Here is a 57,671-nt window from a genome sequence, read left to right on the forward strand (position 1 = left end):
CAAGTATTCCGACAGCAGCCGGGAAATACAGCAACAATTGCACCTGTTCCTCACCACGCCTGATTTCCGTCACCTGGAAGATGCCGTTACCCGTAAATTCGGACACCTCGAATCGCTGAAACAGGAGCTGGCACAGAGTTTCCGCTATACAAAATATTATATCCCCTCTTTCAAACCACCAAAGGTGATCACCTTCATTTCCGGGGTGGCCAACTACGGCGCCGTTACCCTCGATACCATCCTGGGCATCGGCCTGGATATGTACATGGGCGCGGATTTCCCGCCATACGCCCTGATCCCCGATTACCCGGCTTATATGATCCGTCGCTTTTCGCCTGAATATATCACCACCAATTGTATGCAGGTGATCCAGCAGCAGCTGTACCCGGCTTCCCGAGAGGGCGGCAATCTGCTCTCACAAATGGTGGAAGCAGGCAAGCAGCAATACTTCCTTGACAAGGTATTGCCTGAAACACCGGATACTATCAAGCTTGGCTATACGAAAGAACAACTCAAGTGGTGTTATGATAATGAGCAGATGATCTGGCAATTCTTCATTCAAAATAATCTCCTCTATAACTCCGACTGGCAGGAGCTTTCCCACTTTATGGGCGATGGCCCCGCCACACAAGGCATGCCGGAAGGCTCACCCGGTAAGATCGGCAATTTCGTAGGCTGGCAGATCGTGAAAAAGTATATGGAGCTGCATCCCGCTACCAGCGTACAACAGCTAATGGAAACGAAAGATGTAATGGCCATTTTCAATGGCGCGAAATACCGACCCAAATGATGGGAGAATTTTTTGATTTATGGATTTACGGATTTCTTGATTTAAATCCGAAAATCCGAAAATCAAAAAATCCCTAAATATTTAATTGAGTTTGAAGGGTACTACCATTTGAAATTCCGGAATTTTCACTTCGAGCAGTTTTTTGTCGAGCTGATTTTCCATTTGGTAGGTGCCGTACATCTTGCCGATCTCGGTGCGGAGGTTGGATCCCGAGACATACTGATAGGTTTCGCCAGGCGCCAGCAGCGGCTGTACGCCCACTACGCCTTCGCCTTCTACTTCACGGTGAGTACCGTTGGAGTCGATGATGTACCAGTGGCGGCGCAATAATTTGATGGGGAAAGTGTTGTTGTTTTCAATGGTAATACGGTAGGCAAACATGAATTCGCTCCCGATAGGATTAGAATAATCCGGTTGGTAGAATGTTTCCACGCTGATGGTGATGCCCTCTGTTACCTTCTTTACCATAAAATCAACCTTTAACGTAAAAATAAGGAAAATAACGCCAGTGGGCTCAAAAAATATGAGCCATTCATCACTTTAACGATTTTTTTAGACAATTTCCACGTTTTCCATAATAGCGGGGTCTTCAGAAGCCGCTCTGGCAGCCACTTCCAGGTGATTGTGATAGTAGCCTTGCCGGGCCGTGGCCAGCAGGTAGCGCCAGAGGAAGCCTCCATAGCCATACTGGCGGTATTGCTTCACATGACACACCTCATGTCGCACCCAATGCTCATCTGCAAGGAACTCCTCCCGGGATGCGCCGTACAGATGGATGGTACGCCCCAATACCATTGCCACCGCCGGCACACCCAGTTTCCAGGCGGCCAGGCGGGCAATGAAAGAATTTTCGTGTATGCGACAGGTTATTGTTTCCAAGTTTTCTTATGGCCCAGCGTAAATCTACGCGAAATATTGAAACCCCAGCGGTACTGCCCCTGCAGCCAGGATGACACCGTTCCCGGTATGAACTGGTTTTCCAGCACGGCCGTGGAGTTGGTGAAATTAAGATGGAACACATGGCCTCCCGTTTCAATTTCTATACCAACACCCAGGGGATTGTAAAAAGTGATGCCCTGCGTTTTGAAATAATCTTTACTCTCCTGCGAGCGGAAAGGCAGGTAATACTCCGCGATGAAACCCACGCGCCGCGATACTTTCAGCCTGCCGGCCACCCCCAGCGCAAATAAATTGTTCATATCCATGTAGGCTACCCTGTTGCGGTGTACGTAAGTAGGCGACAGTGTCAGCGATACCATCTCCCCGAACTTCCTTGATACAATGGCCTGCGCTACATAACTCATACGGTCGGCCACATCTCCAAAATATGCAGGATCGGTTTTGCTGTCGGAAGAGGTCATGGTGGAGATCACCGCATTGCCGAAAAGCGCCACTGATACAGGTATGAAGTTGTCGGTAGTTTGCGACAGCAATTTATATTTCACCAGTCCATCGATCAGCTGGTGCAGGTCGCCGGCGCCTTTGGAGCGGCCGATGCCCACCATCAGTTTGTCGGTGACGCCGTATTCAAACGCGATACGGATGTCCGTAGAGTTATCAGTACCGAAGAATGTTTTTACGCCGCCGGCGCTGCCGGCCGCATCGCCGAAACGGTGATCCACGCGGAAGTCCAGCTCATGTTTGCGGAGCGTTTCGGTAGATTGCCCCTGGATAATACGGGTACCTTTGTACGTATACAACACGGGATTGTGCGTAGTGCCGGTAGAATCAAACAATTTGCCCAGGTCGTTCTGCGCCTGGCAATAGGAATGAAGGCCGCATAGGAGCAGCGTTACATGAATCAGCTTCATGATGAAAAAAATGAATGTTGATAATATATTTTATCTGGATGCTGTATAGGCTCCCTTTATTGTTACCGCTACTACTTCCGCGATATTCTTTACAACAATAGTGGGAATCTTGATTTTATGATCTGCGATGCGCACGTTGAACTTCGCATCTACGTTGATAGCGCCGTTCTTTACGGTGATGGTACCCTTTTCCCGGTAGCTCTTATCTACGCCGTGTAAACTCAGTATACCCTCTACCGTTACATTGTAGGTCCCCTCTTTCGAAAGGTCTACATCGTCGGTGATCTTCCCTTTGAATTCGGAAAACGGGTATTTATCGCTTTCAAGGTACGTGGAGTTAAAGTGGTCCTGCATCAGCCTTTCCTCGAACTGGAAGGAGTTGACAGGCACTTTAAAATAGACAGCCCTGGTTTTGATATTGATGGCAGATACAGCTTTATCGGTTTTGGCTTCTATATCTTCCAGCGGAGCGGAAGAGAAGAAGGAGATATTCGTGTTCCGGGAAGAAAAGATATCCTGCGTATAGCCGTGCAGGTGAGTCATCAGTCCGGTGAGTATCAGGAGTAAATACTTCATGATAAATATCTTTTAATGTTATTGATCCGGCATGCCGTGGCCGATCCAGCAGGCGAGTGAGTCCTTCATGCCCTGGCTGAGCGCCGGAAAGCCTTGTGATTGCGGCATATCCGCCTGCGGGCCTGTCACCATCGATTCAAAGATAGCGCGTTTGCCATTGATGTAGGCCTTCAGTTTGTCTGACGTAGAGAAATCGGCCACGGATGGCGAATTGCCGCCGGGATGGCAACCTCTGTTGGTGCAGTTGGCCTGTACAACGGCATAGGCATAAGCGGTGGTGATCTTTGCCGTGCTGCAATCTACCGCGCCGGATGAAGGTTTCGGCGCTTCCTCATTCTTACAGGCGACCAATAAACATCCTAAAAATAAAAAAAGGTTTTTCTTCATAAACTAAAAAATATTCTCTTCGCTTATACGGGTATAGGTCAGAAATGGTTGCCTGCCGATGAAGATAATATAACTATCGAAAATGTTGATATATTACATAGAGAAGCGCTTATTTTTGCATCAAACTATATCCAGCGTGAATATCGAACAACTATATACTATCTACTGCCAGCACCCTGCCGTGCAAACGGATACCCGCAAACTGAAGGCCGGCGATATTTTCTTTGCGCTCAAAGGCGCCAATTTCAACGGGAATGAATTTGCGGCAAAAGCCCTGGAGCAGGGCGCCGCCTTTGCCGTGGTAGATGAGGCCGCGTATTTCACGGTACCCGAAAAAATGATGCTGGTGGACGATGCCCTCGAAGCTCTGCAACAGCTGGCTTTGCGCCACCGCAAGGAGTTGGGCATTCCCTTTATCGCCATCACGGGCACTAACGGTAAAACCACTACGAAAGAACTGGTGAACGCCGCATTGTCTTCCAATTATAAAACCTACGCTACGGTGGGCAATCTCAATAACCATATCGGCGTGCCGCTCACCATCCTCAGCATCCAGCCGGATGTGGAGATCGCCGTTATCGAGATGGGAGCCAACCACCAGCGTGAAATTGAAGCCTATTGCAAGATCGCGCTGCCTACGCACGGTATCATTACCAATATCGGAAAGGCGCACCTGGAAGGCTTTGGCGGAGAAGAAGGCGTGAAGAAAGCCAAAGGCGAACTGTATGATTTCCTGCGCTCGCATAACGGCACCGTATTCGTGTGCAACGATTATGGATATTTAGTGGAGATGAGTAAAGGCATACCACATATTGTTACTTATGGAGAGAAAGAAGCAGACTACATTGGCAAACCCGTGGCAGATACGGCTTTCCTTGGGGTGCAGGTTGGCGGCAACAGCCAGGTAGGCTTCATACAAACGCAGCTGGTGGGCGCTTACAATTTCCCGAATGTGATGGCAGCAGTAACAGTAGCCAGTTATTTTAAAGTGCCGCAAAGCAAGATCGGGCCGGCTATTGCCGCCTATGTGCCGTCCAACAACCGTTCACAGGTGATCAAACAAGGCAGCAATACCATCATCATGGACGCTTATAATGCCAACCCTTCCAGCATGCGGGCGGCGATTGATAACTTTGCAGGTTTGCAGGCAACCAGAAAAGTATTGCTGCTGGGCGCCATGATGGAACTGGGCGACGATAGCATCAAGGAACATCAGGCTTTGGTAGACCTCCTGCAACGCCATCATTGGGACGCGGTAGTGCTGGTAGGCGGCGATTTTAAAAAAGTACAGCATCCTTATATCTTCCTCGAAGATGCCCTGGAGGCGGGCAAATGGCTGCAACAGCAGCAACTAACGGATACGCATATACTGGTAAAGGGCTCCCGTAGTACCGGCATGGAACGCGTGCTGGCATAACATATCAGAGAAAAAAATATCATTACGGAAATGTTAACTATTTCATAATTGTACTATTTTTAATACTTCATTTTCCCAATCGATATTTACCAAAATCTAATTTTTGCACATGAGTCCCAAATTTACCCGATTGTTATGGGGAGCGTTATTTTTTTTGCTCCTCATTCCCTCTTTTTTAATGGCCCAGGAAACCACCGCTGATATTGCCGGTATCGTTGGCAGTAAGGATGGTCCTGTTCCCGGTGCGAGCATTATTGCTGTGCACATCCCTACAGGCACGCGTTATGCTACCGTTTCCCGTAAAGACGGCCGTTACAATCTCCCTAACCTCCGTGTAGGCGGCCCTTACACGCTCACGATTTCTTTTATTGGTTACAAAGATGAGAAGAGAGAGAACATTTCCCTGTCGCTGGGACAGGAGTACAAGGCTGACGTAAACCTCGTACAAAGCACCAGCAGCCTGAATGAGGTAGTGGTGAAATCCGCTGCGCAGAACAAAGTGATCAACAAGGGCCGCACCGGCAGCCAGGAAGTGATCACCCGTTCACAGTTGGACCGCCTGCCCACCGTAAGCCGCTCTATGGCGGACTTTACCAAGCTCGCACCTTCTGCCAACGGTCTTTCTTTCGGTGGCCGCAGCAACCAGTACAACAACATTACTGTTGATGGCGCCAACTTCAACAACTCTTTTGGTTTGCAGCCTACACTCGGCTCCCAGACCGGCTCCCAGCCTATCAGCCTGGAAGCGTTGGAACAGATACAGGTGAACGTATCACCGTACGACGTACGCCAGGGCGGCTTCTCCGGCGCCGGTATCAACAGCGTTACCAAAAGCGGTACCAACGAATTTAAAGGATCGGTATACACCTACGTCCAAACGCCGGGCTTGCAGGGCCGTAATGTAAACAACGTTACCGTTCCGCGTCCGGACTTTAACTACAACCTCCGCGGATTCTCTGCCGGCGGCGCTTTTGTGAAAAACAAATTGTTCTTCTTTATAAGCGCTGAACAGGAAAGGATCAAAGCACCTGCTACCAGCCTTGTGGCCAACAAGCCAGGCGGCGTAGCCGGCGGCAACGTATCCAGGGCAGTAGCCGATACCCTAGATGCCCTGAAACAGTTCCTGATGAGCACTTATAAGTATGATCCAGGATCCTACCAGGATTATTCTTACCGCACACAGAGTGATAAAATCACCGTGAAGATCGACTGGAACGTAAACGATAACAACACTTTTACGTTTAAATACAACTACCTGAAATCATTCAAAGACATCCCTGCCAGCAATAGCGGCGCGCCCGGAACCGGCCGCCAGCCCAGCAGCACAGGCCTGCCTTTCAGCGGTAGCGGTTATACCATCAATAACAACTTCAACATCTTCATCGCCGAACTCAATACCCGCATCGGTAACAAAGCCTCCAATAAATTCCAGGTAGGCTTCTCTGCCATGCGCGATTTCAGGTCCTCCCTCTCCGGCGGCAATTTCCCGCTGGTGGATATCCTCGACGGACAAGGCAGCAGCTACACAGCCTTTGGTTATGAGCCTTTCACTTATAACAATAAGCTCAACAGCAACATCTATCAGCTGTCTGATATCTTCACGCTGTATAAAGGCAAACACGAGATTACTTTCGGAACACAGAACTATTATAAAACATTCCTGAACGGTTTCGCGCCTAACTACGAGGGTAACTACCGCTTCAACTCCATGACCGATTTCTACGCCAGCGCGAAGAACGGTTCCCTCACAGCGGCCCGCTATGCGCTGTCTTACGCCAGCACACCGGATGGCTCTTTCCCTTATGCAAAGATCCATTCCCTGGAACTGGGCTTTTTCGCACAGGATAAATGGAGCATTACGCCCAGCTTCACCCTGACTTACGGTTTACGTATAGACGTACCCGTTATCGGTAACACTTTCACCCGCAACGATTCCCTCACCGCCCTCACTTTCAGGGATGGCGTGAAACTGGATGTAGGCCAGGCGCCTAAAACTTCCGTGTTGGTTTCTCCCCGCGTTGGTTTCAACTGGGACGTAACACATGACGGTAAAACCCAGATACGTGGCGGCGCCGGACTGTTTGCCGGTCCTCCGCCGGCAGTATGGCTGAGCAACCAGGCAGGTAACAACGGCGTACAGTTTGGTTCTTTCGTAGCGCAAACCAGCGCCAGTTCCCCTACCATTCCGTATGCATTCAATCCTGATCCGAATGCTTACCGTCCGGGCCCGGGCAAGCTGTCTACCGCTTATAACATTGCGGCCATCGATCGTAACTTCAAATATCCGCAGGTGCTGAAAGCTACGCTGGCGATCGACCGTCAGCTGCCAGGCGGCATCATCGGTACATTGGAGGCCAACTACGCCAAAGATATCAATGCAGTATATTTCCAGAACGTGAACCTGCCTAATACCGGCTTCCAGCTGGATAGCACGCCGGATCACCGTTTCCGTTATACCTCTGCACAGATCTACGGACCGATCCCCGGCGGCAAGAACACGCTGAGCAATCCTAATATCAGCGATGCGATCCTGATGAAAAATTCCAACAAAGGCTATTCTTACTTCTTCACTTTGCAATTGCAGAAGTCTACGCCCAAGCTCTACCTGAGCGCGGCCTATACTTACAGCAAGGCACGTTCTATCAACGATGGCGGTACCATTGCACAGAGCAACTGGCGCGACCGTCCGGTGAGCGGCGATCCTAATGCAGATGTGCTGGGTTACTCCAACTACTATATGCCTCACCGTATTGTGGCTGCCGCTACCTACCGTTTCACCTGGGCGAAGAACTTCGCTACTTCGGTGGGTATGGTATTCGAAGCAGCGCCTGCCGCCGCTTCTGCGTATAGCTCTGTGGCTTCTTACACTTACAGCGGTGACCTCAATGGCGATGCTTCCAATGGTAACAACGACCTGATCTACATTCCTAACAATGCCAATGAGATCAAGCTGGTGCCCGTAGGTTACGGCGATAAGGGTTACAATCCTTCGACCAACCCGGATCAGCGTTCTGCTAGCGTGATCTGGAATCAGCTGGATAACTACATCAAACAGGATGATTACCTGAGCCATCACAGAGGCCAGTACGCAGAGCGTAATGCCCTGGTGCTGCCGTTTTACAAACGTATGGACCTGAACATCACACAGGACGTTTTCGTATATGCCGGCAAGAACAAGACGAAACACACGCTGCGTATCACTTTTGATATTATCAACTTTGGTAATTTCCTGAACAGAAGATGGGGTGTGTCCAAGATGCCGAACAATACTTCTTTCCTGAAGTATGAAGGCCAGTTAAGAGATGCGAATGGTGTAGCTACAGCGGCGCCGGCGTTCTCTTTCCCTTATCTGGACCCGAAAAACCAGATTCCGCTTACCAATACCTGGAAAGACAATACCAGCACCACTTCCCGCTGGCAGGGGCAGATTGGTATCCGTTATATGTTTAACTAGTTAGTACCAACGATAGTAATGAAAAAGGGAGACGCTTATAGCGTCTCCCTTTTTAGTTTAAGACAAAAAAAAGACCTGCAAGCTAAAAAACCCGCAGGTGTTCATAACCTATGCCAACTTTAGAGTAATCGTAAAAACTTAGAAATTATACCGGGATAAGATTTAAGTTTTGTAATTATTTTGAGTTAATATCTTTTTTCAGTTTTTGGTATTTTATAGAGATAACATGCAAGGAAACAAATTGTTCAAAAAATCTAAAAATTTAATTTGATACTTGAATTGCTCCCTTTCTTTGGGTGTTACAATATTACTTACGAAGGCTATAATGTTTTGGATTGCTAAAATGGAAAAAAAATAGAAAAAATTATAATTATTTAATTTTCAAATATTTAATCAAAAGTAAATAGGTCACATCAGCGTATTTCCTGGCAGATCTCTATTAATACGCCATTGGTGTTTTTGGGATGAAGGAAGCAGATCAGTTTATTATCGGCTCCTTTTTTCGGCGTTTCCTGCAATAGCACAAAGCCTTCGGCCTGCAGGCGTTTCATTTCTGCATGGATATCTTCCACTTCAAAAGCAATATGATGCATGCCTTCGCCTTTTTTGTCGATGAATTTGGCAATGGCGCTTTCCGCGCTGGTGGCTTCCAGCAGCTCTATTTTGGTATCGCCCTGTAAGAAGAAGGCTGTTTCAACGTGTTCACTGGCTACGGCTTCGGTTTTGTAGCAGGGCGTGTTCAGCAGTTTCTCAAACAACGGGATGGAGGTGTCCAGCGATTTTACGGCGATACCGATATGTTCTACTTTGAGCATGTGCGATTATTTTAGTAAGATGACCAGCGCGAATGTCGTAATTTTGTAGCTTATGTTGAAACGCCCTGTTTACCTCGATTACAACGCTACCACGCCCTGCGATCCGCGGGTGGTGGAGGCGATGTTGCCTTTTTTCACGGAAGCTTTTGGTAATGCGGCCAGCCGCCATCATCCTTACGGGTGGGCCGCTGAAGAAGCGGTGGATCAGGCCCGGGAGCAGGTGGCGCAACTCATCGGTGCAGAACCGGGAGAGATCATCTTCACATCCGGCGCTACCGAAGCCGTGAACCTCGCGCTGAAAGGCGTTTTCGAGCTGTATGCCTCCAAAGGTAATCATATCATCACCTCCATACTGGAACACAAAGCGGTGCTCGACACCTGTAAACACCTGGAAAAACTGGGCGCCCGCATCACGTATCTGCCGGTAGACCACGAGGGGCATATTTCGCTGGAAGCGCTGGAAGCCGCCATCACGCCGCAAACCATACTGGTGGCCATCATGTATGCCAACAACGAAACCGGCATCATCAACCCCATTCAAGAGATCAGCGCTATCGCGCATCGCCACCAGCTCATCATGATGAGCGATGCCACCCAGGCAGTGGGGAAAATTCCGGTGCAGGTTAATCACGATGGTATCGACCTGCTGGCGCTGAGCGCCCATAAGCTCTACGGACCGAAAGGCACAGGCGCCCTGTACGTGCGCCGGAAAGGGCCAAGGGTAAGGCTGACAGCCCAGATGGACGGCGGCGGCCATGAGAAAGGTTTCCGCTCCGGCACCCTCAATGTGCCTGGTATTGTAGGTCTTGGCAAAGCGGCAGCACTTTGCGCCGGGGAAATGACCGCCGACGCAAACCGCCTCTCTGCTCTGAGAAACCAGCTGGAAGCCGCTTTGCTGCAAATAGAAGCTACCAACGTAAACGGCTCAACGAAACAGCGTCTGCCACATGTAACCAATATCTCCTTCGACTATACCGAAAGCCAGACCCTGCTCATGAGCATCAACAAAGATATTGCCGTGTCTTCCGGGTCGGCCTGTACATCGGCCTCAATGGAGCCCAGTTACGTGCTCAAAGCCATGGGCTTGCCGGACCATCTGGCCCATGCCGCGCTGCGCTTCAGTTTGGGCCGCTTCACAACCAGCGAAGAGATCCGCTTTGTCATAGATCATATCACCAGCGCCGTTGCCGCCCTCCGGGCGGTAAGTCCGCTCTGGCAGCTGCATAAAGACGCTACCACGGAATAGTTGTTGGTAAACCGATATCCTCTTATATATTTGCATTCTTACTAATTACTATTCATGCTAGCCATCTTTAAGAAAGAGATAAACCAATTCTTCAGCAGTGTAACGGGCTATGTGGCCATTATCCTGTTTTTGCTGGCAAACGGACTATTCCTGTTCGTATTCCCTGATACCAGTTTGCTGGATACCGGCTATGCTAACCTGGACCCGCTCTTCGACCTGGCGCCACTCATCTACCTGCTGCTCATCCCGGCCATCACCATGCGCAGCTTCGCCGATGAATTTAAAACCGGCACCATGGAACTGCTCAGCACCAAGCCGCTCAGCGGATGGCAGATTGTAACGGGCAAGTTCTTCGGCAGCTTGTTGATCGTAGTTATCTCTCTCTTGCCTACCGTTATCTATTATATCGCTATCAGGCAGCTGAGCATAAACCCGCAGCAGCTGGACAATGGCGGCATCCTGGGCTCGTATACCGGCCTTTTCCTGCTGGGAGCGGCCTTTACGGCCACGGGCATCTGGTCCTCGTCGCTCACCTCCAATGCCATGGTAGCCTTCCTCATCGCGGTATTCACCTGTTTTATTTTTTACAACGGCTTTGATGCCCTGAGCAAAATACCTGCCTTCACCGGCGGCGCCGATTACTACCTGCAAATGGCAGGTATCAAATTTCACTATCAGTCCATCAGCCGCGGAGTGATCGACAGCCGCGACGTGGTGTACTTTGTGAGCCTCACCGGCCTGATGCTCTATCTCACCAAATTATCGCTACAAAGAAAACTCTGGCAAAACGGATAAGCGGAATATCTAATGGGAACGACTATACGAAAAAAATATATTCAACGTGCGCTGGCAGTGGTACTGTTGCTCACCGCCATCAACATAGGAGCGGCCTACTTTCATGGCCGTTGGGACCTCACCGCCGAAAAGAGATACACCCTCACCGCCAATACCCGGCAGATGCTGCGCCAGCTGGACAGTCCCGTGGAAATAGAAGTGTTCCTGAAAGGCGACTACCCCGCTACCTTCCGGCAGCTGGCCCAGGCCACACAAGAGCTGCTGGACGAATTCCGGGAGTATGGCAAACAGCACATCCGCTATACCTTCGTGAATCCCGGCCTGGGCCTCTCTGATTCTGCCCGCATGAAATTCCTCGGTGAGCTCACCGCACAAGGTATCATGCCCTTCAACATGAAAGTCCAGCAAGACGCCAATGACAGCTACTCCGAGAAGTTGATCTTCCCCGGCGCCCTCGTACATTATAAAGGCAAAACCATTGGAGTGAACCTCCTGAAGAACCAGGGCGGGCAAGACCCGATGCAGACCATGAGCAATTCCGAAGCCCTGCTCGAATACCAGTTTGCCAATGCTATCAGCAAGTTGAGGGAAGATAAAAAGCCGCTCGTAGGCTATATGTTGGGCAATGGTGAATCGCTGGGCATTGAAGTATATGACGCCCTCAACACCCTGCAAAGCAATTACGGCCTCGATACCGTTACCCTGCAAAGCGCCCGCTACATCCCGCAGGATTTCAGCGTGCTGCTCTTCGCCAAGCCCTCTGCGGCTTTCAGCGATGAGGACAAGCTCAAGATAGATCAGTACATCATGAATGGCGGCAAGGTGCTGTGGTTCATCGATGAAACCAGCGCCTCTATGGACAGTTTGCAAAAACATAATGAGTTCCTGGCTTTCGACCGGGGGCTGAACCTGGAGGACCTGCTGTTCCGTTATGGCGTGCGCATCAACCAGGACCTGATACAGGACCTGCAATGCGATATGGTGCCGCTGATCGTAGGAAGCGCCGGCAACCGCCCGCAGATGCAGGCCGTGCCTTTCCCTTATTTCCCGCTGCTGACGCCTACTGGCGCGCACCCTATTGTAAAAAATATGGATATGGTGCTGAGCCATTTTGTGAGCTCTATTGATACCATCAAGAATGATGCGGTGAAGAAGACGATCCTGCTCACCTCTTCCGCGCATAGCCGTACCGTGCGGATACCGGCGCAGATCAGCTGGGAGAGCGTAAAAGTGCAGCCCAATCCGCGTGAATACCGCCAACATTCGCTGCCAGCTGCGGTTTTGCTCGAAGGTAATTTTACCTCCCTCTTCCGGAACCGCCTCGATGCCAATACCATTAATGCGCTGCAACAGGCCACAGGCAAGCCTTTCAAAGCCAATACTGATCACGCTACCAAAATGATCGTAGTGAGCGATGGCGACCTGATCGCCAATGCGGTATCCCGCAAGGAGGGGCCGCTGCAAATGGGCATCAATGAATTTAATACCGGCCTTTCCTTTGCCAACAAGGAATTCATGCTCAACTGCCTCGAATACCTCACAGGCAAAAATGGCATTATGGAAAGCCGTAATAAAGAGCTCACCCTCCGCCTGCTCGATGGAGAAAAAGTAAAACAGGAAAAAACAAAATGGCAGGTGATCTGTTTCCTGGCGCCCGTAGGGATGATCCTGCTCTTTGCGATGATATTTCTTTTTGTAAGGCAACGCAAATATGCGGAGTAGCCCGCGAAGCGGGTCCCCGCGTACTTTGCGGGAAACCCGTTATCTTTGCCATTCACTAAAAAAGAAGCCATCTACATGACACCCACTCAGTGGACCTATCTCATCTTTGGAATTGTGATAGTTCTTGCGCTGATCTTCGACCTTGGACTACTCAGCAAAAAGAACCAGCAGGTAACCATCCAAAAGGCATTGATCCAAACTTCTTTCTGGGTGGGGCTTTCCTTGCTTTTCTTCGGATTTATCTGGTTTGAAGATGGCGCAAATACGGCGGTGAGTTATCTGAGCGCCTATCTCATGGAATGGTCCTTGTCTATCGATAATATATTTGTATTTATTCTGATCTTCGGTTTCTTTAAAGTTAAAGAGGCGAATTATGCCCGTGTGCTGCTCATCGGGATACTTATGGCGATTATTTTCCGCGCCATATTTATCAGCGTTGGCGTAGTTTTGATCCACCGTTTTGAATGGATTTTATATATCTTCGGTGTGTTCCTGGTATATACCGGTATCAAAATGTTCACTGCCAAAGAGGAAGATGAGTTCAAACCTGAAGAAAATGTGGCGTACCGGTTCATGAACAAGTATCTTCGTATTACCATGGAAGAGCCGAAAGGGCGCTTCACCATCAAAAAACATAAGAAGGTTTATTTCACCTCGCTCGCAATAGTGGTGGTGATGTTGGCCGTAACAGATATTATATTTGCCCTGGATTCCATACCCGCCGTTTTCGCCATATCTCAACAACCACTGGTGGTGTATACATCCAATATTTTTGCCGTATTGGGGCTGAGATCATTGTTCTTCCTGCTGAGAGGGGCGGTCGACAAATTTGATTATCTCCCCCAGGGAATAGCCATCGTGCTTGTTTTCATAGGACTTAAAATGCTGGCAGAGTATTTCATTCATATTCCCGTGTACGTATCGCTGATCGTGATCGTGCTATGCCTCGGAGGTTCCATTCTTTATTCACTCTATCATCAGAAGAAAGAATTGCCGGAAGAACAAGTGAAGTAAAATAACAGTTGCACGAAAAACGTTTTGTGGCTGTTAAGTGAATTATTCAAACTGATAAAACGTGTATAACGCAGCAAGTATCAACAAGATCCTGAAGGGAGAATTGTTGCAGGAGACCGGATTTTCTGACATTGAGCACCTCTTATTGGATAGCCGGAAACTCATCTTTCCGGAAACCTCATTGTTCATCGCTTTAGTGAGTTCGCGACGGAATGCCCACCAGTACATCGAAGAGCTGTACCGCAAAGGTGTCAGCAACTTTGTAGTGAGTGAACAGGTGCCGCTGGAAAAATATCCCAAAGCCAATTTCATTTTCGTAAAGGATACCATGCATGCGCTGCATGCGCTGGTAGCCTCGCACCGTCAGCAGTTCCAGATACCGGTGGTAGGTATCACCGGCAGCAATGGAAAAACCATCGTGAAAGAATGGTTGTACCAGTTGCTGGAGAAGGATTACAACATTGTTCGCAGTCCTAAGAGTTATAACTCGCAGATCGGTGTGCCGCTGTCTGTATGGCAGATGCAGCCCGAACACAACCTTGCCATCTTTGAAGCGGGTATCTCGCAACCTGGCGAAATGCTGAACCTGGAAAAGATCATCCGTCCCACCATCGGCATCTTCACCAATATCGGCGAAGCGCACAGCGAAGGCTTTCTCAACATCCGGCAGAAGATCAACGAAAAGCTCGTGCTCTTCACCAAAAGCGATATCCTTATTTACAGCAAGGATTATCTCGCGTTGAATGAATGCGTATTGTCTTTTCACAATCAGCTTGGAGAAGAAGGGCCGGAATTGTTTGCCTGGTCGAGGAAAACAGATGCCGACCTGCGTATCATCAGTGTAGACAAGAACGATAACCATACCCGTATCGATGCGCTCTATAAACAAGAGCCGCTGCATATCCGTATTCCCTTTACAGACGAGGGTTCTATCGAGAATGCGATCCACTGCTGGGCCCTGATGTTATACCTCGGCAAAGAACAGGAAGTGATACAACAGCGCATGGACCTGCTCAGCAATATCGCGATGCGGCTGGAGCTGAAGCAGGGCATCAACAACAGCTCGGTGATCAACGACAGTTACAACCTCGATCTTGGCTCGCTCACCATCGCACTGGATTTCCTGCAACAACAGCAGCAGCACCAGGTGCGCACCGTGATACTCAGCGATATCCTGCAAAGCGGCAAGAGCGATGCCACCCTGTATGAAGAAGTAGCCGACCTGCTGCAAAAGAAAAATATCAATAAGCTGATTGCTATCGGCAAGAATATCAGCAGGGAGAAGAAAAGTTTTCAACAGGTAGAAGGATTGAAATCGCAGTTCTTCAACACCACGGATGAATACATCCAACAGTTCAATGCAGATGATTTCCATTACGAGACGATACTCGTGAAAGGCGCGCGTGTATTTGAGTTTGAGCGGATCGGCAAATTGCTGGAACAGAAAGCGCATCAGACCATACTGGAAATAAATCTCACGGCCATTTCGCAAAATGTGAAATTGTATCAGTCCATGCTCAAGCCCAACACCAAGCTGATGGCGATGGTGAAGGCATTTTCATATGGCAGCGGCAGTTTTGAAATTGCCAACCTGCTGCAATTTCACGGGGTGGACTATCTCGCCGTGGCCTATGCGGATGAAGGCGTGGAGTTGAGACGGGCCGGCATTACCATGCCCATCATGGTGATGAATCCCGAGCCTGCCAGCTTCGACGCTATTCTGCACTGGCACCTGGAGCCTGAGATCTATTCGATGGGCGTGCTGATGCAGTTCCTCGAAGAGGTGGTAGCGGCGGGCAAAACGGAGTTTCCCATTCACATCAAGCTGGATACCGGTATGCATCGCCTGGGCTTCGTGAAGAAAGACCTGCCGGAACTGGCGCAGGTGCTCACTTCCGGGGCATCGCTGAAAGTGCAGTCTATTTTTAGTCACCTTGCTGCGAGTGAAGATCCTGCCAAAGATGCGCTTACACAGCAGCAGGGACGCTTATTTTACGATATGAGCCACGAGTTGCAAAAGGCGCTGGGCTATGCAGTGATCCGTCATATCGATAACAGCGCCGGTATTACCCGCCATCCCGATCTGCAACTGGATATGGTGCGGCTGGGCATCGGGATGTATGGCATTGATAGCAGCAAGGATATGCAATCGCAGCTGAAGAATGTGAGCACTTTGAAAACGACCATTGCGCAGCTGAAGCAGCTGGAACCCGGTGATACCGTGGGTTATGGCGCTACCTGGGCCGCCACTGTACCCTCTGTGACCGCCACTGTGCGCATCGGCTATGCCGATGGCTACCCGCGGCGCCTCAGTAATGGCAAGGGCAAAATGCTGATACGTGGCAAACTGGCGCCGGTAGTAGGCGTGGTAGCCATGGATATGCTCATGCTCGACGTTACCCATATTCCTGATGTAGCCGAAGGCGATGAAGTGATCGTATTCGGCGCCGACCTGCCCGTAGAGCAGCTCGCAGCCTGGGCGGAGACCATCCCATATGAAATATTAACAGGAATTTCACAGCGGGTGAAAAGGGTATATTATCAGGAATAATGATATTGCAGGTTTCAGTCTTTGAAATAATCTATTATTTTTGACAAAATTCTAATATCAGTTGAAATATCGTCACGTCGTTTTTATCGTTATCCTTATCCTGGCTATTGACCAGGCGCTGAAGTTCTGGATCAAGACTCACATGTTCATGCAGCAGGAATACGTCATTTTCCCTAACTGGTTCCGCATACATTTCATTGAAAACGAAGGAATGGCCTATGGCCTGAAATTCGGAGGCGACTTCGGAAAGATCTTCCTGACGCTCTTCCGGCTGGCAGCCGTGGTAGCAGGTTTCTTTTATATGAAGAAGCTGGTACGTGAAAAGTATAGCACCGGCCTGCTGGTATGTGGTTCGCTGATACTGGCCGGCGCCGCGGGAAACCTGATCGACAGTATGTTCTATGGCCTGATCTTCAACGACAGTATCGGATACGAAGTAGCGCAGTTCCTGCCCGCAGGCGGCGGCTACGGCAGCTTCCTGCATGGCCGCGTGGTGGATATGCTTTATTTCCCTATCTACGAGGGCTACCTGCCTAAATGGGTGCCATTCAAAGGCGGCGATTATTTCGTGTTCTTCCGCCCCGTATTCAACGTGGCTGATGCAGCTATTTCAACTGGCGTAATCGCGATTTTACTTTTCCAGAAACGTTTCTTCGGCAAACATATGCATCCCGCTACAGAAGCCATAGCAAAGGATCACGTAGCGTAATGATATCTTCTTATAAAAAAGGCGGCCACAATTATTGTGGCCGCCTTTTTTATGCCTGTTGATCAGTTTTTTAAATAAAAAAGCCCAAAACCTTTGAAAAACTAAATACCCGTTTTATATTTGTCTACTAATTCTATAGACTATTATGACTATTATCAACACAACCAATTATCATATATGCCGATGTTGAGGCCCGGCATGGCTTTCCGTTCCCCTTTGACAATCATTTACTAACAAGCACACACACTATGCAAAAGTTTTTACCTATACTGGTCAGGTACCTGGTACTATCGCTGGTACTCGTTCCAACCATTGTACAGGCGCAACTCAATGGTTCGTATATCATTGAAGGAAAAATCACGGATGATCGCGGTGCAGGCCTCCCGGGCGCCACCGTTCAGATAAAGAATACTTCATTTGGCACGCAAACCGAGCCTGATGGCCGTTTTCAGCTTACTACCAATGTCAAGTTCCCTTTCCGGCTCGTGATACGCCTGCTGGGCTACCAACCACAGGAGTTTGAAGTGAAGAACAGCAACAGCAAACTGGCAATACAGTTATACACCCAATCGCTGCTCGTGAATGAAGTGGTCGTTTCCGCCTCCCGCCAGCAGGAGCGCCTGTTGCGGTCGCCGGTCACCATCGAAAAGCTTGATATCCGGGCCTTGAAAGAAACGCCCTCTTCTACCTTCTACGATGCACTCGGTAACCTGAAAGGCGTACAAATGACGACCGCTGGTCTTACCTTCAAAGTATTCAATACCCGCGGTTTCAACGTACCCAACAATTTCCGTTTTATGCAATTGGTAGATGGCGTGGATAACCAGGCTGCTACCCTGGGCGTGCCGCTGGGCAATGCGATCGGCCCTACCGAACTGGATATCTCCAGCGTAGAAGTGACGCCCGGCGCGTCTTCCGCCCTCTATGGCATGAACGCGATCAATGGCATGTCTAACCTCACTACTAAAAATCCGTTTGAATACCAGGGCGTGAGCGTGTACCAGAAACTCGCCTTCAACCATTTCGATGGAAAAGGCAGCAGCCCCAAACCTATCACGGAAACGGCTATACGTTATGCGCAGGCCTATTCAAAATGGTTTGCCTGGAAGATCAACTTTTCCTATATGGAAGGTACCGACTGGTATGCCGACAGTCATAACGACTTTAACCCGCAAAGCAAGGCCAATCCTGACTTTCCACAACTCAGCGGCGCCGACAATATCGCCAACGATGCCTGGAACAAATATGCGGACCAGGGGAATTTACAGATCATCGATAAAGATGGACGCGCCTACAACGTGCATCGCACGGGCTATTGGGAGAAAGACCTGGTTGGCGACTACAAAGTACGCAATACCAAAGTAGACGGATCGCTCAATTTCCGCCTGCCGCATAAAATGGAATTGTCCTACTCCTACCGCTATGGCCTGATGGATGGCTTCTTTCAGCGCGGTAACCGTATCGGGCTGAAAAATGTATCGGTGCAAAATCACAAGATCGAATTGATACATCCCGACTTTACCCTCCGATCTTATGTATCCATTGAAAATACCGGCGATTCCTATAACATGAATCCGCTGGCGGATAATCTCGAAAAATCATTCAAATCAGACAAGAACTGGCAGAAAGATTATACCACTGCCCTCAATAACGCGCTCACCAACGGCGCCGACCTGGTAGCTGCACACCGCGCTGCGCGCGCCTTTGCAGATGCAGGACGATTTACGCCCGGAACCGCCGCCTTCGACGCACAGGTGGCGAAGATCAAAAGTGTGAACGACTGGGACATCTATCCCACATCAAAAAATCCGAATAACACCACCGGCGGCGCCGCATTATTGCAGATGAGCCGTTTCTATCACACCGAAGGCACCTGGAACCTGCGCAAATACATCCACTTCGCGGATGTGCTGGTAGGTGCAGACTACCGCACTTATGAGATCATTCCGGATGGTAATAACTTCGTAGACTTCTCCCTGCCGGCCGATAAACGCAATCAACCCGGCGGAAAGCACATCTGGTACGGCAAAGCAGGCGGATTTGTGCAGGTAGGCAAAACATTTTTCCATGATGCGCTCAAGCTCACCGGCTCTTTGCGCTATGATAAAAATGAACAGTTCGACGGAAAGATCAACCCGCGCATCGCGGCAGTGTATACTGTTAATGATAAACATAATTTCCGTTTGTCGTGGCAGAACGGTTTCCGCTTCCCCTCCTTGTTCGAGGCTTATTCCTTTGTTAACAATGGCCAGGTGCGGCGTGTAGGCGGGCTTGCCTTTATCGAACAGGGACTGGGTTATTTCAAAAACTCTTTTCTTACCAGCAGTGTAGATGCTTTCGGTGTGGCGGTCAACAAAACCATCAACGCGGAACATATCAGTAAAGACGCCGCTGCCGCGAAAAATGCCGGCGTGCTCAAAGTCGCCAATCTCGACCCGATCGTACCGGAAGAGATACATTCCTTTGAAGGCGGCTACAAGGCTGCTTTGCTCAGCAACCGTTTGTTCATAGATGTAGATGGATATTACAGCGCTTATAAACATTTTATCGGGCAGATAGAAGCCGTGGTGCCACAAAGCGGCAATGTGAACAACCCTGATCAATCGGTGCTGAACCAGATGCTCGACAAGAGCCTGCAAAACCGCTACCGTGTATGGACTAACAGTAAATCCACGGTAAACAACTATGGCTTTGCAGTAGCCGTTACTTACGATATCTATAAAACATTCACCGTAAGCGGTAACGCTAACTATAATAAACTGGTGCAGGATAAGACAAAAGACGATGCATTGATCCCTGGTTTCAATACGCCGGAATGGTTTACCAACCTGAGTTTCGGCAACCGCGCCGTCTTGCCTAACCTGGGCTTTAATGTGGTATGGCACTGGCAACAAAAATTCTACTGGCAAAACCTCTTCGGTAATGGCGATGTACCTGCATATAACACCGTTGATGCACAGATCACCTACCGGGTGCCGAAGATTAAAACGGCTTTCAAGATTGGCGCTTCCAACCTGTTCAATACGGAATACTTCCAGTATGTGGGCGGCCCTACCATTCGCGGGCTATATTATTTCACCATCACGTATGATAACGTATTCAAGAAAAAATATTAGAGTGCGTTTACCAGCGGCTCGCCTTTTTCAAAGCTGCTGATGTTCTGTAAGGTGGTGTTAGCAATTTGCGTCAGGGCTTCTTTGGTAAAGAAGCCCTGATGTGCTGTTACGAGCACATTAGGGAAAGTGGTGAGGCGCGACAGCACATCATCCTGGATGATGGTGCCGGAGAAATTCTGGAAGAAGAGCTGTTCTTCCTGTTCATATACATCGATACCCAATGCGCCGATATGGCCGTTTTTAAGCGCTTCCACAACGGCTTTGGTATCTATCAATCCACCGCGGCTGGTGTTGATGAGCATTACGCCGGGTTTCATTTGTGCAATGGAATGCCCGTTGATCAGGTGTCGCGTGTCTTCATTGAGCGGGCAATGCAGGGAGATAATATCGGAAGAAGACAAGATCGTTTCCCGGGAAACGTAAGTCGCGCCTGCTTTTACAAGGCCCTCATGAGGATAGAGGTCATGTGCGAGTACCTGGCAGCCGAATCCCAGCATGATGCGGCAGAATACCGCCCCGATATTGCCCGTACCGATCACGCCTACGGTTTTGCCATACAGGTCAAAGCCTTCCAGACCGCTGAGCGTGAAATTATTATCACGTACACGGTTATACGATTTATAGATTTTCCTGTTGAGGGCAAGTATTAAAGTGATGGCATGTTCTGCTACGGCATGCGGTGAATAGGCGGGTACGCGCACTACTTTGATACCCAGGCTGGCGGCGGCTTTGAGGTCAACGTTGTTAAAGCCGGCGCAACGCAATGCAAGTAAGGAAATACCTTTCTCTTTCAACAGGCCAAGTACATGTGCATCAGCTTTATCATTTACAAACACACATACTGCCTGCTCCTGTTTGATGAGTGCCGTATTATCTTCATTCAGCGGGTACTCCAGGAAGCGCAGGCGGTGATGGAAACTTTCATTGGCAGCGGTAAAATATGCTTTGTCGTAAGGCTGTGTGCTGAAGAAAAGTATATCCATATCCGTTATATATACATTCATTGACGGGCGCGTAGCCCGTCAATGAATGATAAAGGTTTATTTAATGTCGCCCACCATGTGTGCCGGAACCACCCATTCATCAAATTCAGCAGGGGTTACATAACCCAGTTTCACTGCCATTTCTTTGAGGGTAGTACCTTCTTTGTGCGCTTTCTGCGCGATCTCTGCTGCTTTGTAGTAGCCGATCTTGGTGTTAAGCGCGGTAACGAGCATGAGAGAGTTGTCTACATGTTTTTTGATATTGGCTTCGATTGGTTCGATGCCTTCAGCGCATTTATCGTTGAAGCTTACGCAGCCATCGCCGATAAGGCGTGCGGAGTGCAGGAAGTTGTAGATCATTACGGGTTTGAACACGTTGAGTTCAAAGTGGCCGGTAGCGCCGCCGATATTGATGGCTACGTCGTTGCCGAGTACCTGTGCGGCGATCATGGTGAGGGCTTCGCACTGGGTCGGGTTCACTTTACCTGGCATGATGGAGGAGCCGGGCTCGTTATCCGGGATGTGGATTTCGCCGATGCCGGCGCGTGGGCCGGAGCTGAGCATACGGATATCGTTAGCGATCTTCATCAGGCTTACGGCTACTGTTTTGAGTGCGCCGTGTGCTTCTACGATGGCGTCGTGGGCTGCCAGCGCTTCAAATTTGTTTTCCGCAGTGATGAAGGGCAGGCTGGTCAGCTGGGCAATATTTTTAGCTACATTTTCAGCGTAGCCTTTTGGCGTGTTGATACCGGTACCTACCGCAGTGCCGCCGAGGGCCAGTTCTGAGAGATGTGGCAGGGTGTTGTTAATGGCTCTGAGACCATGATCCAGCTGGGATACATAGCCGCTGATCTCCTGGCCCAGTGTGAGCGGCGTGGCATCCATGAAGTGGGTGCGGCCGATCTTTACGATATTTTTGAAGGCTTCCGCTTTTTTCGCCAGTGTATCGCGCAGTTTTTTGATACCGGGGATAGTGGTTTCCACAAGTATTTTGTATGCCGCGATATGCATGGCGGTGGGGAAAGTATCGTTGGAAGACTGTGATTTGTTCACGTCATCGTTGGGATGCAGTATCTTGTCTTTGTCGGTCAGCTGGCCGCCGTGGAGCACATGTGCGCGGTAGGCGATCACTTCATTCACGTTCATGTTAGACTGGGTACCGGAACCGGTTTGCCATACTACCAGTGGAAATTCGTTGTCCAGCTTGCCTTCCAGGATCTCGTCGCATACGCGGCCAATGAGGTCGCTTTTTTCCTGTGGCAGCACGCCGGCCTGCAGGTTGGTTAAAGCTGCGGCCTTTTTCAGGTAAGCAAAAGCCTTGATGATCTCTTTAGGCATTTTGTTAATATCCTGGGCAATTTTGAAATTTTCAATGGAGCGCTGTGTTTGAGCGCCATAGTAGGCATTTACAGGCACTTTCACCTCGCCCATCGTGTCTTTCTCTATTCTGAATTCCATAGCTTATGACTTTTTATGAGGCTACAAAAATAGGTAATTCCGCGAAGGTTGTCTTTGCTCAGGATTATTTTGATTGAAAGGATTACCAGGATTTTTTTACAGGATTTTTAAAGATTAAAAAAGATTTTCGAGTTGATCTTCATGAATCCTTTTTTAATCTTTAAAAATCTTGTAAAAAAATCCTGGTAATCCTTTCAATCAAAATAATCCTGAGCAAAGACAACCTTCGCATTATTCTCCTTTGAAATTTGCCTGTCGCTTTTCAACAAATGCTTTGGCGCCTTCCTGTAGGTCTTTGGTGGCGAAGCAGGCGGCAAATTCTTTTATTTCGGTATCGTAGCCGTCGATGTCCTTATCGAGGGCGGCGTGGGCGCATTTGATTACGCGGCTGATGGCCAGGGGGGCTTTGGCGTGTATCTTTTGCAGGAGACTTTTAGCTTTCGGGAGCAGTTCGGCGAGCGGCACTACATGGTTAACGAGGCCCCAGGAGAGCGCTTCGGAGGCATTGAGCATATCGCCGGTCATCATCAGTTCGAGGGCTTTGCCTTTGCCTATCAGCTGTGTGAGGCGCTGGGTGCCGCCATAGCCGGGGATCAGGCCCAGGTTTACTTCTGGCTGTCCGAATTTCGCGTTTTCACTCGCCAGCCTGAAATGACAGGCCATGGCCAGTTCGCAGCCACCGCCCAACGCAAAGCCGTTGATAGCGGCGATGATGGGCTTGGGGCAGTTCTCGATACGCTGAAAGATCACGTGGCCTTTCTTGGCCAGCTCCTCGCCCTGCTTGGGCGTCAGCGTCAGGAACTCTGAAATATCGGCGCCCGCTACGAATGCTTTTTCGCCAGCTCCCGTAATGATAGCGCTTTTGATGTCGTGGTTGCCATACACTTCGTCTACTGCCAGCGCCAGTTCCGCCATCACCAGTTGATTGAGGGCGTTCATCTTGTCCGGTCTGTTGATCGTGATCACCAGGATATTATTCTCGAGTTGAGTGCTTAATGTCTGATACATGAGCCACAGGTTTTAGTTTTCAATATTAAGCAATAGCTGATAATAAAAAATCCCGGAACAAAATATTTGCTCCGGGATCTGCTGGATAACGTTTCTGATACCTCAATAGTTCACCTCTATCTCTGCTTTACCGCTCTTCATGCGCATGTAATGGCGTTTCTTGCGCACTTTGAAGTATTCGATGCCGTTGAAATTGTAACTAAGGGTAACAAACACGAGGTTGGCTTCCATATTTTTATAGGGATAAACGGTGTTTCCCTTGTCGGTAGTTTTAAAATCTTTGTTGAAGAAGTTCTGCGGGTAGTACTGTACTTTCAGTCCAAACCCTGGATGCACGCGGGCGCCGGCGAAGAAGGAAGGCATCAGCAGCGGGGTACGGTCGCTGAACCATTCATTGAATTTGTGCACTTTCTTGCCATCTACAAACTGTTTTTCTTTGTAGTTGAACGCCAGGTCGCATTCGGCGCCGGCGAAGAAGAAGATGCTGCCGCCGCTCAGGTCACCGATCTTGAAGCCCAGTGGTATACCGAGGGTGTATACACGCTGTTTCAGTTTTAGGGAGTCGGTCGGCTTGGAGATCAGCCCTATATTCTTGATGTTCAGGCCGGTGAAGATGCCGAAATTCTTCGAGAAATCTTTGTTGAAATTGGTGCCGATGTTGAAGAAAAGGCTGAAGCGCGGGATGTTGCGTACATGCTCGTCGTTGTTTTTCATGGAGGCGAACGACAGCAGGGCGCCTTCGCCGCCATGCGTTACGTATATGCGTTCCCGGTGTTTGGGATACCTGCCAAAGATGATACTGAACTTGGCATCACGTTTATCCGTTTCCGTGGAGTCTTTTTTCTCCTGGCTAAAAGCTACCGTGCTGGCTGTCAGCAGCAACAGGAGTACAGGGTATAACTTGCATTTCATACACAGGTAATTGAGTTTTTTAGGTTTGGCGGATTGCTATTTCTAACTCAAGACGACCCAAAAAATGAAATGTTACGGAGAAACGGAAAATTTTCTAAAAATTTCTGTGACTGGCCACCCAGGTGGTGATGTACTCGGAAATATCTTTGGTATGGGTGCCGGGAGGGAACAGTTTACCCACTCCCATTTCCTGTAGTTCCTGCATATCGGCATCGGGGATGATACCGCCGCCGGTGAGCAGTACGTCGTTCATGCCTTTTTCTTTCATCAATGCAATGATACGGGGGAATACGGTCATATGCGCCCCGGAGAGGATACTCACGCCGATGGCGTCCACATCTTCCTGTAAGGCAGCATTGACCACCATTTCAGGGGTTTGCCGCAAGCCTGTATAGATCACTTCCATGCCGGCATCGCGCAGGGCGGCGGCGATCACTTTAGCACCTCTGTCATGGCCATCCAGGCCCACTTTAGCCACCAACACACGAACAGGACGATTTAACATACCACTATCAATTAGGGCAATAAAGATAAGGATTTGCGGGAGAAGATCGGCGCACGCCCATCTTCTCCCGCAAATCCTTACATTTGCAGACACATAAAAATATTATGAGCGAAGAAAGATCCCTCAACTTTATAGAACAGATCATAGAAGAAGACCTGGCGAATGGCGTTAACAACGGCCGTGTGCTTACCCGCTTCCCGCCAGAACCTAATGGCTACCTGCATATCGGCCATGCAAAGTCTATTTGTCTCAACTTCGGCCTGGCACAGAAATACAATGGTAAAACCAATCTCCGTTTCGATGATACCAATCCTGTAACGGAAGATACTGAATATGTAGAGTCCATCAAGGCCGATATCCGCTGGCTCGGCTTTGAATGGGAGAAAGAACTGTACGCCTCCGATTATTTCGAACAACTGTACCAGTTCGCTGTACAACTTATCCAGCAAGGACTCGCCTATGTGGAAGATGCTTCCGCAGAGGAGATCGCCGCCATGAAAGGCACGCCCACCACTCCCGGCACCAACAGCCCCTGCAGAAGCCGTTCGGTGGAAGAGAACCTCGACCTCTTCGAACGCATGCGCAAAGGAGAATTCAAAGATGGCGAGAAAACGCTGAGAGCCAAGATAGATATGGCTGCGCCCAATATGCACATGCGCGATCCGCTCATGTACCGCATCAAACATGCGCATCATCACCGTACCGGCGATAAATGGTGCATCTACCCGATGTACGACTTCGCCCACGGACAAAGCGACAGCATCGAAAATATCACCCACTCCATCTGTACGCTGGAGTTCATCCCGCATCGCCCGCTGTACGACTGGTTCATCAAGGAACTGAATATCTTCCCCAGCCATCAGTACGAGTTTGCGCGCCTCAACCTCAACTATACGGTGATGAGTAAACGAAAACTCAAACAACTCGTAGGGGAAGGCCATGTACGCGGATGGGATGATCCCCGTATGCCCACGATCAGTGGTCTGCGCCGCCGCGGCTACACCGCCGCCAGCATCCGCAACCTCTGCGACCGTGTAGGCGTACAGAAACGCGACAACATGATCGAATACAGCCTGCTCGAATTCTGCATCCGCGAAGAGCTGAATAAAACCGCTAACCGCGTGATGGCCGTACTCGACCCGGTGAAACTCGTGCTCACCAACTATCCGGAAGGACAAGTAGAACAGCTCACCGCCGAAAATAACCCGGAAGACCCGGCATCCGGTACACGCACGCTGCCTTTCAGCCGCACGCTGTACATCGAAAGGGAAGACTTTATGGAGAACCCTCCCAAAAAGTTCTTCCGCCTCGGGCCCGGACTGGTAGTGCGTTTGAAGAATGCTTATATCATCAAAGGAGAAAGTGTAGAGAAGGATGCAGCTGGTAATATCACTACCATCTATGCGAGCTATTTGCCGGAAAGCAAAAGTGGCGGCGATACCAGTGGCCTCAATGTGAAAGGCACCATCCACTGGGTAAGCGCTGAACATGCTGCCACAGCGGAAGTGCGGGTATACGACCGTCTTTTCAACGTAGAGAATCCGAATGCGGAAGATGCCGACTTCAAAACCTTCATCAATCCCGACTCCTTACAGGTCATCGAAAAAGCCTATGTAGAACCAGGACTGCTGAACGCCCAACCCGGCGACCGTTTCCAGTTCCTGCGTAAAGGCTACTTCGTAGTAGACCAGGACTCCACCCCAGGCAAGATCGTCTTCAACCGCACAGTAACCCTGAAAGACGCCTGGGCAAAAGAGATAAAGAAATAAATAATTACGGATTACGAATTAAGAATTACGGATTTGTGGGGAAGATATTCGCGAAGAAGCCCTTGGAGCACTTTGAGAGCTTCTTCGCGAATATCTTCCCCACAAATCCGTAATTCTTAATTCGTAATCCGTAATTATTTAAATGCTTCTAATCCATTTGTAATGCGCTGACGGGTTTCTTCCATTCCCAGCGTAGCGGCGATATCAAATACCGGGGGGCCGAATTTGCCACCGGTGAGCATGATGCGGAACGGTAGTTGCAATTCACCCATCTTGATATTTTTTTCAGCAGCCAGTGCTTTGAAAGCGGCTTCCAGTGCGGCTGCAGAGGTGTCGCTGGTGGTAGCCAGCTGGGCAGACCATGCTTCAAAGAAAGCAGCTTTGTCTGCATTCCATTTAGGTTTCACGGCAGCTTCGTCGTAGCTCGCAGGGCGCTGGAAGAAGAAGAAACCATGTTCCCATACATCATTGACAAAGTAGCAGCGTTCTTTTACGAGGCTGGCCACGGTGGCTACATAGGCTGGATCGGCCTGCAGGCCTTTCTCTGTCAGTACAGGCTGGAAAAGGGCCGCCAGTGTTTGATCGTCTTTATGCAGCAGGTATTGGTGGTTGAACCATTTTGCTTTTTCGTAATCGAACTTGGCGCCGGCTTTATGAACGCGGTCCATGGAGAACTTTTGTATCAGTTCATCCAGTGAGAATATTTCCTGTGCGGTGCCGTCGTTCCAGCCGAGCATCGCCAGCATGTTGATGAAGGCTTCCGGCAGGAATCCGAGTTCACGGAAACCTTTGGTGAATTCGTTGGTGCGTGGGTCGGTCCAGTTCATGGCATACACGGGGAAGCCGAGGCGGTCGCCATCGCGCTTGCTCAGTTTGCCGTGGCCGTCGGGTTTGAGGATCAGCGGCAGGTGCGCCCACTGCGGCATGTGCGCTTCCCAGCCCAGGTATTTCCAGAGCATGATATGCACGGGCGCTGAAGGGAGCCACTCTTCGCCACGGAAGGCGTGCGTGATCTTCATCAGGTAATCATCTACCACTACGGCAAGATGATAAGTGGGCATACCATCTGCTTTCAGCAGTACTTTATCATCAGACTGTGAAGTGTTGAAAGTAACTTCACCGCGAACCATATCTGTAAAGGTGAGCGTTTCATCTGCGGGCATGTTGATACGGATCACATGCGCTGTATTCTTTGCCAGCAGCTCCTGTACTTCCGCATCGCTCATGGTGAGGGAGTTGCGCATTTGTTTGCGCACGATGTGGTTGTATTGCGGAGATGGATTTTCCGGTGTTTTCAGACGTTCGCGCATGCTTTCCAGCTCTTCAGGCGTATCGAAAGCGTAGTAGGCATATCCTTTTTTTACCAGCTCTTCTGCATATTGGCGATAGAGCGGCTTGCGTTCGCTCTGGCGGTAAGGCGCGTAGGGGCCGCCCAGTTCGGGGCTTTCATCAGGCGTGAGGCCGCACCAGCGAAGGCATTCATTGATGTATTCCTCTGCGCCAGGTACATAGCGGGTCTGGTCTGTATCTTCTATACGCAGCACAAATTCACCACCGTGCTGCTTTGCAAATAAGTAGTTGAACAATACCGTGCGTACGCCGCCGAGGTGCAGGCCACCAGTAGGACTTGGCGCAAAACGCACTCTTACTTTCCTGTTATCCATAGGCAGCAAAGTTAAGGGTTTAGCGCTTAGCTTTCCCGCATGGCTGTGAAGCGCATTAAAATTTTTTAATACCGCGGAGAGACGGGCTACATTGAGTATCTTGCACTGATAGCGAACAGCAAAAAGCTCCTTGTGTACCATGTTCTATCTTACCAAAACACCTGGCATCCTGAAAATGCTTTACAGCAGCTGCATCTGGAGCCTTTCCTCCTCCAATGCAGTATATCTTACTTTCGATGATGGCCCGCATCCGGAAGCTACTCCGTTTGTGCTGGCACAACTCAAAAAGTACGATGCTAAAGCTACTTTCTTTTGTATCGGGAAAAATGTGGTGGAACATCCTGAGATCTATCAACAGATATTGGAAGAAGGACATGCGGTGGGGAATCATACACATAATCATCTCAATGGCTGGAAAACCCCTACAGACAAGTACCTGGAGAATGTGCAACAAGCGGCTGCCTATATTGATTCCAGGTTATTCAGACCGCCCTATGGCAGGATAAATCCTTTCCAGATCAGGATGATCAAGAAGACGATACCGGGTGCGAAGATCATTATGTGGGATGTGCTGAGTGCGGATTTTGATCCGGATATCAATGGAGAAGCCTGTGTGCAGAATGTCGTGTTCAAGATGAAACCCGGCTCCATTATTGTGTTTCACGACAGTACCAAGGCCTGGGAGCGGCTGTCGTACGCGTTGCCGCGGGTATTGGAATATTGCCGCAAGCAGCAGCTGGAAATGAAAGCAATTACTTTTTGATAATGAGAAGAGCGGCTGGAGGCCGCTCTTCTCATTATGATCTATCTTATTACAATATCTTTCTGTTTATCTCCGATCTTGATCGTTGCGATAGAATCGCAGGTGCCATTACCATAGTCGATGGTAGCAATCACTTTATTGTATTCTATTTTCAGCACGCCTTTGCTGATCCATTTGCAGCTGAACGCTTTTTCCAGTGGCGTTGGCGTAGAGATGTTGGCTACGCTGCTGTCTTTGTAAGTGATGGTGGCAGTGCCGTCTACGCTGAAAACATCGTCAGAAGGGTTCAGCGGTGTGGCGCCGCCGGCGATCTGTTTCACGTTTTTGATGCTGGTATAGGCAACGGTGGTGGAGTCGTTGAGCTTTACCAGGCCGCCATTTACGGCTGTCGTATATTGGATACCGTTAGGGCTTTTGTAGCTCACGTTGCTGAATGTTACGGTGCCTTCCACGGGGATGCCGTTCACTTTATAGTTGTTGAGCACTACTTTCACGGAGCTGTTAGGCGCAAACAGCGGTGCGCTGAAAGTGGCTACCAGCTTGCCGCTGCGGATGGTGCCCATATTGTCGCTGCAGGAAGTGCCGAAGTCGATCGTTACGGTTTTAGGCCAGGTGAGCGGTGAGGTGATATCCAGCAGGGTGCTGGGGCAGGATACCAGCGCCATGGAATTGTCGGCCTTACGTGCGTGTGCGCTATCCAGTCCTTCGTTGGTGCTGACCATAGAAACAGAGGAGTAGATGTCGCCATAGATGCCATTCACCTGTGTTTCGTGCGTGGCTACCACGGCGGTGCGGTTATCGTTCTGATCAGAACCTGCTGCATCAGAATTGTTTTCTTTCTTGCAGGCAAAGAAAAGTGCTGTCAGGGCCACACAACTGATAGTGTATGCCAGCACACGATTGGTACTGAAATAGCTTTTCATAGATGTATAGTTTTTTTATTAGGTTTTTCAGGATGTACCTTTGTGAGCCATAAAGATAATATTAAAATATAATAAAAAAAATTATTATGCTTTGGATAGATACCCACGCACATCTGTATTCTGAAGAATTTCAATCTGACAGAACAGAGATGGTGGCAAGGGCATTTGCGGCGGGGGTAGAAAAGATATTCCTGCCGAATATAGACGAGGACTCGATTGCGGGCATGCTGGCGCTGGAAGCGGCTTATCCGGATAAGTTATATGCGATGATGGGCATCCATCCCTGCTATGTGAAGGAGGATGTGGAGCCGCAGCTGGAGCTGGTGAAAGCCTGGCTGCAACAGCGTCCGTTCAAAGCGATCGGCGAAATAGGGCTGGACTTTTACTGGGACAAATCCCTGCTGAGCCAGCAGTACCGCGCCTTTCAGGAGCAGCTGATGCTGGCGAGGGAATATCAGTTGCCTGTAGCCATCCACAGCCGGGAGTCCACACGGGAATGCATAAACGAAGTAAAGGCATTGCAGAACGGACAGCTCAGTGGCGTTTTCCATTGCTTCTCCGGCACATTGGAGGAAGCGAAAGAGATCATCGATCTTGGCTTCTACCTGGGCATTGGCGGCGTGGTCACTTTCAAGAAATCGGGGCTTGATCAGATCGTGTCCGCTATTGACCTGCAACATATCGTACTGGAGACCGATGCGCCTTACCTGGCGCCGGTGCCTTATCGCGGTAAAAGGAACGAAAGCGCCTACCTGCCGCTGGCAGGCGAAAAGGTGGCAGATATAAAAAATCTAAAAATAGAAGAGGTAGCCGCCATAACAAGCAGCAATGCGCTCAAATTATTCAAAACGCTCTAACCTTTTAGTGGATACCTTTGCTGGCAATTGGCAGTACTAGCAACAATGAGTAAAATTCTGATTATTTACACGGGCGGAACAGTAGGCATGATCTATGACGACAAGACCAAAGCCCTTCGCCCGATTGGGTTTAACGAGATAAGGAACAATTTGCCGGAGCTTTACCGGATGGGCATCGACTTCTACGTATATGCGTTCAACCCGCCTATTGACTCATCAGATATGCAGCCGGAGATCTGGGTGGAACTGGCCAGTATCATTGAAGACCGCTACGATCGTTACGATGGTTTCGTGATATTGCATGGTTCCGATACGATGGCCTTCACGGCATCTGCCCTCAGCTTCATGCTGGAAAATCTCTCCAAACCCGTGATCCTGACCGGCTCCCAGCTGCCCATCGGCAAAATCAGGACCGACGCTAAAGAGAATATCATCACCGCCATGGAGATCGCCTGCAGCAAACACAATGGCAGCGATACGGCCCTGGTGCCGGAAGTATGTATCTACTTCGACTTCTCCCTCTTCCGCGGCAACCGCGCCAAAAAATATAATGCGGAAAAGTTCGAGGCGTTCTATACCATGAACTATCCGCAGCTGGCCGAAGCGGGCATCGATATCAAATACAAAACACAGTTCATACTGCCGCCTCCCACGCAAGCTTTGAAGGTGCATAAAGAACTGGAAACAAATATCACCGTGCTCAAATTATTCCCCGGCATCACCAGAAGGGCCGTGGAAGCCACTTTGAGCATACCCGGCCTGAAAGGTGTGATACTGGAAACTTTCGGCTCGGGCAACACCAATACCCAGCCCTGGTTTATTGAAAGCATCCGGAAAGTGGTGGATGCCGGCGCCATTGTAGTAGATATCACGCAATGTGATGGTGGCTCCGTGGAGCTGGGAAAATATGAAACCAGCCAGCACCTCATCGATATGGGAGTAGTCAGCGGCCACGACATGACCTTTGAGGCCGCCGTCACCAAACTGATGTTCGTACTGGGCCAGGGGCTCAGCTTTGAAGATAGCAAACGCCTTATAGAAACGCCGCTCCGAGGCGAATTGACCCCAATAGAGACCTACTAAGAATTTGGGAATTTACGGATTTACGGATGTGAGAATTTATGGATTTATGGATGTGAGAATTTGTCAATAATAAATTCTCACATCCATAAATCCATAAATCCATAAATCCGTAAATCCGTAAATCCATAAATCCATAAATCCATAAATTCTTAAATCCGTAAATTCTTAAATTTTGCGTTATATTTATGTAGATGTATAAACTGTTACCCCTCATACCTGAAAGAGCTAAATCCATTCACCACAAAAAACGATTACTATGACTAATTCGTTATCTCAAAAGTGCATTGCAGAATTTTTCGGAACACTGGTTTTGGTTTTGATGGGCTGCGGAAGTGCAGTATTGGCGGGCGGCCATGTGGGCTTCCTGGGTATTGCCTTTGCGTTTGGTTTATCAGTACTGGCTATGGTGTATGCAGTCGGACATATTTCCGGTTGTCATATCAACCCGGCTATTACCATCTCCATGCTGGCTCATGGCAAGATCTCCGGTAAGGATGCCGGCGCGTACATTGTATCGCAGATCGCCGGCGCTATCGTGGGAGCAGCTATCCTGTTCTTTATTGCACAGGGCAAGGGTGACTATAGTATTGCAGCGAATGGCCTTGGCGCCAACGGTGTGGCTGATGGTTCCCCTGATCACTATTCATTGGTGAGCGGCCTCGTGGCGGAAATCGTATTCACGGCTATCTTCCTGGTAGTGGTACATGGCGCTACCAGCAAAAACAATGGCAACGGCGGTTTCGCCGGGGTAGCAATTGGTCTGGCGCTTACGCTGATCCACATTGTAGGTATTCCGGTTACTGGCGTATCTGTGAACCCTGCACGCAGTATCGGTCCGGCCTTGTTTGTAGGCGGCGCTGCATTGGCCAACCTCTGGGTGTTCATCGTAGGACCCATTATCGGCGGGCTTATTGGCGGCTTCATCTGGAAGCTCTATGACAAAAACTAAAAAAGTCTTGGAAATATTAGACAAAAGGTTATCTTTGCAACCCTGAAACAGAAAATCAACCTCTCTGTTTCTTTGTAAAGATAATCACGGAGAAGTGCAGGAGTGGTTGAACTGGCACGCCTGGAAAGTGTGTAAACTCGAAAGGGTTTCAAGGGTTCGAATCCCTTCTTCTCCGCAAGCTTTAAACGAATGTCCTGCCGCAAGGCGGGGCATTTTGTTTTTAAGGCGTGATGGAGCTTGCTCCCGGCAACAGCGCATCTCTCCCCATATTCCCCGGATAATTACTAATTTGCATTTATGATCCTGAACACGCTGCCTGATAGCGCAAAATATAGCAATGGCCACACGAAACTTGCTAAAAATGCAGTCATCATTGCAGATACACTGGATGGCTATTTTTATCCGGAACATCCAACGCCGTATTTGTTCGTCACTAATTTTCGAAACAAAGGCAGATATGTGGTTAATCAACGGTCTGTTGAAGTATCAGACCGGCATTTCTATTTTCTGAATGCGAATGATCAGCTCGAAATTAATTTCCCCAAAGCTACTGCACTGAAGACTATTCTTATTCTTTTTGAAACACAGTTCATCCGTGATAGTTTCCATTATCTGCAAAATAGTGAGGAGAATTTGCTGGCGACGCCCGAAGCCGCGATGGATAAGGAAATCATCTTCCCTGACGTGCCATTTGATTTAAACGATACCATTTATAAAATCCTTCTTGGTTTAGCGGATCAACAAGAAGATGCGCTTTTTGATTTGATCGCTGCTGTGAAGTTGCAACGTGATCAGACACAAAAATGTATCAGGGCACTGAAGGCGGTAAAACGTTCTACTAGAGAAGAATTATATCGCCGCCTGATATTGGCTAGAGATTTTATGAACGACAATGTAATGGAAAATATAAGCATAGCGGAGATCGCACAACAGGCATGTCTTAATAAATTCCATTTTCTGTCTAACTTCCGCGATGTTTTTGACATCACTCCGCATCAGTATTTTACGGAGTTGAAATTGCAAAAAGCCCTTGCGTTGCTGAAAGATAAATCTGTTTCGGAAACATGCTTCCAGCTTGGCTTTGAGAGCCCTGCTTCTTTCAGTCTACTGTTCAGGAAAAGATTTGGGTTCCCACCCTCTCAGGCATAATTCCCAATTTTCGATAAGTGCGACTATCCCATTAATATTTTCTTTATAAAAAATTTATATGAAAATATTAATCACCATTTTGCTGTGCGGGCTCGCAGCCCAGGGACAGAAGATCAGTCGTACCGCTTCCATTATGTTGAACGGAAATGTCAAAACTGTTTTCCCATTATTCGGCGCATACGAAGAGAAGAAATGGGCGGCAGGCTGGAAGCCGCAACCAGTTTACCCTTCCACTGAAACGATCGAAGAGGAAGCCACATTTACCACGCCCGGTCATTTTGAAGGTGAAAAAGACTATGTATGGCGGGTGTCGAAATATGATCCCGGGAAATTCCTGATTCAATATATGGTTTATGGAGAGAACCGTTGCTGGACCATTACCATCCAATGCGAGCCGAAAAGCGATACTACCACCGCCGCCCGCATTACTTACAGCTTCATTGGGCTCAATGCGCAGGGAAACCAGAGCAGTCAGGAGTTTATTGATCGTATATACCAGCACGATCTCAAAGACTGGGAGCAGGAAATAAACAATTTCCTTGCCCTGTAAACCGGATGCGGAGAGCATGGACAAAAATGGCTATTGCATGGATAAATACACTTAACTTTGCCAGCCATAAAATATTGTCCATGAGGATAGCGATTAATGGATTTGGGCGCATCGGCAGAATATGTTTGCGCATGTTGCTGCAAAAAACAGGAATTGAAGTAGTAGCCATAAATGACCTGGCAGATACGCCAACACTAGCCCATCTTTACACATATGATTCTGTACATGGCCCTTACGAAGGCGAAGTAAGTGCCACCGCTGATACCTTGATCGTCGATGGCCGGTCTATCCGTGTTTTAGCGGAGCGCGACCCGCTGCAACTACCCTGGGCTGATCTGGGTATCGACCTGGTCATTGAGGCTACGGGCAAGTTTACCAGCAAACCCGCCGCAGAACAGCATCTGCGGGCAGGAGCGCAACAGGTGATCGTGTCGGCGCCATCACCGGATAAAGATATTCCTACGGTAGTACTAGGCGTGAACGATCACCTGATAGACCTGACATCGCCGGTACTGTCCAATGCATCCTGCACTACTAACAACGTAGCGCCGATGGTGAAAGTGCTCGATGATCACTGGGGTATTGTAGATGGTTACATTACCACCGTGCATTCCATGACCGGAGATCAAAACCTGCATGACGCCCCCCACCGCGATCTGCGCAGGGCGCGCGCAGCATCGGCCTCCATCATACCTACTTCCACCGGCGCTGCAAAGGCGATCACCACTATATTTCCGCACCTGGAAGGCAAGATGGGCGGCGCAGGCATCCGTGTGCCCGTGTTGAACGGATCGCTGACCGACTTTACCTGCATCCTGAAAAAGCAGCCGGCAAGCGTGAACGAGATCAATGCAAGATTTAAAGAAGCCGCCGCAACATCCATGAAAGGCGTACTGAAATATACCGAGGCGCCCATCGTCTCTGTAGATATCATTGATAACCCCTACTCCTGCACCTTCGATGCTTTATTAACCTCCATCGTAGGCGACCTCGTAAAAGTAGTGGGCTGGTACGATAATGAATTTGGATACTCCAACCGCCTGGCAGACCTGGTGGTGCGTATTGCCGAACTTAAACAAAAGAAGCAATAAATAAAGTTTGTTACTTTTCCTGTGCTATACCCTGAAATCACCTGTACCTAAAACATTTTTAATGAAACGTGTTTACCTGACCCTGTACCTGGCCATCCTTGGCATGGCCGCCCTCGCCCAATCTATAAAATGGGGAGATGAATTTAAACTCCGCAAAGGCAGTACCGACCTGAGAGTAATAACTGCTGACAACACCGGCGCCTATCTGGAAGAAAGTCATTCGGTGATGAGTGGCTATTTTGTAATCGCCACCGCTTACAGAGAATCGGCTTCCCTCGTAAAGGTGGACAAAAATTTAAATGAGGTTTATCGCAACGACTTTAACAGGGAATTGCGAGGTAAAACATTTGAACAATTTTTTGCCTGCCAGGACAAGCTGTTCTTGTTTTCGACCGATTATAGCCGGCGGGATAGAACCCTTGCCCTTTACGCCTCTGCAGTGAATAAAAACACCGGCGAACTAACCGGTGAATGGAGAGAAGTAGCGGTTTTCCAACTAAATGAAAAAAGCGATGATGTTGATTTCAAGATCGACTATAATGCAGACAGCACAAAGATGGTGATCGTCAGCAGCATAAAAGGAACAGAGAAAAACGAATACAAGATACAGGAGTTGGATAAGAATCTCAAAGCATCCAAGCCGCTTATCATCAGGAATGAATTTGAATCTAAAAAATATCAACTGGAAGACGTGTTGTACACCACCGATCGCAAAGTGGTGCTGGTAGGGCGTATGTACGAATATGAAGAAGGAAAAAAGAAGAAAGAAAAGTTCCTGGACTTTACCAATTACAATATCCGTATCTACAATGAGAAGGGAAAGCAACAGGCAGAGATCAATACCGGCATCAACGGGAAACGGCTTACCAATACAAAAATAGTACAGGAAAGGAACAAAGACCTGGTGCTGGCGGGATTCTACAGCAACCAGAAAAGAGGCGGCGCCATTGACGGATTGCTGGTGCAGCGGATCAATTTGAATGATGGAAAAGTGATTTCTACGAGCGATAAGCCGATCAATTATTCTCTCCTGTCAACAGAGCAGGATAAGGCGGATAGTGAGGATGGGGAAGATAAAGAAGAAAGCAAGGAAGATCGGAAGGTGAGAGAAGATCTGAATAGAAAGAAAGAAGATGAAGAAGGTTTTTCCAGGATCATGCAATTCCGTAAGATATTTTATACAGCCGATAACGGGCTCGTTATTCTTGCAGAAACATACGCGCATTTTGAATATACTTCTCAAACTTCTCCTACTGTTATGAACGGAATCGTGGGTCAAACTCAGACGACCTCCCATTCAGTTTATTCATCCGGCGACTTGTTGATGTGTAAGATAGATGCTGCCGGCAACATCGGATGGTTGCAGATACTTCCCAAGCGGCAGTGGGAAAGCATACGCGGGGCTACTACCACATCGTATGGTTATGGTATTCAAGCAGACATCAGTTATTTTATGGATGGAAACAGGCCTTTTTATTCAGGCTTCGGCGCTTTCCAGACAAGTGGAAATATTCAGCTGTTGTATAACGACAATCCCAAAAATATTGCTGTTACCCAGGCTGGTCAAAAAGCAAGATCAGCATATCGTTTCGGCAAATCCGATTGTTTCCTTGTAAACATTGATGAGGTTTCCGGTAAAGTTAGCAGGAAAGTATTTTTCTCCAATACTGATGTGCCTACCGCCATGCCCCGTTTGGGAGCCATTATCGGCAATGATATGTACATGGTTGGAAAGTCGGACAGGATGATTGGGAAGTCAAAGATCGCTGTAGCGAGGATTACTATTAAGTAAAATAAATAAATGAGGGATCTGTTTTACAGATCCCTCATTCAAATCTTTGTATCAACAACAGGCTCAAAGCCGCCGCACATAATACACACATCGCCCAGGGAGTGTTGTGCACTCCATATTGCGCAATCACCCAGCCACCGGCTAGCGTGCCCGCCGATATGCCCAGGTTGCCAAAGGAAATAGAAAGACTGTTCGCAAATTCAGGTGCTTCCGACGCATAAGATATCATATATGCCTGGCCGGTAAGAAAACAGGGCGTATGTAGAAATCCCCATACCGCAACTAGCAAAACACTCACGAAGGACATGGTACTGAAGTAATAGATGCCAGTTGCCGTCAGCATCAACCCAATCAGGAAAAAAGCAGTTGTGCCGGCAAGACTTTTCCCCAGCGCTTTACCTGCAACAAAATTCCCCGCAACACCCGCCGCACCAAATAACAACAGCATACTGCTGATTGTTCCCTGATCCATTTCATTTACTTTCTTCAGGTAATCTGCGAAATAGGAATAAGTAGTGAACATAGCCGCATTCATCAGGAATACGATCACCGTGCTGATAATGAATCCCGGCTTTTGCAAAATTTTCAACTGACTGCCAAGCTGCTTTTTTTCTGCAACCAGCATCGTTGGCAATGCTAACAATATGCTGATCAATGCGATCAGGCTAACCAGGCATTGTACAACAAATGAGGCCTGCCAGCGTTGAAATACACCGGCCATGTAAGTGGCCAGGGGGATCGTTGTTATGGTAGACAGGCCAATGCCTCCCAGTACGATAGCCATCATCGTATGTGTAGCTTTCTTGTCGGCTCCACTGGTCGCAGCAGCGATAGCTGTAGAGATATAGACTGGCTGCAGGAAGGCAGGCAACATGCGGGCTATCAGCAATAACCAGAACGGCGGAGAAAATAAAGCTACCATTCCTGAAATCAGAAACAGGAAAATGCTGAATGCCATGAGGTACTTTCTGTTCAAGCCCGACAGCAGCAGCGTCATGAAAGGCCCGGCCAGCGCGATCACCAGGGCAAAGGCGCTCAGTAGCCATCCTGCTTTATCAACGCTGATCCTGTAGTATTCCGCCACCTGCGGCAATACGCCGATGATGCCAAACTCGGTGGTGATAACGCCGATCATGCCCAGGCATCCTATGTAAGCAATTTTTTTCATAGCAGAGGGTATTAAAAATGAGCCTTCAAAAAAGCGGCAACGGCTTGTATCGCGTGCCTGCCATCGCTTATAATACCTCCCATCTGAAAGAAGCCGTGAATCATGCCGGCGTATGCAGACAACTGCACATCTGTACCAGCGGCTTGTAATTTTTCTGCATAGTGAATGGCTTCATCCCGTAGCGGATCGTATTCTGCTGTGATGATCAAGGTAGGTGGTAAGCCGGTGAGATCATCTGCATAAAGTGGGGACGCATCGGGATGGCGCCTGGCATTAGGATCAGGTATATACATATTCCAGGCATCTTTGGCGCCTGCGAGCGTGAGGTTGGGGCCATCAGCAAACGTTTGCCAGGAGCTGCTGCTCAGGGAAGCGTCAGTAACCGGGTAGATCAATACCTGGCAGGCCAGGGATAGGTGCAACGCTTTCACGGCCCGCAGGGTCACTGTTGCCGCCAGCGCCCCACCGGCGCTATCTCCGGCTAAAGCAATGCGGTTGATATCTACATCAAGCAGGGCTGCATTATCCATCACCCATTGCAATACATAACAGCAATCGTGCAAGCCGGCAGGGAAGGGATGTTCCGGCGCCAGCCGGTAGTCGATGGAGATCACTACGGCCCCGGATAAATTGGCAACAGCACGTAGCGGCCGGTCGTGCGTATCAAGGCTGCCTGCATTAAACCAACCGCCATGCATGTATAACACTATCGGTAATGAAGGCTGCGCGGAAGGCCGGTAAATGCGAAGGGCTATATCTGCCTGCGGCGAATGAATCGTATGCGTTTGTATAAAATTTACTTCCTCCGGTTCACCAGCCATGGGAATGAAACGCTCGTAAAATTCACGTCCCATGTGTACGGCATTTTCCGCAACGGGAACTTCTATGGATTGAATGAATGCCAATGCAGCCGTAACTTCCGGAGATAATATCAAAGTGTTGCTCATGTTCTTTTTTGAGCAAAATTGCAGGTATCATCCCCATAAAATAAAATAGCATGATTTATAGAACCAATAAAAAAATTTATACCTTTCCGGTATGGTAAATCTTGAATGGTACAGGACATTTAAAGCTATCTATCAAACGGGGTCGCTTACAGCTGCCGCCAGGATATTGTTTATCTCGCAGCCTAATGTAAGTCAGCACCTGTCGGCATTGGAAGCGCATATCGGACAGCAGCTGTTCGAACGGAAGCCAAGACTGGTGCCCACAGCAGACGGTCAACTGTTTTATACACAGGTAGTAGCGCCTCTGGAACAGCTCGAAAATATTGAAACCACTTTCAGGGCGATGCGCAGTGGCCGCCAACTGCCGCTGATCCGTCTGGGCGCCGTTAAAGAAGTGTTTCATACAGTATCATTGAAACACCTTTCCAAATTACAGGCGGATATTGTGGTATCGTTCGGGTTAACAAAAGACTTGCTCGCCAAACTCGCCGATGGCGAACTTGATTTCGTAGTGGCCACACAACGGACAGACAGAAAAGATATTTTCTTTGAGCCTGTTTTAACAGAATCATTTATCGTAGCCGGCAGCCCGTCTATCGATACCACCGCGTTTCACAAGATGGTGAAAAAGAAAGCATGGGAACAGGTAGAAGAATGGCTGCTACAGCAAACATGGTTTGCATACAGCACAGACCTCGCTATCATACGCCGGTTCTGGCTGGTGAATTTCAAGAAAAGACCTCCTATAAAACCGCGCTTCACCATCCCGGATATGAATACTATTTTAGACGCCATCAGCAAAGGTGAAGGCGTGACAGTAGCCGCTGATTATCTCATCAAAGATGGAAAGAAGAAAGGCTTGATCGCTGAAATATGGCAAGGGATCACGCCTACCACCAATACCATTTATCTTGCGTATGACAAGGCCAGAACTACTGCCAGGGCGCTGGAGCTGGTGAAGGCATTGTTGAAGTGAGATCAAAAATATTTCCTGTAATACCCCTAGCTTTGCATCTCGCAAAACCCCTTTTATCTCATGGAAAAACTGTTAAAAGAAGTACGAATACTCAAAATCTATTCTCTTGTACTCACCTTTATTTTCGGTCTGTTTGTTTTTATGTCTTTCAGATCAGATAACCACAAACAACGTTTCGAAGAAATTGATGTAGAACGTATCAATGTCATTGAAAAAGATGGTGCGGTGAAACTGGTGATCTCCAACAAAGCGCGGCAACATCCCGGCAAGGCGGATGGAAAAGATTTACCTGCCCGCGCCCGCGAAGCCGGTATGATCTTCTTCGATGGTCGCGGCAATGAATGCGGAGGACTTGTTTACGATGCAGATAAAAAAGACGCTGGCCTGGTATTTTCTGTTGATCAGTTCCGTAATGACCAGATCATGCAGCTACAATATTTCCAGGAACTGCAAGGCGCCGGAGCCCGCGCCTATGGCCTCGAATTATGGGATCGCAGCGATGAATACCCGGTATCACGCGTATTAAAAGTAGTGGATTCAATCAATGCTTTCAAGAATGAAGCAAAAGAAAAGAATGCATTTGATTCCCTGGCCGCCAATGGCGCATTCGGTACAGAACGCCTCTTTGTGGGCAAGACAATGAAAAATGAAGTAGGTCTCTTTATCCGTGATGATAAAGGCACGCCGAGGATCAAGATCTATGTGGACAAAAATAACAAAACTGTTTTTGAAACATTTGATGAGAACGGTAAACCACTGAAATAATAGATCAGTGAAATGTTGACGATAAGAAAGCAAATTATCATGAAGGGGGATCGGCTGTAAGCCTTCCCCCTTCAGTATTTCATGAGAATGTCTGCCAATCAATACGTTGTGTTTTTTTACTGTTTTTATGTTGCAGAATTAAAAAATTACATTAAATTAGTTTCATAATGTAAGGCTATGATGTCCCTAACCCAACCAAAAGAAATGAGCATATTGGTAGTTGTGACATTGCCCCTCTGTACTTGTTTAACCCTCAGTGCAGCGGCAAGAGAGCAAAACTGTGTTTTACCCATGTATACCCGCACTACTATGGATACTACCCTTTCATATCGTTATCTTATCTGTATACCAGAAAATGGATACAAAGTATATGGAGATGTTGCCAGCGGACCCTTGGCGCCGAACATTGTGAATGTTGACCATCTGCAGCCTTCCTGGAAAGGAAAGGTGATTGTTCAATATCCTGACGGTAAAGTGAGCGTATTCAATAATGAGCAAGAGCTGCCTGTAGCAGACAAGGAGTGGCTAGCCCGGTCAAGACAGTCGGAAGAAATATTACTGAAAGATGCTGCAAAATTGAACGCTACTCCCGGTCATGTGAACCCTGGCCGGCGGCCCATGTCGGCACTGGAAGCTGAATCGCAGCAGGTAAGAGCATTATTCAGCAAATTGGAAGCTGAGCATCTGATTGGTAATGGCCCGGCACGTGTGCGTATTCAGGATGAAATACTCTATGTAAATGATGTGAAACAACCCGAGACGATTCAATCCGCTTACCATTCAATGGTGCGTCAGCTGAAAGGTAAACGCATGGAGAGAGATGAGAAAAATAATATCAACATTTATTAGTACGCGGATAAGCGCTTCTTTTTCTGTAATTCCATAATACCCAAGCAAGCACCCTTATGTTGCTGTCACTGATTGCTGTTTGCACAATTCCTGTTGTACAAGGTACTGCCTTGGCACGGCCCGACTCACTCCCACTTGTTTCCATTTATGGAGAAGTGAGAGATAGCCGCCAGCAGCCAGTGGTCGCCGCAGCAATACAGCTATTTCGTGTGCAGGACTCCACCATCGTAGATGGAGTCTTTACAGATGACAAAGGACATTTCCGGCTGAAAGCTATGCCGGCAAACCAATACCGTATATCCGTCGCTTATCTTGGCTATATAAAATATCAAGGCAGGGACATTACAGTTGGTAATACCGACGTGCATCTTCCCACCATTATTTTACAACAGGACTCACACCTGCTCCAGGAGGTAACCGTGAATAGCAAGAAACCACTGGTGTCTTTTACAGGTGATAACGTGACCTTAAATGTGGAAAACCGCACCAATCTTATCGGTAGCACTGTTTTTGAAATTCTTGGTAGAGCTCCCGGGTTGATGACTATTCGTGATAATATTGTGCTCAACGGCAAAACCGATATCACGGTGTTGATAGATGGCCGCCGTATGTTTATGGATATACATCAGGCAACAGCTTACATTAAACAATTGCCGGCTGCGCAGATTAAGTCGATAGAGATCATTAACAGTCCGTCGGCGAAATATGATGCTGCTGGTAGCGGAGGTGTGATCAATATCGTCATGAAACGCCCTGTCAATGAAGGTTTTAACGGAGCTGTCAACGGCGCCTGGAACCAAGGTTGGTATCCGCGTGCCAGCGCAGGCATCAATACCAATTACCGCCGAAAGAAATGGAACCTGTACGGCGCCTATACCTTCACATCCAGTAATGTGTATTCGGAGAATAGTAGTAATCAGGTGATCCAAAATGGAAACAGCGACAGCTATATCGATATGACATCGGTATCGCATAAACGTTATCTTAATAACATGGCTCGTGCAGGCGTCGACTTCCAGTTGAATGCCAGGCAAACCATCGGTGTTGTTGCCAATTTCAGTGGCAGCAACCTCACGTTGAGACCCGCCGAAAACGACGCCTGGAGTAGCGCAGCCGATGCGTTGAAACGGAATATTTTCTACCAGCAAACTACGGCTAACAATTATATCAGTAACACCTTTGTGAATGTGAACTACAATGGAAAATTTGATTCCTCCCGCAAGGAATTGAATATAGATGTCAATGGAGGCCGTAATCACAACCTGCCGGGATATACTTATGCACAACAGCAATGGAATGACCAACACGAGCCGGTGTCGGACTGGCTATTGCTGCAAAGCCGGCAAACTTCCACTACAGACGTTGCCAGTTTCCGGCTTGATTATATACAGCGTATGGCGCACAAAATAAAACTTGATGCTGGCGTTAAGTCTTCCTACGCGCGCGCCGATAATCTTGTTTTGTTCGATACATTACAAGGTGGCAGTATCATCAGAGATACTGCGCGCTCAACAGATGCCAGCTACAAAGAATATATTAATGCCGCTTATGTTACCTTCAGTAAATCCTGGACCAGGTGGGATGTGCAGGGAGGGCTCCGGCTGGAACAGACCAACGCTACTGTCAGGTTCCGGGATACACACAGTCAGCTGGATATTAACCTCACCGGGCTTTTCCCCAGCCTCAGTGTGGTATACAGGAAAGATCCGCGCAACCAGTTTTCCTTGTCGTTCCGCAAAGGAACGTTCCGCCCGTCTTACTTTGTGATGAACCCGGTGATACAGTATTATGATCGCTATACTTACTATCAAGGAAATCCGGAACTGAGGCCCAGCATCTCCTATAGCAGCTATTTTTCGTATCTGTTTAAGCAACAATTCAACTTTACGATCGGGTTCTCTAAAACACTGCATGGTATTACGCAATTGTTCGAACAGCAAGGCAATATCTCCAAGATGACCTACGATAACCTGAATGAAAGCAATATATATAGCGCTACAGTTTACCTTCCTTTTAATATTACAAAATGGTGGGAGATGACTAACAATATACAAGGATTCTACCTGCAATATGTAAAGTATGATCATACACAATTTCCTGATATCAGCAAAGGTAATCTGACCGTGAGGATATCAACATCCAATACCTTCACCTTGCCCCGGGGCATTACCCTGGATGCAGGACTCTACTGGTTTTCACCTACACGCTACAATCAGTTGTACATCAATGGTAATCTGGCTACGGAATTGACTATACGAAAAGCATTTATCGAAAAAAAACTGAACACATTTATTACTTATGAAGATATCCCGATAGGATTTACACGCAAAGGAGATGCGACCTATAACAGTATTGTCAGTCATACACAAGACACAGATGATGCCCGTAGAATAAAGGCAGGATTTATTTATTCATTTGGTAACCTGAAAGTAAAGAACAATCGCCAACGAAAAACAGGAATTGAAGATGAGCAGAACCGAATAAAATCGGAACAGGACAGAACTATCAGATAGCAATAAAGCACCATTTTTTCTGAAACTGATTTACCCAGCGTAAATGCGCCCGCATTTTACGCCTGTCACCTTTTTGGCGCAGTCTGGAGGCCTACGGACTGCTCCCGGGTCTACTATGCCGACCTCTTAACTGCATAGACATCAATTGCAACACCTGTAGTAAACAGGCTTTTTATTAATCACAAAATCTATTAAAATGAAAAAGAACAAATTCTCCCTGGAAAGCTTTAGCGATGTAAAAGCATTTTCTGCTGAAGAACTGAAACTGATCAATGGCGGTACTGCCTCTATTGATGAAATGTGTTCAGACTCCAATGATTCTGATAGCGGCCGCAACTGCTCAGTAACCAGTGATACTGACACTGCCGATGCAGCTACTTCCACATTGGCTGCTTAATACTTCCAGAGCCCCATACCCGCATGGTACGGGGCTCATCTTCTCCCTAAAAAAAAATCGATATGATCCTGATCATCACCAATCAATATGAGCCTACAACCGATTATGTGATCGACTGGCTGATAGAAAAGAAAGCAGACTTCTACCGTATCAACAGTGAAGACATGACCCAGCAGACGGCCATTAACGACTTCAGTTTGAGTGATGATAATACGATAGAACTGGCTGGGAAAAAATTGTACCTGCCCGATATCCACGTGGTATGGTATAGAAGATGGTATGACTACCGCAATACGATCACCCGCGCTGTTGACAAATATCATCGCCAGGCTATTATAGAATCACGTGAAGAAGCCACACAGGTAAGCTATTATCTATTCAAGTTATTGCGACATAAAAAATGGCTTTCCGATCCTTTCCAGAACCAGTCACATAATAAATTACATACGCTTAAACTGGCAAAACAAGTGGGCCTTACTGTGCCCGATACGCTCGTTACCAACAGCAAGGCTAGGTTGCGTGCATTCTACGAAAAACACCAGGGTGGCATCATTACGAAACCTGTATCGGACCCCTATGTATTTATCAGTGATAATGGCGATAACTATAAAAGTTTTACGGAGAAGATCACCAGCGGATTCATTGATGCATTGGAAGATCAATTCTTCCTGTCGCAATTTCAGTCGTACGTGAAAGGTAAATATGAACTACGCATCTTTTATCTCGACGGACAATTCTATCCCACCGCTATTATTCACTCCGGCACTACTGATATCAAGTTGAGCGTAAGCTACCAGGTGAGCCGCATCAACATGATCGCTTATTGCTTGCCGGAAGATATTATCGCTAAACTGCAACGCCTCATGAATGTGTTGGGCCTTAATACCGCTTCCATTGATATGCTGGAAACAGAAGACGGGCATATCACTTTCCTGGAAGTGAATCCTGTTGGGCAGTTTATGGGATATGCCACACATAATAATTATCAGATCGATGAAAAGATAGCCGAATGGCTTGTTAAAAATGATCGTCCTCATGAAAAAGAAAAAAAAGAAGATCAGTTTCGATAATAGCATCCTGCCAAAGAAGCATATGCATTCGTTCCCATTGTATTACCGATTTTTGCGCAGGCTTCCAAATGATGCAGACACAGGTATCGAAAACCTGAACAAGATATCCTTCAGTCAACGTCATCGTAGCCTGGGATATCACCTGGAAGCCTGTTACAAGCCTGTATCAAAATTTATTCAGTCTAATTTCTTTTGATATGCAACCCGAATATTTTTCTTTATACAGTTATTGTATTCCGGTAATGGGGAAACATGCTGCCATTATCTGCGATTTGCAGAATCGGGGATATATAGAAATACCGCAATTTCTCTGCGAAGCTTTGACGGAATTCAAACATTCCAGTATTGCTGAATTGGAAACTATCTATGGTGATACAAAAAATAATATACGCAGGTTCCTGCAAGCCCTTGAAGAAAAGAAGGCAGGTACATTCACCAGGCATCCCGAACGTTATGGTGTACTGGATCTTCATTGGCGCCGGGCAGAAAAAATATTGACCGCTGTAATCGAGATCAGCGATCCTGCCCGCCTGGATTACGCTGATGTCCTGCAACAGCTGGATGAGCTACGCTGCAAACATATAGAGCTACGTTGTTTTACCGCGCTGCCACTGCAGTGGTTACAGCACTTGATGGAAACGGTTGTTGGTACGCAGTTTCGCACAATCGACCTGCTGATCCCATACGGTAGTGGCTATGGTACCGTAACAGCATTGAAGCAGTTTTCCCGGCAGTTTAAAAAGATCAACCACATCGTATTATATGGTACGCCACGGAAAATAAAACATATTCAGAACTGCATCTTCTCTACGCCGCAGCTGCTCAATAACAGCAAGGCCTTTCAGCATATCGGCCGCGATGAATATGTGATGAGCGTACAGTTCTTCTGTGAAGCGCAGCAGTTCAATCCATATTATAACAGAAAGGTTTGTATAGATGATAGAGGAGAGATAAAGAACTGTACCAGCCATACAAGAAGCTTTGGAAATGCCGCTGAGCGAAGGATCGCAGAAGTGGCTGATGACCCTGCATTTCAGGAGTTATGGCATGCTAATAATGACCGCATACTGGAAGTAATGGATTCGCCATTCCGCTACATCTGGATGAATACTCATGAGCTGGAGAAAATTGATGATCACTATTACAGTATCAAACATGCGTAAATTATTTAAACCATTTCCATTCTTCCGGCAGATGGATGCGATGGATTGCGGTCCCGCATGTCTGCGCATGATAGCGCAGCACTATGGCAGGCGTGTGAGCCTGCAAACGTTGCGGCAATATAGTCACTTCAGCAAGGAAGGTGTTAACTTGCTTGGCCTGACAAATGCCGCCGGGAAGATGGGGTTCCAGACACTAGGTGCGCCATTGTCTTTCGACCGGTTACAGGAAGCGCCACTGCCCTGCGTTGTGCATTGGAATCAAAATCATTTTGTAGTGCTCTATCGCATCACCTCGAAATATGTATACATCGCTGATCCTGGCAGAGGGCGTGCACGTTATACCCACGCTAACTTTATCAAACATTGGGTGAGTATCGGAAACAACGGTAGCAGCGCCGGCATCGCACTGCTGCTGCAACCCACCAGCGATTTTTTTGATCGCCCCGATGAAATCGCTAGTGGCATTGGTTTACGACGGATCATCGCTTACCTGCGTCCTTACCGTCGACTGATCATCCAGCTGTTTCTCGGTCTCATCGTGGGCACACTCATCCAACTGATATTTCCTCTTCTCACGCAAAGCATCGTGGATATAGGTATCCGACAAGAGAACCTGCACTTCATTACCCTCATACTCATCGGGCAACTGGTACTACTGGCCGGGAAAACCAGCGTGGAATTTGTACGTAGCTGGATACTGCTGCATATCAGTGCCAGGATCAATGTGAGCATTCTGAGCGATTTCCTCGTGAAGATGATGAAGCTGCCACTGCTATACTTTGATACTAAAATGACAGGCGATATTATGCAGCGGATGAACGATCATAACCGGATCGAGAACTTCCTGACTTCTTCTTCATTGAGCATTCTTTTCTCTGTACTGAACCTCGTTGTATTTAGTATACTGCTGGCGGTTTACAACCTGAAAATATTTTTTATTTTCCTCATCGGTAGTACCCTTTATCTCTTATGGGTCAAACTTTTCCTGAATCGTCGTCGCGTCATTGACTATGAGAAATTTGGTATTGCCGCGCAGAACCAGAGTAAGATTATACAGCTGGTATATGGCATGCACGAAATAAAACTGAACGATTGTGAAAAACAGAAACGATGGGAATGGGAACACTTGCAGGCCAATTTATTCAACATTAATATCAAAAGCCTTGCTTTGGGTCAGTACCAGCATGTGGGTGCCTTCTTTATCAATGAAGGAAAAAATATCCTCATCACCTTTGTTGCAGCTGCCAGTGTAATCAATGGCCATATGACACTGGGGGTGATGCTGGCTATTCAGTATATTATCGGACAATTGAATGGTCCTATTGATCAGCTGGTGCAATTTATACAGTTTTCGCAAGATGCCCGTATCAGCATGGAACGGCTGAACGAAGTGCACCTGATCAAAGATGAGGAACCACAGGAAGCGAATCTGCTGCAGGAGTTGCCACCACAACCAGCTATCAGACTGGAGCAGGTGTCTTTCCGGTATCCGGGCGCCGGCAACCCGCTGGTATTGCAGGAGGTACAGTTGGACATACCTTTCGGGAAGGTGACCGCCATCGTAGGTATGAGTGGCAGCGGCAAAACAACGCTGCTCAAATTATTGTTGAAATTTTACGACCTGGAGAATGGAGATATCAGGCTCGGTGATGAAAGCCTCTCGGGAATCAGCCACAAAGTTTGGAGGCGGCAATGTGGAGTGGTGATGCAGGATGGTTTTATCTTTTCCGATACCATCAGCAGGAACATCGCAGTGGGCGATGATGAACCGGACCTCGCCAAATTGCAACACGCACTGGCAATGGCTAACCTGGAAGAGTTTGTAAACACACTGCCGTTAGGTCTTAATACCGTAATTGGCAGCGAAGGGCACGGCATTAGCCAGGGCCAGAAACAACGCATCCTCATCGCGCGCGCTATCTACAAAAATCCCGCCTTTATCCTGTTTGATGAAGCCACCAATGCACTCGATGCTAATAACGAAAGAGTGATCATGCATCACCTGAACGATTTTTTCAAAGGCAGAACCGTAATTATCGTAGCGCATCGCCTCAGTACCGTGAAAGATGCAGATAATATCGTAGTGCTCGATAAAGGCCGGATCATAGAACAAGGTACTCATTTATCTCTCACACAAAAAAAAGCCGCCTACTATACGCTGGTGAAAAACCAACTGGAACTTGGCGCCTGATCAAATATGAGCCACGACATAAATAGCCAAGAAGTAACACAGATACTAGCCAGCACACCACGCTGGTTGCCGCGTACCAATACCTTGCTTTTCTTTGTACTGTTGCTTGTACTGTATATACTGCTGCGCACCATACCCTATCCGCAAGCCGTCAAAACCGCGCTAACAGTACACAATACCAACGATAGTACCGTTGTACAGATGTATTTGCCTGCGATACAGGCGCGGCAACTATATACAGGTCAGCTAATGACTGTCACACTGAATACGACGGATGTGCCATTGAAAGCCAATATTTTCTATGCAGATACCACTGCAGAAATGAATGGCAGGGTACTTGTGAAAGCCTTGCTGACAGGACATGTCAGCACATTAAATGACGGTGTCGGCGGAACCGGTCTCATCTCTGTCGGTGGAAAAAAGTTGTGGCATAAATTGTTGGAGTTTTGAACATGGTAAATATATTTTTTGTATCTTCAGATCACTCTTTTTATTAATAACCCGAACTACTTGCCAATAGTGCATTCCAACGATCTGCTTATTTATCGCTAAACATAGGGGCCGCCGAAAACCTGTAGAAAAGAGTAGGCAATCATGCTTCTTTAGTAAAACCCGTTTTATGAAAAAGAAAATCGCAAAAAAACTCGACGTTCGTAAAATGAAAATCGCCAGACTTACTGAATCCGGACAGAAAAAAGCAGAGAAAGCCACTATTCCACCCCGCACTTTCTGGTGCTCTGTGCTGACTGATTGCTAACAGCGCTAACGTACTACGACAAAGGGACGCCAACGGCGTCCCTTTTGTGTAATATCTTATTGGCTTACCTGTGTTACCACCGCCCTGAAAGCGCCGTCTGTTACGGCTCTCGGCCCACCCGCACCGCTCTTGTCGTACAAAGTGCCGGAGAAATTTCCCTCCACCGTCATATTATTCACATCGGTAAGATTGATACCGAAACCGCCGGATGCAGGATCACTGCCCAGCTGTTGCGGAAACGAACCATTGAGCAACACGCTCATGCTATTGCCCTTCTGCGTAACAGGATAGGCGCCTGGTTTGAAAGGCATCGCATCTGTGGCTAGTGTAAAAGTGATCACATCTCCCGTATAACTCTGCCCCGTGATCTCCATTCTAGGATAATCATTGGTAGGGTCATTGTCTGTAAGATTGGGCAGATAGATCACCGCTTTTGGATTCTCTGAAAGATAAATGCGATTATCGAGCTTGAAAGAGATGAATCTTCTGCTGCGACTATCGTTGTTGTCATTATCCTTTCCGCAGGATATGCCCATCAGCATGGTGGCTCCGAGTAAGGCGGTTGCAAGTATGCGCATAGGTATTATTGATATATCCGATAAAAATAAGACTAATATTTTTTGATGTAAGAATTTTTTGATGTAAGAATTTATGGATTTACGGATTTATGAATTTATGGCGAACCTGAAAACCGCCACAAATCCGTAAATCCGTAAATCAAAAAATCCGTAAATCAAAAAATTCTCACATTATTTCCTTGCGGTTCGGTAGAGACACCAGCCCATGAATGCAAAGAAAAGTACGCCTAAAGAGAAGTAGCCGCCCGTACCCAATGCATGGGTAAGCGCACTTTCACTATTCACTTTAGAGAGTATAGCGGCCGACCAGTCGAAGCCTGCGAGTATAGCGATGATCACACCAGCCACTGCGCCGCCGGCAACCAGTCCGGTAGCAAATAAATTACCTTTACCCAGTTCCTCTTCTTCTGGCCTGAGCTCCACTTTATTTTTCTTGTGCTGACGATCTACTACTCCGCGGATCGCGCCACCAATAAAGATCGGTAGTGTGGTTGATAAAGGCAGGTATGCGCCCACGGCAAACGACAGGGAGTTTACACCGCACAGCTCCATCGTAATGGCCAGGAAAACGCCCACCAGCACAAATTGCCAGTCGAGGTTGAACGACAAAATACCTTTGGCCAGTGTAGCCATGAGCGTACCCTGTGGCGCAGGATAATAAGCCGTGCCAATAGCATGGTCTTTCACGCCATGAGCAATCATATCGGCCGTAGGCTTGTCGAGGAATTTCACCGTAAGACCGATCACAACAGAAGAAACGATCGCGCCGATGAACAAGGCCAGCTGCTGGTACATCGGCGTAGCGCCTACGATGTAGCCCGATTTCAGATCCTGCGAAGTGCCGCCGGCATTGGCCGCCGCGATACAGATCATACCGCCCACTACCAACGCCATCGGCTCATATACTTTGCCGGTCCATCCAACCGCGATGAACACCAGGCAGGTGCCCATCAGCGTGGCGATGGTCATACCGGAGATCGGGTTGTTGGAAGAACCGATCAGCCCTACAATACGGCTGGACACTGTTACGAAGAAGGCGCCAAAAACCACCACCAGCAAGCCTACCAGCAGTTTCTTGCCGATAGAGTCGCCGGGCAGTTGTGGCAGAAAAGCCATCAGCAATACCAGTGCGATACTGCCGAACAATACTATTTTCAGATTGAGGTCGCGTTCTGTACGGGGCGTTTGTTCGCCGGAAGCGGCGTCACTACTGCCTTTCACAGCACTGATGCTGCCTTTGAAAGAAGCGATGATAGTAGGAATGGTTTTCAGCAGCGTGATGAAACCGCCTGCGGCTACGGCGCCTGCGCCGATCTGACGCACATAGGCGTAATATACTGCTGAAGCATAATCCTGGAAGGTATGGGTTACCGGGTCCCAACCGCCTTGTCCACCGGGCGTTTGCAGGTTGGCGAGATAGCCGATCTTCACCAGCTGTGTGGCGATCACATCGCCGGGCAGCAAGGATGCCAGCAGCGGGATGAGCGCCAGCCAGGAGATCACGCCGCCGGCCACCAGCACACCCGCAATACGCGGACCGATGATATAACCCACACCCATGTACTCCGGTGTGATATCGGCGCTGATCTTTGCAGATGGAAAGAAGCGGTTGGCTTGTTGAGTCATATAGCCGGGCGTTTCGGCGATCACATGCAACACTTTTTGCAGGATGGCATATACGAAAGCGAAGCCCAGTCCATAGAAAGCGGTCTTGGCGAAGTCGCCGCCCTTTTCGCCGGCGATGAGCACATCGCCGCAGGCGGTGCCTTCGGGGTAAGGCAGCGTACCATGTTCTTTTACGATCAGTGAACGACGTAGCGGTATCATCATCAAGGTGCCAAGCACGCCACCGAAGATGGCCAGCGTAAGGATGGTGATATAATTGAAGAACTGCGCTCCGCCGCCATCGCTCAGAAAGAGGAATCCCGGCAATGTGAATACCACGCCCGCCGCAATGGACTCGCCCGCGGAGCCGGTGGTCTGGATAATGTTATTCTCCAGGATGGAGGTCTTGAAAAATTTTCTGCCAAGTGTAATGGCAATCACGGCGATAGGGATAGAGGCCGATACCGTAAGACCCGCTTTCAGTGCGAGATACACCGTGGCTGCGCCAAAGATGATCCCGAAAACGCAACCCAGTAAAATGGATTTGAGGGTAAATTCTTTCATTGTCACGCCCGGCGCAACAAAGGGTTTGAAGTTGTTGTCAGACATATGTGGTAGCGTATAATCAAATGATAAATTACGAATTTAAACGAAAAGCCCTTCAAGCGATTTGCGCGCCTGAAGGGCTTTCCTTCATTTGAATCTGTAATTATTTAACACCGTGCATCCATTTTTTCAGGAACGGCGTCATTAAGAAAAGCAGTACTGCTGCGGCTCCTGGCAGGATCACAAACACCATGAAGAACTCAAAGAGGTTGTGGATGGTATAGCCTGCGAACGTAGGATAATGAGCAGCCAGTTTCAGTTCATGCAACTTGTTGAGTTGGTCGGCGGTAGCGCTGATGGTGCCATCCAGGATGCCCTGGAGATTGATGCCATTGTCGGCAGCCAGTTTGAACTTGTCAGGCGTAGGCGGTAACAATGCGCCCAGCGTGCCTGCCAGCGCATAACCGGCAGCGTTGGCGAGGAACCATACGCCCATCAGCAGGGAAGAGAAGCGGTGTGGCGCCAGTTTGGCTACGAGCGATAAACCGATCGGCGACAAGCACAATTCACCCAGCGTGTGGAAGAGATACATCAGGATCAGCCAGCCTACGCCCAGTTTCTCGCTCATGCCCAGGCCTTTTACCTGCAATGCGATGATGAAGAAACCGAATGCCAGCAAAGCCAGGCCGATAGATTGTTTCATCGGAGAGATGGGCTCCAGGTTGCGTTTCTGCAATTTGAGCCACAGCCAGCTGAATGGCAAGGCAAATACGATGATGAAGATAGAGTTGGCGTTCTGGATGAAGCTCGGTGGCATATCCCATCCCAGCAGCCGGCGGTCGGTCTGGTTATCCGCGATGAAGGTCAGTGAAGAACCAGCCTGCTCAAAGCACGCCCAGAAGAAGATCACAAAAAATGCCACGAAGTACAGCACGATGATCCTTTGTCTTTCTACCTTGGTGATAGATTTGTCGGTGAGGATCAGCACAGCGAGGCTAATACCGGTAGCATAGATGAAGGGATAGATCCAGGATTTGATCGGGTTAGGATCGATGGAAACGTAGTGGATACCGAGGAAGAGCACTACCAGCAGCACGCTTACGCCAGCGATGGCGCCGGGCGTGAATTTGGCTTTGTCGGCCTCGCCGGACGGATGCTGGTTGTTGGCGTTGAAGGTAGGTTTGGCGCCGATCGCTTTTCCTTCAGGCGTTACCACGTATTTGTCTTTCAGGAAGAAAAACAGGATGGTACCGAGGAACATGGCCAGGCTCGCAGCGAGGAAGCCCCATTTGAAGGCGCTGACCATTCTCACCCCTTCTACCTTAACGTCGCCGAGGATAGGGCATACGAGCATCCCGAGGAAGGCGCCCATGTTAATGCCCATGTAAAAGATGGTGAAAGCAGAGTCAAGACGGCCGTCGTTCTTGGGATACAGCTGGCCCACCATAGAAGAGATGTTGGGTTTGAAGAAGCCGTTACCGAAGATAAGAACGAGCAAGGCAGTCCACATAATGAGTTTGGCGGTTTCCACATTCGTGGCGTAGAGCGTGGCGCTGAGTACCATCAGTAATTGTCCGGTACCCATTACAAAGCCACCTAATAAGATACAATTCCGGTTACCGAGGTAACGGTCGGCGATATAACCGCCGAGCATAGGGGTAAGGTAACAAAGGCCAAGAAATCCACCATAGGCATAAGAAGAATCTGCTTCAGAGAATTGCAGTGCATTCACCAGGAAGAGCGTCAGCAACGCCCTCATCCCATAAAAGTTAAACCGTTCCCACATTTCCGTGGCAAATAAGACCGCGAGCCCTTTGGGATGCCCCTTCTGCGAGGCAATTACAGGCTCCTGTGCAACAGCAGTTTGCATCATAGATGGTTAGTTTTTAGCAAGATTGTTTTAAGGTTCAGTTAATTCTAAAACTGGCAAGTTAAAGAAATTCGGTTATCTCTTTAAAAAAATGGTATAAATGCTCATTTTTTGGACTTTATTGTACTTTCTTTGCACTTTCTTCGCACTGTATTTATTCATATGAACATTTTATTACTTGGAAGTGGTGGCCGGGAGCATGCACTGGCCCTGAAAATGTCTCAAAGCCCGCTTTGTGGTCAACTGTTTATCGCACCCGGTAACGCCGGAACTGCCCAGTGTGGCCAGAATGTGAACATGGGCGTGAGCGAGTTTGAAAAGATCAAGGCCTTTTGCCTGGAAAACGCTGTCACATTAGTGGTACCGGGATCAGAAGAAGCGCTCGTAAACGGAATATACGACTTTTTTCGTAACGACAAAGCCCTGCAACATATTCCGGTAATGGGGCCTTCGCAATATGCCGCCCAGCTGGAAGGCAGCAAGGCCTTCGCTAAATTGTTCATGCAGCGCAATCGCATTCCCACGGCAGCTTACCAGGAGTTTAACAAGGATAACTTCGATGCCGGTATTGATTATATTAAACAGCATTCCTTACCGATCGTGCTCAAAGCCGATGGACTGGCCGCCGGCAAAGGCGTGGTGATTGCCGCTTCCCACGAAGAAGCCATCACCGAGTTTACTCAGATGATACAGGACGCCAAATTCGGCGACGCCAGCAAAACCGTTGTGATAGAGCAATTCCTCACCGGTATTGAGCTGTCTGTGTTTGTGATCACCGACGGACGTACCTATAAAATATTACCCGAAGCCAAAGACTACAAGCGCATTGGCGAAGGGGATAAAGGTCTCAACACCGGCGGTATGGGAGCCGTATCTCCTGTGCCTTTTGCCGATGCGGCCTTCATGAAAAAAGTGGAAGACCAGGTCATACGCCCTACTGTAGAAGGTTTGGCGGCAGAGAAGATCGTTTATAACGGGTTCATCTTTTTTGGCCTGATTAATGTGGAAGGAGAGCCTTTCGTGATAGAATACAATTGCAGGATGGGCGACCCCGAAACCGAAGTGGTATTGCCCCGCCTTCAAAACGACCTGCTGGAGCTGTTTACAGCCGTAAGTGAAGGCCAGTTGGCATCTCAAACCATATCTGTGGATCAGCGTGCAGCCGCCACCGTTATGCTGGTATCCAAAGGATACCCGGAAGCATATGAGAAGAACAAGGAGATCAGCAACATTCCTGCTCCTACCCGTGATCAGATCGTGTTCCATGCCGGCACCCGCCAGGATGGAGATAAAGTGCTTACCAACGGAGGCCGCGTACTGGCCATTACATCACTGGCAACCAGCCTTCAGCTGGCATTGGCGCATTCCGCCCAAACCGCAGAAAAGATCTCCTTCGAAGGGAAAACCTATCGCAGAGACATTGGATATGAATTTAGGAATGTGTGAATTTCTTGATTTATTGATTGGATCAAATCAAAAAATCCCGAAATAACCAAATAACCAAATAACAGTAGGGGGGACTGGTACAGGACAATTGAAAAAGCGGAATTGGTAAGGCGTTATTTTTTAGTCAGGAACAATTAAAACGGATTAAATCCGTTGATCTGGTCGGAACATGAAGAGAGCAGTTACGATGCCGTTTGTATAACAAATAACTTTTTTTAATATTTAGCCGTATTATTGCAGGAATATCCTTTTTTTGCATCGTATATTCGTTGGAATTATTCATTTTTGCATTCTAATTTTTGACCGTATCAACAATGGGATTTTTTAATTTTTTAACGCAGGAAATCGCGATTGATTTAGGTACAGCGAACACGCTGATAATACATAATGACCAGGTGGTTGTGGACGAGCCTTCCATTGTAGCGATAGAACGGGCTAGCGGCAAGATCGTGGCGGTAGGTAAGAAAGCCATGATGATGCACGAAAAAACGCATGAATATCTTCGTACGATACGCCCCCTGAAAGATGGCGTGATAGCGGATTTCAACGCCGCTGAAGGCATGATCAGGGAGCTGATAAAAATGATTTACCCCAAAAAGCCATTGTTCGCTCCGAGCTGGAGGATGGTGATCTGTATCCCGTCCAGCATCACGGAAGTGGAAAAGAGAGCCGTTCGCGATTCCGCTGAACAAGCCGGGGCCAAAGAAGTTTACCTCATTCACGAACCTATGGCCGCTGCCCTCGGTATCGGCATCGACGTGGAAGAGCCGGTGGGTAACATGATCATCGACATCGGAGGCGGTACTACCGGTATTTCCGTGATCGCCCTCGCTGGTATCGTGTGCGACCAGAGTATCCGTATCGCCGGCGATGAATTTACCGCCGATATCATGGAAGCGCTCCGCCGCTACCATAGCTTGCTGATCGGTGAAAGAACCGCCGAACAGATCAAGATACACATCGGTTCTGCC

Annotated in this window: 49 protein-coding genes and 1 tRNA gene (2 of these 50 cut by a window edge); 32 read left to right on the plus strand and 18 right to left on the minus strand. The window is 48.3% G+C overall.

What is annotated here, in order from left to right; all coding sequences use genetic code 11:
• A protein-coding gene (gene gldB, locus FPG75_RS00470; RefSeq protein ID WP_143304534.1) for a gliding motility lipoprotein GldB crosses the window boundary here: on the plus strand, positions 1 to 790 show its 3' portion. The gene continues 248 nt to the left of window position 1, outside the view; only the last 790 of its 1,038 coding nucleotides appear in the window; its start codon lies off the left edge, out of view; it ends in the stop codon at positions 788 to 790.
• Between the two features lie 81 nt (positions 791 to 871).
• Here the strand turns inward: gldB and apaG are convergent, their stop codons facing one another.
• The 5 genes from apaG to FPG75_RS00495 all read right to left on the minus strand — a co-directional run bounded on the left by apaG (position 872) and on the right by FPG75_RS00495 (position 3,564).
• Entirely contained in the window at positions 872 to 1,258 is a 387-nt protein-coding gene (gene apaG / locus FPG75_RS00475) for a Co2+/Mg2+ efflux protein ApaG (RefSeq protein ID WP_143304535.1), read from the minus strand.
• Between the two features lie 84 nt (positions 1,259 to 1,342).
• Positions 1,343 to 1,669 (minus strand): eCIS core domain-containing protein, encoded by a 327-nt coding sequence (locus FPG75_RS00480; RefSeq protein WP_143304536.1) that lies wholly within the window; start codon positions 1,667 to 1,669, stop codon positions 1,343 to 1,345.
• Entirely contained in the window at positions 1,657 to 2,601 is a 945-nt protein-coding gene (locus FPG75_RS00485) for a DUF5777 family beta-barrel protein (protein WP_143304537.1), read from the minus strand. Before FPG75_RS00485 ends, FPG75_RS00480 begins: the two co-directional genes overlap by 13 nt.
• Positions 2,602 to 2,631: 30 nt before the next feature.
• A complete protein-coding gene (locus FPG75_RS00490) occupies positions 2,632 to 3,177 on the minus strand; it encodes a YceI family protein (RefSeq protein ID WP_143304538.1) in 546 nt (181 codons plus the stop codon).
• Between the two features lie 18 nt (positions 3,178 to 3,195).
• Positions 3,196 to 3,564: a hypothetical protein gene (locus FPG75_RS00495; RefSeq protein ID WP_143304539.1), complete on the minus strand. Its 369-nt coding sequence runs from the start codon at positions 3,562 to 3,564 to the stop codon at positions 3,196 to 3,198.
• Between the two features lie 136 nt (positions 3,565 to 3,700).
• Here FPG75_RS00495 and FPG75_RS00500 point away from each other — a divergent pair, with 136 nt between their 5' ends.
• Complete coding sequence (locus FPG75_RS00500; RefSeq protein WP_143304540.1) at positions 3,701 to 4,981, plus strand: UDP-N-acetylmuramoyl-tripeptide--D-alanyl-D-alanine ligase; 1,281 nt, start codon at positions 3,701 to 3,703, stop codon at positions 4,979 to 4,981.
• Between the two features lie 178 nt (positions 4,982 to 5,159).
• The gene (locus FPG75_RS00505; protein WP_236652685.1) at positions 5,160 to 8,435 is read left to right on the plus strand and encodes a TonB-dependent receptor; all 3,276 of its coding nucleotides are present in this window, start codon (positions 5,160 to 5,162) and stop codon (positions 8,433 to 8,435) included.
• 413 nt (positions 8,436 to 8,848) lie between these two features.
• Here the strand turns inward: FPG75_RS00505 and mce are convergent, their stop codons facing one another.
• Positions 8,849 to 9,250, minus strand: a complete 402-nt coding sequence (gene mce, locus FPG75_RS00510) for a methylmalonyl-CoA epimerase (RefSeq protein ID WP_143304542.1) — start codon at positions 9,248 to 9,250, stop codon at positions 8,849 to 8,851.
• 52 nt (positions 9,251 to 9,302) lie between these two features.
• On the opposite strand from mce, the gene FPG75_RS00515 reads away from it, so the two are divergent.
• The 7 genes from FPG75_RS00515 to FPG75_RS00545 all read left to right on the plus strand — a co-directional run bounded on the left by FPG75_RS00515 (position 9,303) and on the right by FPG75_RS00545 (position 20,403).
• The gene (locus tag FPG75_RS00515; protein ID WP_317130731.1) at positions 9,303 to 10,496 is read left to right on the plus strand and encodes an IscS subfamily cysteine desulfurase; all 1,194 of its coding nucleotides are present in this window, start codon (positions 9,303 to 9,305) and stop codon (positions 10,494 to 10,496) included.
• A 54-nt stretch (positions 10,497 to 10,550) separates the two neighbouring features.
• Positions 10,551 to 11,291, plus strand: coding sequence for a gliding motility-associated ABC transporter permease subunit GldF (gldF, locus tag FPG75_RS00520; RefSeq protein WP_143304543.1), 741 nt, complete (start codon positions 10,551 to 10,553; stop codon positions 11,289 to 11,291).
• A 12-nt stretch (positions 11,292 to 11,303) separates the two neighbouring features.
• Positions 11,304 to 13,013 (plus strand): gliding motility-associated ABC transporter substrate-binding protein GldG, encoded by a 1,710-nt coding sequence (gene gldG, locus FPG75_RS00525; RefSeq protein ID WP_143304544.1) that lies wholly within the window; start codon positions 11,304 to 11,306, stop codon positions 13,011 to 13,013.
• Between the two features lie 45 nt (positions 13,014 to 13,058).
• Positions 13,059 to 14,027, plus strand: coding sequence for a TerC/Alx family metal homeostasis membrane protein (locus tag FPG75_RS00530; protein WP_236652686.1), 969 nt, complete (start codon positions 13,059 to 13,061; stop codon positions 14,025 to 14,027).
• A 61-nt stretch (positions 14,028 to 14,088) separates the two neighbouring features.
• Entirely contained in the window at positions 14,089 to 16,578 is a 2,490-nt protein-coding gene (locus FPG75_RS00535; protein ID WP_143304545.1) for a bifunctional UDP-N-acetylmuramoyl-tripeptide:D-alanyl-D-alanine ligase/alanine racemase, read from the plus strand.
• A gap of 61 nt (positions 16,579 to 16,639) precedes the next feature.
• On the plus strand, positions 16,640 to 17,287 hold the full coding sequence (locus tag FPG75_RS00540) for a lipoprotein signal peptidase (RefSeq protein WP_143304546.1): 648 nt from the start codon (positions 16,640 to 16,642) through the stop codon (positions 17,285 to 17,287).
• Between the two features lie 248 nt (positions 17,288 to 17,535).
• Positions 17,536 to 20,403: a TonB-dependent receptor gene (locus tag FPG75_RS00545; protein WP_143304547.1), complete on the plus strand. Its 2,868-nt coding sequence runs from the start codon at positions 17,536 to 17,538 to the stop codon at positions 20,401 to 20,403.
• Here the strand turns inward: FPG75_RS00545 and FPG75_RS00550 are convergent.
• The 5 genes from FPG75_RS00550 to FPG75_RS00570 all read right to left on the minus strand — a co-directional run bounded on the left by FPG75_RS00550 (position 20,400) and on the right by FPG75_RS00570 (position 25,269).
• On the minus strand, positions 20,400 to 21,386 hold the full coding sequence (locus tag FPG75_RS00550) for a 2-hydroxyacid dehydrogenase (RefSeq protein WP_143304548.1): 987 nt from the start codon (positions 21,384 to 21,386) through the stop codon (positions 20,400 to 20,402). The genes FPG75_RS00545 and FPG75_RS00550 overlap by 4 nt on opposite strands.
• A gap of 57 nt (positions 21,387 to 21,443) precedes the next feature.
• Entirely contained in the window at positions 21,444 to 22,844 is a 1,401-nt protein-coding gene (gene fumC, locus FPG75_RS00555; protein WP_143304549.1) for a class II fumarate hydratase, read from the minus strand.
• Between the two features lie 231 nt (positions 22,845 to 23,075).
• Positions 23,076 to 23,852: an enoyl-CoA hydratase/isomerase family protein gene (locus FPG75_RS00560; RefSeq protein ID WP_143304550.1), complete on the minus strand. Its 777-nt coding sequence runs from the start codon at positions 23,850 to 23,852 to the stop codon at positions 23,076 to 23,078.
• Positions 23,853 to 23,954: 102 nt separating this feature from the next.
• Entirely contained in the window at positions 23,955 to 24,764 is an 810-nt protein-coding gene (locus FPG75_RS00565; protein ID WP_201747860.1) for a hypothetical protein, read from the minus strand.
• Positions 24,765 to 24,858: 94 nt separating this feature from the next.
• On the minus strand, positions 24,859 to 25,269 hold the full coding sequence (locus FPG75_RS00570; RefSeq protein WP_143304551.1) for a cobalamin B12-binding domain-containing protein: 411 nt from the start codon (positions 25,267 to 25,269) through the stop codon (positions 24,859 to 24,861).
• A gap of 104 nt (positions 25,270 to 25,373) precedes the next feature.
• Here FPG75_RS00570 and FPG75_RS00575 point away from each other — a divergent pair, with 104 nt between their 5' ends.
• Positions 25,374 to 27,038: a glutamine--tRNA ligase/YqeY domain fusion protein gene (locus tag FPG75_RS00575; protein WP_143304552.1), complete on the plus strand. Its 1,665-nt coding sequence runs from the start codon at positions 25,374 to 25,376 to the stop codon at positions 27,036 to 27,038.
• A gap of 134 nt (positions 27,039 to 27,172) precedes the next feature.
• Here the strand turns inward: FPG75_RS00575 and gltX are convergent, their stop codons facing one another.
• Positions 27,173 to 28,702, minus strand: a complete 1,530-nt coding sequence (gltX, locus tag FPG75_RS00580; protein ID WP_143304553.1) for a glutamate--tRNA ligase — start codon at positions 28,700 to 28,702, stop codon at positions 27,173 to 27,175.
• Between the two features lie 139 nt (positions 28,703 to 28,841).
• On the opposite strand from gltX, the gene FPG75_RS00585 reads away from it, so the two are divergent.
• Entirely contained in the window at positions 28,842 to 29,465 is a 624-nt protein-coding gene (locus FPG75_RS00585) for a polysaccharide deacetylase family protein (RefSeq protein WP_143304554.1), read from the plus strand.
• Between the two features lie 41 nt (positions 29,466 to 29,506).
• Here FPG75_RS00585 and FPG75_RS00590 read toward each other — a convergent pair whose 3' ends face one another.
• Positions 29,507 to 30,388 carry a hypothetical protein gene (locus FPG75_RS00590; protein WP_143304555.1) on the minus strand — a complete coding sequence of 294 codons (882 nt, stop codon included), beginning with the start codon at positions 30,386 to 30,388 and terminating at the stop codon, positions 29,507 to 29,509.
• Between the two features lie 86 nt (positions 30,389 to 30,474).
• On the opposite strand from FPG75_RS00590, the gene FPG75_RS00595 reads away from it, so the two are divergent.
• The 8 genes from FPG75_RS00595 (at position 30,475) to FPG75_RS00630 (ending at position 37,859) form a co-directional block, all read left to right on the plus strand.
• Entirely contained in the window at positions 30,475 to 31,245 is a 771-nt protein-coding gene (locus tag FPG75_RS00595) for a TatD family hydrolase (protein ID WP_143304556.1), read from the plus strand.
• A 45-nt stretch (positions 31,246 to 31,290) separates the two neighbouring features.
• On the plus strand, positions 31,291 to 32,328 hold the full coding sequence (locus FPG75_RS00600) for an asparaginase (RefSeq protein ID WP_143304557.1): 1,038 nt from the start codon (positions 31,291 to 31,293) through the stop codon (positions 32,326 to 32,328).
• Positions 32,329 to 32,584: 256 nt separating this feature from the next.
• A complete protein-coding gene (gene aqpZ, locus FPG75_RS00605; protein WP_143304558.1) occupies positions 32,585 to 33,277 on the plus strand; it encodes an aquaporin Z in 693 nt (230 codons plus the stop codon).
• 88 nt (positions 33,278 to 33,365) lie between these two features.
• A tRNA-Ser gene (locus FPG75_RS00610) sits at positions 33,366 to 33,452 on the plus strand.
• A gap of 122 nt (positions 33,453 to 33,574) precedes the next feature.
• The gene (locus FPG75_RS00615) at positions 33,575 to 34,426 is read left to right on the plus strand and encodes a helix-turn-helix transcriptional regulator (RefSeq protein ID WP_143304559.1); all 852 of its coding nucleotides are present in this window, start codon (positions 33,575 to 33,577) and stop codon (positions 34,424 to 34,426) included.
• A 58-nt stretch (positions 34,427 to 34,484) separates the two neighbouring features.
• Complete coding sequence (locus tag FPG75_RS00620; RefSeq protein WP_143304560.1) at positions 34,485 to 34,976, plus strand: hypothetical protein; 492 nt, start codon at positions 34,485 to 34,487, stop codon at positions 34,974 to 34,976.
• 80 nt (positions 34,977 to 35,056) lie between these two features.
• Positions 35,057 to 36,067 (plus strand): type I glyceraldehyde-3-phosphate dehydrogenase, encoded by a 1,011-nt coding sequence (gene gap / locus FPG75_RS00625; protein WP_143304561.1) that lies wholly within the window; start codon positions 35,057 to 35,059, stop codon positions 36,065 to 36,067.
• A gap of 61 nt (positions 36,068 to 36,128) precedes the next feature.
• Complete coding sequence (locus FPG75_RS00630; RefSeq protein WP_143304562.1) at positions 36,129 to 37,859, plus strand: hypothetical protein; 1,731 nt, start codon at positions 36,129 to 36,131, stop codon at positions 37,857 to 37,859.
• 34 nt (positions 37,860 to 37,893) lie between these two features.
• On the opposite strand, the gene FPG75_RS00635 is transcribed toward FPG75_RS00630, so the two are convergent.
• Together FPG75_RS00635 and FPG75_RS00640 are read right to left on the minus strand one after the other, a co-directional pair.
• Positions 37,894 to 39,027 (minus strand): MFS transporter, encoded by a 1,134-nt coding sequence (locus FPG75_RS00635; RefSeq protein ID WP_143304563.1) that lies wholly within the window; start codon positions 39,025 to 39,027, stop codon positions 37,894 to 37,896.
• 11 nt (positions 39,028 to 39,038) lie between these two features.
• Positions 39,039 to 39,974, minus strand: coding sequence for an alpha/beta hydrolase (locus tag FPG75_RS00640; RefSeq protein WP_143304564.1), 936 nt, complete (start codon positions 39,972 to 39,974; stop codon positions 39,039 to 39,041).
• A 91-nt stretch (positions 39,975 to 40,065) separates the two neighbouring features.
• On the opposite strand from FPG75_RS00640, the gene FPG75_RS00645 reads away from it, so the two are divergent.
• The 10 genes from FPG75_RS00645 to FPG75_RS25910 all read left to right on the plus strand — a co-directional run bounded on the left by FPG75_RS00645 (position 40,066) and on the right by FPG75_RS25910 (position 50,655).
• Positions 40,066 to 40,950 (plus strand): LysR family transcriptional regulator, encoded by an 885-nt coding sequence (locus tag FPG75_RS00645; protein WP_143304565.1) that lies wholly within the window; start codon positions 40,066 to 40,068, stop codon positions 40,948 to 40,950.
• Between the two features lie 60 nt (positions 40,951 to 41,010).
• A complete protein-coding gene (locus tag FPG75_RS00650; RefSeq protein ID WP_143304566.1) occupies positions 41,011 to 41,715 on the plus strand; it encodes a hypothetical protein in 705 nt (234 codons plus the stop codon).
• Between the two features lie 309 nt (positions 41,716 to 42,024).
• Positions 42,025 to 42,564 (plus strand): hypothetical protein, encoded by a 540-nt coding sequence (locus FPG75_RS00655; RefSeq protein WP_143304567.1) that lies wholly within the window; start codon positions 42,025 to 42,027, stop codon positions 42,562 to 42,564.
• 56 nt (positions 42,565 to 42,620) lie between these two features.
• Complete coding sequence (locus FPG75_RS00660) at positions 42,621 to 45,077, plus strand: outer membrane beta-barrel protein (RefSeq protein ID WP_143304568.1); 2,457 nt, start codon at positions 42,621 to 42,623, stop codon at positions 45,075 to 45,077.
• Positions 45,078 to 45,273: 196 nt separating this feature from the next.
• Complete coding sequence (locus tag FPG75_RS00665; RefSeq protein WP_143304569.1) at positions 45,274 to 45,474, plus strand: hypothetical protein; 201 nt, start codon at positions 45,274 to 45,276, stop codon at positions 45,472 to 45,474.
• A 62-nt stretch (positions 45,475 to 45,536) separates the two neighbouring features.
• Complete coding sequence (locus tag FPG75_RS00670; protein WP_143304570.1) at positions 45,537 to 46,544, plus strand: MvdC/MvdD family ATP grasp protein; 1,008 nt, start codon at positions 45,537 to 45,539, stop codon at positions 46,542 to 46,544.
• Between the two features lie 320 nt (positions 46,545 to 46,864).
• Positions 46,865 to 47,707, plus strand: coding sequence for a hypothetical protein (locus FPG75_RS00675; protein ID WP_143304571.1), 843 nt, complete (start codon positions 46,865 to 46,867; stop codon positions 47,705 to 47,707).
• Positions 47,700 to 49,898: a peptidase domain-containing ABC transporter gene (locus FPG75_RS00680; RefSeq protein ID WP_143304572.1), complete on the plus strand. Its 2,199-nt coding sequence runs from the start codon at positions 47,700 to 47,702 to the stop codon at positions 49,896 to 49,898. The genes FPG75_RS00675 and FPG75_RS00680 overlap by 8 nt, the downstream gene beginning before the upstream one ends.
• 6 nt (positions 49,899 to 49,904) lie before the next feature.
• Positions 49,905 to 50,348 carry a hypothetical protein gene (locus FPG75_RS00685; RefSeq protein WP_143304573.1) on the plus strand — a complete coding sequence of 148 codons (444 nt, stop codon included), beginning with the start codon at positions 49,905 to 49,907 and terminating at the stop codon, positions 50,346 to 50,348.
• A 169-nt stretch (positions 50,349 to 50,517) separates the two neighbouring features.
• Positions 50,518 to 50,655, plus strand: a complete 138-nt coding sequence (locus FPG75_RS25910) for a hypothetical protein (RefSeq protein ID WP_161596618.1) — start codon at positions 50,518 to 50,520, stop codon at positions 50,653 to 50,655.
• A gap of 56 nt (positions 50,656 to 50,711) precedes the next feature.
• On the opposite strand, the gene FPG75_RS00690 is transcribed toward FPG75_RS25910, so the two are convergent.
• From FPG75_RS00690 to FPG75_RS00700, 3 genes are all read right to left on the minus strand, one after another.
• Positions 50,712 to 51,233 (minus strand): hypothetical protein, encoded by a 522-nt coding sequence (locus FPG75_RS00690; protein ID WP_143304574.1) that lies wholly within the window; start codon positions 51,231 to 51,233, stop codon positions 50,712 to 50,714.
• 171 nt (positions 51,234 to 51,404) lie between these two features.
• Entirely contained in the window at positions 51,405 to 53,447 is a 2,043-nt protein-coding gene (locus FPG75_RS00695) for an OPT family oligopeptide transporter (protein WP_143304575.1), read from the minus strand.
• Positions 53,448 to 53,547: 100 nt separating this feature from the next.
• Positions 53,548 to 55,257 (minus strand): peptide MFS transporter, encoded by a 1,710-nt coding sequence (locus FPG75_RS00700; protein WP_143304576.1) that lies wholly within the window; start codon positions 55,255 to 55,257, stop codon positions 53,548 to 53,550.
• Between the two features lie 159 nt (positions 55,258 to 55,416).
• Here FPG75_RS00700 and purD point away from each other — a divergent pair, with 159 nt between their 5' ends.
• Positions 55,417 to 56,700, plus strand: a complete 1,284-nt coding sequence (gene purD, locus FPG75_RS00705) for a phosphoribosylamine--glycine ligase (RefSeq protein ID WP_143304577.1) — start codon at positions 55,417 to 55,419, stop codon at positions 56,698 to 56,700.
• A 314-nt stretch (positions 56,701 to 57,014) separates the two neighbouring features.
• Positions 57,015 to 57,671, plus strand: the 5' portion of a protein-coding gene (locus tag FPG75_RS00710; protein WP_073078293.1) for a rod shape-determining protein. The gene runs 366 nt beyond the window's last position; the window shows 657 of its 1,023 coding nt (coding positions 1–657); the start codon lies at positions 57,015 to 57,017; its stop codon lies off the right edge, out of view.

The sequence above is a fragment of the Chitinophaga vietnamensis genome, assembly GCF_902167635.1.
In the GTDB taxonomy this organism is placed as follows: Bacteria; Bacteroidota; Bacteroidia; order Chitinophagales; family Chitinophagaceae; genus Chitinophaga; species Chitinophaga vietnamensis.

Bases quoted from the DNA above. Each gene is read 5' to 3' on its own strand.
- apaG (WP_143304535.1), bottom strand. From the start codon at position 1,258: ATGGTAAAGAAGGTAACAGAGGGCATCACCATCAGCGTGGAAACATTC.
- FPG75_RS00485 (WP_143304537.1), bottom strand. From the start codon at position 2,601: ATGAAGCTGATTCATGTAACGCTGCTCCTATGCGGCCTTCATTCCTAT.
- FPG75_RS00490 (WP_143304538.1), bottom strand. From the start codon at position 3,177: ATGAAGTATTTACTCCTGATACTCACCGGACTGATGACTCACCTGCAC.
- FPG75_RS00495 (WP_143304539.1), bottom strand. From the start codon at position 3,564: ATGAAGAAAAACCTTTTTTTATTTTTAGGATGTTTATTGGTCGCCTGT.
- FPG75_RS00505 (WP_236652685.1), top strand. From the start codon at position 5,160: ATGGCCCAGGAAACCACCGCTGATATTGCCGGTATCGTTGGCAGTAAG.
- mce (WP_143304542.1), bottom strand. From the start codon at position 9,250: ATGCTCAAAGTAGAACATATCGGTATCGCCGTAAAATCGCTGGACACC.
- FPG75_RS00515 (WP_317130731.1), top strand. From the start codon at position 9,303: ATGTTGAAACGCCCTGTTTACCTCGATTACAACGCTACCACGCCCTGC.
- gldF (WP_143304543.1), top strand. From the start codon at position 10,551: ATGCTAGCCATCTTTAAGAAAGAGATAAACCAATTCTTCAGCAGTGTA.
- gldG (WP_143304544.1), top strand. From the start codon at position 11,304: ATGGGAACGACTATACGAAAAAAATATATTCAACGTGCGCTGGCAGTG.
- FPG75_RS00545 (WP_143304547.1), top strand. From the start codon at position 17,536: ATGCAAAAGTTTTTACCTATACTGGTCAGGTACCTGGTACTATCGCTG.
- FPG75_RS00550 (WP_143304548.1), bottom strand. From the start codon at position 21,386: ATGGATATACTTTTCTTCAGCACACAGCCTTACGACAAAGCATATTTT.
- fumC (WP_143304549.1), bottom strand. From the start codon at position 22,844: ATGGAATTCAGAATAGAGAAAGACACGATGGGCGAGGTGAAAGTGCCT.
- FPG75_RS00560 (WP_143304550.1), bottom strand. From the start codon at position 23,852: ATGTATCAGACATTAAGCACTCAACTCGAGAATAATATCCTGGTGATC.
- FPG75_RS00565 (WP_201747860.1), bottom strand. From the start codon at position 24,764: ATGAAATGCAAGTTATACCCTGTACTCCTGTTGCTGCTGACAGCCAGC.
- FPG75_RS00570 (WP_143304551.1), bottom strand. From the start codon at position 25,269: ATGTTAAATCGTCCTGTTCGTGTGTTGGTGGCTAAAGTGGGCCTGGAT.
- FPG75_RS00575 (WP_143304552.1), top strand. From the start codon at position 25,374: ATGAGCGAAGAAAGATCCCTCAACTTTATAGAACAGATCATAGAAGAA.
- gltX (WP_143304553.1), bottom strand. From the start codon at position 28,702: ATGGATAACAGGAAAGTAAGAGTGCGTTTTGCGCCAAGTCCTACTGGT.
- FPG75_RS00585 (WP_143304554.1), top strand. From the start codon at position 28,842: ATGTTCTATCTTACCAAAACACCTGGCATCCTGAAAATGCTTTACAGC.
- FPG75_RS00590 (WP_143304555.1), bottom strand. From the start codon at position 30,388: ATGAAAAGCTATTTCAGTACCAATCGTGTGCTGGCATACACTATCAGT.
- FPG75_RS00595 (WP_143304556.1), top strand. From the start codon at position 30,475: ATGCTTTGGATAGATACCCACGCACATCTGTATTCTGAAGAATTTCAA.
- FPG75_RS00600 (WP_143304557.1), top strand. From the start codon at position 31,291: ATGAGTAAAATTCTGATTATTTACACGGGCGGAACAGTAGGCATGATC.
- aqpZ (WP_143304558.1), top strand. From the start codon at position 32,585: ATGACTAATTCGTTATCTCAAAAGTGCATTGCAGAATTTTTCGGAACA.
- FPG75_RS00615 (WP_143304559.1), top strand. From the start codon at position 33,575: ATGATCCTGAACACGCTGCCTGATAGCGCAAAATATAGCAATGGCCAC.
- FPG75_RS00620 (WP_143304560.1), top strand. From the start codon at position 34,485: ATGAAAATATTAATCACCATTTTGCTGTGCGGGCTCGCAGCCCAGGGA.
- gap (WP_143304561.1), top strand. From the start codon at position 35,057: ATGAGGATAGCGATTAATGGATTTGGGCGCATCGGCAGAATATGTTTG.
- FPG75_RS00630 (WP_143304562.1), top strand. From the start codon at position 36,129: ATGAAACGTGTTTACCTGACCCTGTACCTGGCCATCCTTGGCATGGCC.
- FPG75_RS00635 (WP_143304563.1), bottom strand. From the start codon at position 39,027: ATGAAAAAAATTGCTTACATAGGATGCCTGGGCATGATCGGCGTTATC.
- FPG75_RS00640 (WP_143304564.1), bottom strand. From the start codon at position 39,974: ATGAGCAACACTTTGATATTATCTCCGGAAGTTACGGCTGCATTGGCA.
- FPG75_RS00645 (WP_143304565.1), top strand. From the start codon at position 40,066: ATGGTAAATCTTGAATGGTACAGGACATTTAAAGCTATCTATCAAACG.
- FPG75_RS00650 (WP_143304566.1), top strand. From the start codon at position 41,011: ATGGAAAAACTGTTAAAAGAAGTACGAATACTCAAAATCTATTCTCTT.
- FPG75_RS00655 (WP_143304567.1), top strand. From the start codon at position 42,025: ATGGATACTACCCTTTCATATCGTTATCTTATCTGTATACCAGAAAAT.
- FPG75_RS00660 (WP_143304568.1), top strand. From the start codon at position 42,621: ATGTTGCTGTCACTGATTGCTGTTTGCACAATTCCTGTTGTACAAGGT.
- FPG75_RS00665 (WP_143304569.1), top strand. From the start codon at position 45,274: ATGAAAAAGAACAAATTCTCCCTGGAAAGCTTTAGCGATGTAAAAGCA.
- FPG75_RS00670 (WP_143304570.1), top strand. From the start codon at position 45,537: ATGATCCTGATCATCACCAATCAATATGAGCCTACAACCGATTATGTG.
- FPG75_RS00680 (WP_143304572.1), top strand. From the start codon at position 47,700: ATGCGTAAATTATTTAAACCATTTCCATTCTTCCGGCAGATGGATGCG.
- FPG75_RS00685 (WP_143304573.1), top strand. From the start codon at position 49,905: ATGAGCCACGACATAAATAGCCAAGAAGTAACACAGATACTAGCCAGC.
- FPG75_RS25910 (WP_161596618.1), top strand. From the start codon at position 50,518: ATGAAAAAGAAAATCGCAAAAAAACTCGACGTTCGTAAAATGAAAATC.
- FPG75_RS00690 (WP_143304574.1), bottom strand. From the start codon at position 51,233: ATGCGCATACTTGCAACCGCCTTACTCGGAGCCACCATGCTGATGGGC.
- FPG75_RS00695 (WP_143304575.1), bottom strand. From the start codon at position 53,447: ATGTCTGACAACAACTTCAAACCCTTTGTTGCGCCGGGCGTGACAATG.
- FPG75_RS00700 (WP_143304576.1), bottom strand. From the start codon at position 55,257: ATGATGCAAACTGCTGTTGCACAGGAGCCTGTAATTGCCTCGCAGAAG.
- purD (WP_143304577.1), top strand. From the start codon at position 55,417: ATGAACATTTTATTACTTGGAAGTGGTGGCCGGGAGCATGCACTGGCC.